Annotated in this window: 50 protein-coding genes, 1 pseudogene and 3 riboswitches (2 of these 54 cut by a window edge); of the genes and pseudogenes, 29 read left to right on the top strand and 22 right to left on the bottom strand. The window is 73.6% G+C overall.

Annotation, left to right across the window (positions count from 1 at the left end):
* Positions 1-727, top strand: partial view of a DUF4255 domain-containing protein gene (locus tag ACFYZF_RS18525; RefSeq protein WP_387022083.1) — the 3' portion only. 86 nt of this gene lie to the left of the window's left edge; only the last 727 of its 813 coding nucleotides appear in the window; the start codon falls outside the window, past its left edge; the stop codon is at positions 725-727.
* Positions 724-2,856: an AAA family ATPase gene (locus tag ACFYZF_RS18520; protein WP_387022080.1), complete on the top strand. Its 2,133-nt coding sequence runs from the start codon at positions 724-726 to the stop codon at positions 2,854-2,856. Before ACFYZF_RS18525 ends, ACFYZF_RS18520 begins: the two co-directional genes overlap by 4 nt.
* A gap of 35 nt (positions 2,857-2,891) precedes the next feature.
* Here the strand turns inward: ACFYZF_RS18520 and ACFYZF_RS18515 are convergent, their stop codons facing one another.
* Positions 2,892-4,256 (bottom strand): DUF4157 domain-containing protein, encoded by a 1,365-nt coding sequence (locus ACFYZF_RS18515; RefSeq protein WP_387022077.1) that lies wholly within the window; start codon positions 4,254-4,256, stop codon positions 2,892-2,894.
* 206 nt (positions 4,257-4,462) lie between these two features.
* On the opposite strand from ACFYZF_RS18515, the gene ACFYZF_RS18510 reads away from it, so the two are divergent.
* The 13 genes from ACFYZF_RS18510 (at position 4,463) to ACFYZF_RS18450 (ending at position 17,883) form a co-directional block, all read left to right on the top strand.
* Entirely contained in the window at positions 4,463-6,010 is a 1,548-nt protein-coding gene (locus ACFYZF_RS18510; RefSeq protein ID WP_387022074.1) for a phage tail sheath family protein, read from the top strand.
* Positions 6,011-6,065: 55 nt separating this feature from the next.
* Positions 6,066-6,506, top strand: a complete 441-nt coding sequence (locus tag ACFYZF_RS18505) for a phage tail protein (protein WP_387022071.1) — start codon at positions 6,066-6,068, stop codon at positions 6,504-6,506.
* A complete protein-coding gene (locus ACFYZF_RS18500; protein WP_387022068.1) occupies positions 6,503-6,979 on the top strand; it encodes a hypothetical protein in 477 nt (158 codons plus the stop codon). Before ACFYZF_RS18505 ends, ACFYZF_RS18500 begins: the two co-directional genes overlap by 4 nt.
* Positions 6,976-7,134, top strand: coding sequence for a DUF6760 family protein (locus tag ACFYZF_RS18495; RefSeq protein WP_387022064.1), 159 nt, complete (start codon positions 6,976-6,978; stop codon positions 7,132-7,134). Before ACFYZF_RS18500 ends, ACFYZF_RS18495 begins: the two co-directional genes overlap by 4 nt.
* A 2,019-nt stretch (positions 7,135-9,153) precedes the next feature.
* Positions 9,154-10,293: a hypothetical protein gene (locus ACFYZF_RS18490; protein ID WP_387022062.1), complete on the top strand. Its 1,140-nt coding sequence runs from the start codon at positions 9,154-9,156 to the stop codon at positions 10,291-10,293.
* A gap of 96 nt (positions 10,294-10,389) precedes the next feature.
* Positions 10,390-10,818: a phage tail protein gene (locus ACFYZF_RS18485; RefSeq protein WP_387022059.1), complete on the top strand. Its 429-nt coding sequence runs from the start codon at positions 10,390-10,392 to the stop codon at positions 10,816-10,818.
* Positions 10,818-11,549, top strand: coding sequence for a peptidase M23 (locus ACFYZF_RS18480; RefSeq protein ID WP_387022056.1), 732 nt, complete (start codon positions 10,818-10,820; stop codon positions 11,547-11,549). The genes ACFYZF_RS18485 and ACFYZF_RS18480 overlap by 1 nt, the downstream gene beginning before the upstream one ends.
* On the top strand, positions 11,536-13,299 hold the full coding sequence (locus ACFYZF_RS18475) for a VgrG-related protein (protein ID WP_387022053.1): 1,764 nt from the start codon (positions 11,536-11,538) through the stop codon (positions 13,297-13,299). The genes ACFYZF_RS18480 and ACFYZF_RS18475 overlap by 14 nt, the downstream gene beginning before the upstream one ends.
* A gap of 16 nt (positions 13,300-13,315) precedes the next feature.
* A complete protein-coding gene (locus tag ACFYZF_RS18470) occupies positions 13,316-13,687 on the top strand; it encodes a PAAR domain-containing protein (RefSeq protein ID WP_350889787.1) in 372 nt (123 codons plus the stop codon).
* 4 nt (positions 13,688-13,691) lie between these two features.
* Positions 13,692-14,102, top strand: a complete 411-nt coding sequence (locus ACFYZF_RS18465; RefSeq protein ID WP_091462638.1) for a GPW/gp25 family protein — start codon at positions 13,692-13,694, stop codon at positions 14,100-14,102.
* On the top strand, positions 14,102-16,063 hold the full coding sequence (locus ACFYZF_RS18460) for a putative baseplate assembly protein (RefSeq protein WP_387022049.1): 1,962 nt from the start codon (positions 14,102-14,104) through the stop codon (positions 16,061-16,063). Before ACFYZF_RS18465 ends, ACFYZF_RS18460 begins: the two co-directional genes overlap by 1 nt.
* Positions 16,064-16,081: 18 nt before the next feature.
* Entirely contained in the window at positions 16,082-16,651 is a 570-nt protein-coding gene (locus ACFYZF_RS18455; RefSeq protein WP_387022046.1) for a phage tail protein, read from the top strand.
* Positions 16,648-17,883 carry an NADase-type glycan-binding domain-containing protein gene (locus tag ACFYZF_RS18450; protein ID WP_387022044.1) on the top strand — a complete coding sequence of 412 codons (1,236 nt, stop codon included), beginning with the start codon at positions 16,648-16,650 and terminating at the stop codon, positions 17,881-17,883. Before ACFYZF_RS18455 ends, ACFYZF_RS18450 begins: the two co-directional genes overlap by 4 nt.
* Here the strand turns inward: ACFYZF_RS18450 and ACFYZF_RS18445 are convergent.
* On the bottom strand, positions 17,870-18,664 hold the full coding sequence (locus ACFYZF_RS18445) for a BTAD domain-containing putative transcriptional regulator (RefSeq protein WP_387022042.1): 795 nt from the start codon (positions 18,662-18,664) through the stop codon (positions 17,870-17,872). The two genes, ACFYZF_RS18450 and ACFYZF_RS18445, sit on opposite strands and share 14 nt — an antisense overlap.
* A gap of 308 nt (positions 18,665-18,972) precedes the next feature.
* On the opposite strand from ACFYZF_RS18445, the gene ACFYZF_RS18440 reads away from it, so the two are divergent.
* Both ACFYZF_RS18440 and ACFYZF_RS18435 read left to right on the top strand, forming a co-directional pair.
* Complete coding sequence (locus ACFYZF_RS18440; protein WP_387022040.1) at positions 18,973-19,452, top strand: response regulator transcription factor; 480 nt, start codon at positions 18,973-18,975, stop codon at positions 19,450-19,452.
* 74 nt (positions 19,453-19,526) lie between these two features.
* Positions 19,527-20,285 carry a response regulator transcription factor gene (locus ACFYZF_RS18435; protein WP_387022037.1) on the top strand — a complete coding sequence of 253 codons (759 nt, stop codon included), beginning with the start codon at positions 19,527-19,529 and terminating at the stop codon, positions 20,283-20,285.
* Here ACFYZF_RS18435 and ACFYZF_RS18430 read toward each other — a convergent pair.
* Complete coding sequence (locus ACFYZF_RS18430) at positions 20,278-21,798, bottom strand: helix-turn-helix domain-containing protein (RefSeq protein ID WP_387022034.1); 1,521 nt, start codon at positions 21,796-21,798, stop codon at positions 20,278-20,280. The genes ACFYZF_RS18435 and ACFYZF_RS18430 overlap by 8 nt on opposite strands.
* Before the next feature lie 604 nt (positions 21,799-22,402).
* Here ACFYZF_RS18430 and ACFYZF_RS18425 point away from each other — a divergent pair.
* Positions 22,403-23,131, top strand: coding sequence for a cobalt-precorrin-6A reductase (locus ACFYZF_RS18425; RefSeq protein WP_387022031.1), 729 nt, complete (start codon positions 22,403-22,405; stop codon positions 23,129-23,131).
* A gap of 183 nt (positions 23,132-23,314) precedes the next feature.
* Here ACFYZF_RS18425 and ACFYZF_RS18420 read toward each other — a convergent pair whose 3' ends face one another.
* The 7 genes and pseudogenes from ACFYZF_RS18420 to ACFYZF_RS18390 form a co-directional block, all read right to left on the bottom strand.
* Complete coding sequence (locus ACFYZF_RS18420; protein WP_387022028.1) at positions 23,315-24,100, bottom strand: CbtA family protein; 786 nt, start codon at positions 24,098-24,100, stop codon at positions 23,315-23,317.
* Positions 24,101-24,301: 201 nt separating this feature from the next.
* Positions 24,302-24,511 carry a CbtB-domain containing protein gene (locus ACFYZF_RS18415; RefSeq protein ID WP_387022025.1) on the bottom strand — a complete coding sequence of 70 codons (210 nt, stop codon included), beginning with the start codon at positions 24,509-24,511 and terminating at the stop codon, positions 24,302-24,304.
* A gap of 39 nt (positions 24,512-24,550) precedes the next feature.
* Positions 24,551-24,638: riboswitch (adenosylcobalamin (AdoCbl) riboswitch) on the bottom strand.
* A 19-nt stretch (positions 24,639-24,657) separates the two neighbouring features.
* A complete protein-coding gene (gene cobA, locus ACFYZF_RS18410) occupies positions 24,658-25,680 on the bottom strand; it encodes a uroporphyrinogen-III C-methyltransferase (protein WP_387022022.1) in 1,023 nt (340 codons plus the stop codon).
* The gene (gene cobC, locus ACFYZF_RS18405) at positions 25,671-26,765 is read right to left on the bottom strand and encodes an Rv2231c family pyridoxal phosphate-dependent protein CobC (RefSeq protein ID WP_387022176.1); all 1,095 of its coding nucleotides are present in this window, start codon (positions 26,763-26,765) and stop codon (positions 25,671-25,673) included. Before cobC ends, cobA begins: the two co-directional genes overlap by 10 nt.
* Positions 26,766-28,094 (bottom strand): annotated as a pseudogene (locus ACFYZF_RS18400) (cobyrinate a,c-diamide synthase); the annotation flags it as partial.
* Complete coding sequence (cobO, locus tag ACFYZF_RS18395; protein WP_350884770.1) at positions 28,088-28,702, bottom strand: cob(I)yrinic acid a,c-diamide adenosyltransferase; 615 nt, start codon at positions 28,700-28,702, stop codon at positions 28,088-28,090. The pseudogene ACFYZF_RS18400 and the gene cobO, both read right to left, overlap by 7 nt.
* Positions 28,702-30,714 carry a VWA domain-containing protein gene (locus tag ACFYZF_RS18390; RefSeq protein ID WP_387022019.1) on the bottom strand — a complete coding sequence of 671 codons (2,013 nt, stop codon included), beginning with the start codon at positions 30,712-30,714 and terminating at the stop codon, positions 28,702-28,704. Before ACFYZF_RS18390 ends, cobO begins: the two co-directional genes overlap by 1 nt.
* A gap of 45 nt (positions 30,715-30,759) precedes the next feature.
* Positions 30,760-30,905, bottom strand: a riboswitch (cobalamin riboswitch).
* A 94-nt stretch (positions 30,906-30,999) separates the two neighbouring features.
* On the opposite strand from ACFYZF_RS18390, the gene cbiE reads away from it, so the two are divergent.
* Together cbiE and cobM are read left to right on the top strand one after the other, a co-directional pair.
* A complete protein-coding gene (gene cbiE / locus ACFYZF_RS18385) occupies positions 31,000-32,208 on the top strand; it encodes a precorrin-6y C5,15-methyltransferase (decarboxylating) subunit CbiE (RefSeq protein WP_387022016.1) in 1,209 nt (402 codons plus the stop codon).
* Positions 32,205-32,960 carry a precorrin-4 C(11)-methyltransferase gene (gene cobM, locus ACFYZF_RS18380; protein ID WP_387022013.1) on the top strand — a complete coding sequence of 252 codons (756 nt, stop codon included), beginning with the start codon at positions 32,205-32,207 and terminating at the stop codon, positions 32,958-32,960. Before cbiE ends, cobM begins: the two co-directional genes overlap by 4 nt.
* On the opposite strand, the gene ACFYZF_RS18375 is transcribed toward cobM, so the two are convergent.
* Genes ACFYZF_RS18375 through ACFYZF_RS18365 form a run of 3 tightly spaced genes read right to left on the bottom strand, consistent with a single transcriptional unit; the run spans position 32,961 to position 35,997 of the window.
* A complete protein-coding gene (locus ACFYZF_RS18375; RefSeq protein ID WP_387022010.1) occupies positions 32,961-34,463 on the bottom strand; it encodes a precorrin-2 C(20)-methyltransferase in 1,503 nt (500 codons plus the stop codon). It lies immediately after the preceding gene.
* Positions 34,460-35,125 carry a precorrin-8X methylmutase gene (locus ACFYZF_RS18370; RefSeq protein WP_387022007.1) on the bottom strand — a complete coding sequence of 222 codons (666 nt, stop codon included), beginning with the start codon at positions 35,123-35,125 and terminating at the stop codon, positions 34,460-34,462. Before ACFYZF_RS18370 ends, ACFYZF_RS18375 begins: the two co-directional genes overlap by 4 nt.
* Positions 35,122-35,997 carry a sulfite reductase subunit beta gene (locus ACFYZF_RS18365; RefSeq protein ID WP_387022004.1) on the bottom strand — a complete coding sequence of 292 codons (876 nt, stop codon included), beginning with the start codon at positions 35,995-35,997 and terminating at the stop codon, positions 35,122-35,124. The genes ACFYZF_RS18370 and ACFYZF_RS18365 overlap by 4 nt, the downstream gene beginning before the upstream one ends.
* A 46-nt stretch (positions 35,998-36,043) precedes the next feature.
* Positions 36,044-36,225, top strand: a riboswitch (cobalamin riboswitch).
* A gap of 135 nt (positions 36,226-36,360) precedes the next feature.
* Between ACFYZF_RS18365 and ACFYZF_RS18360 the strand changes: the two genes are divergently transcribed.
* The 4 genes from ACFYZF_RS18360 to ACFYZF_RS18345 all read left to right on the top strand — a co-directional run bounded on the left by ACFYZF_RS18360 (position 36,361) and on the right by ACFYZF_RS18345 (position 42,172).
* Positions 36,361-37,014 (top strand): ferredoxin, encoded by a 654-nt coding sequence (locus ACFYZF_RS18360; RefSeq protein WP_387022001.1) that lies wholly within the window; start codon positions 36,361-36,363, stop codon positions 37,012-37,014.
* Entirely contained in the window at positions 37,011-40,610 is a 3,600-nt protein-coding gene (gene cobN, locus ACFYZF_RS18355; RefSeq protein ID WP_387021998.1) for a cobaltochelatase subunit CobN, read from the top strand. Before ACFYZF_RS18360 ends, cobN begins: the two co-directional genes overlap by 4 nt.
* Complete coding sequence (gene cobF, locus ACFYZF_RS18350) at positions 40,607-41,365, top strand: precorrin-6A synthase (deacetylating) (RefSeq protein ID WP_387021995.1); 759 nt, start codon at positions 40,607-40,609, stop codon at positions 41,363-41,365. The genes cobN and cobF overlap by 4 nt, the downstream gene beginning before the upstream one ends.
* A gap of 240 nt (positions 41,366-41,605) precedes the next feature.
* The gene (locus ACFYZF_RS18345; RefSeq protein ID WP_387021992.1) at positions 41,606-42,172 is read left to right on the top strand and encodes a sugar O-acetyltransferase; all 567 of its coding nucleotides are present in this window, start codon (positions 41,606-41,608) and stop codon (positions 42,170-42,172) included.
* 159 nt (positions 42,173-42,331) lie between these two features.
* Here ACFYZF_RS18345 and ACFYZF_RS18340 read toward each other — a convergent pair whose 3' ends face one another.
* The 3 genes from ACFYZF_RS18340 to ACFYZF_RS18330 all read right to left on the bottom strand — a co-directional run bounded on the left by ACFYZF_RS18340 (position 42,332) and on the right by ACFYZF_RS18330 (position 46,991).
* Positions 42,332-42,859 carry a hypothetical protein gene (locus ACFYZF_RS18340; RefSeq protein WP_387021990.1) on the bottom strand — a complete coding sequence of 176 codons (528 nt, stop codon included), beginning with the start codon at positions 42,857-42,859 and terminating at the stop codon, positions 42,332-42,334.
* A 278-nt stretch (positions 42,860-43,137) separates the two neighbouring features.
* Positions 43,138-45,606 (bottom strand): non-reducing end alpha-L-arabinofuranosidase family hydrolase, encoded by a 2,469-nt coding sequence (locus ACFYZF_RS18335; RefSeq protein ID WP_387021988.1) that lies wholly within the window; start codon positions 45,604-45,606, stop codon positions 43,138-43,140.
* Between the two features lie 470 nt (positions 45,607-46,076).
* Complete coding sequence (locus tag ACFYZF_RS18330) at positions 46,077-46,991, bottom strand: YeiH family protein (protein ID WP_387022173.1); 915 nt, start codon at positions 46,989-46,991, stop codon at positions 46,077-46,079.
* On the opposite strand from ACFYZF_RS18330, the gene ACFYZF_RS18325 reads away from it, so the two are divergent.
* Positions 46,945-47,130, top strand: coding sequence for a hypothetical protein (locus tag ACFYZF_RS18325; RefSeq protein ID WP_387022184.1), 186 nt, complete (start codon positions 46,945-46,947; stop codon positions 47,128-47,130). The two genes, ACFYZF_RS18330 and ACFYZF_RS18325, sit on opposite strands and share 47 nt — an antisense overlap.
* A gap of 57 nt (positions 47,131-47,187) precedes the next feature.
* The gene (locus ACFYZF_RS18320) at positions 47,188-48,114 is read left to right on the top strand and encodes a LysR family transcriptional regulator (protein ID WP_387021985.1); all 927 of its coding nucleotides are present in this window, start codon (positions 47,188-47,190) and stop codon (positions 48,112-48,114) included.
* Between the two features lie 8 nt (positions 48,115-48,122).
* On the opposite strand, the gene ACFYZF_RS18315 is transcribed toward ACFYZF_RS18320, so the two are convergent.
* Together ACFYZF_RS18315 and ACFYZF_RS18310 are read right to left on the bottom strand one after the other, a co-directional pair.
* Positions 48,123-48,485 carry an ArsR/SmtB family transcription factor gene (locus tag ACFYZF_RS18315; protein WP_387021982.1) on the bottom strand — a complete coding sequence of 121 codons (363 nt, stop codon included), beginning with the start codon at positions 48,483-48,485 and terminating at the stop codon, positions 48,123-48,125.
* 102 nt (positions 48,486-48,587) lie between these two features.
* Entirely contained in the window at positions 48,588-48,869 is a 282-nt protein-coding gene (locus ACFYZF_RS18310; protein ID WP_387022182.1) for a hypothetical protein, read from the bottom strand.
* Between the two features lie 107 nt (positions 48,870-48,976).
* Between ACFYZF_RS18310 and ACFYZF_RS18305 the strand changes: the two genes are divergently transcribed.
* Positions 48,977-50,875: a protein kinase gene (locus tag ACFYZF_RS18305; RefSeq protein WP_387021979.1), complete on the top strand. Its 1,899-nt coding sequence runs from the start codon at positions 48,977-48,979 to the stop codon at positions 50,873-50,875.
* A 21-nt stretch (positions 50,876-50,896) separates the two neighbouring features.
* Here the strand turns inward: ACFYZF_RS18305 and ACFYZF_RS18300 are convergent, their stop codons facing one another.
* The 4 genes from ACFYZF_RS18300 to ACFYZF_RS18285 all read right to left on the bottom strand — a co-directional run bounded on the left by ACFYZF_RS18300 (position 50,897) and on the right by ACFYZF_RS18285 (position 53,118).
* A complete protein-coding gene (locus ACFYZF_RS18300) occupies positions 50,897-51,508 on the bottom strand; it encodes a DUF3618 domain-containing protein (protein WP_387021976.1) in 612 nt (203 codons plus the stop codon).
* A gap of 22 nt (positions 51,509-51,530) precedes the next feature.
* Positions 51,531-51,938, bottom strand: coding sequence for a phage holin family protein (locus ACFYZF_RS18295; protein WP_387021973.1), 408 nt, complete (start codon positions 51,936-51,938; stop codon positions 51,531-51,533).
* Positions 51,935-52,558: a hypothetical protein gene (locus ACFYZF_RS18290; protein ID WP_387021970.1), complete on the bottom strand. Its 624-nt coding sequence runs from the start codon at positions 52,556-52,558 to the stop codon at positions 51,935-51,937. Before ACFYZF_RS18290 ends, ACFYZF_RS18295 begins: the two co-directional genes overlap by 4 nt.
* Positions 52,559-52,887: 329 nt before the next feature.
* The gene (locus ACFYZF_RS18285) at positions 52,888-53,118 is read right to left on the bottom strand and encodes a hypothetical protein (RefSeq protein ID WP_387021967.1); all 231 of its coding nucleotides are present in this window, start codon (positions 53,116-53,118) and stop codon (positions 52,888-52,890) included.
* 559 nt (positions 53,119-53,677) lie between these two features.
* On the opposite strand from ACFYZF_RS18285, the gene ACFYZF_RS18280 reads away from it, so the two are divergent.
* On the top strand, positions 53,678-54,535 hold the full coding sequence (locus tag ACFYZF_RS18280) for a DUF4132 domain-containing protein (protein ID WP_387021964.1): 858 nt from the start codon (positions 53,678-53,680) through the stop codon (positions 54,533-54,535).
* 14 nt (positions 54,536-54,549) lie between these two features.
* Positions 54,550-57,150 carry the 5' portion of a hypothetical protein gene (locus ACFYZF_RS18275; protein WP_387021961.1) on the top strand. 2,427 nt of this gene lie beyond the right edge of the window, so 2,601 of the gene's 5,028 nt are visible here — the first part of the coding sequence; the start codon lies at positions 54,550-54,552; the stop codon falls past the right edge of the window.

The raw sequence follows: 57,150 nt of genomic DNA, 5'->3' as shown, positions 1-57,150 counted from the left end.
GCCGACCCGGGAGTGGGAGGCCCGGCGCAACGCCCCGACGGTGAACCTGTTCCTCTACGACGTGCGGGAGGAAATGGCGCACCGCCGGGAGGGCCGGATCGAGGAGTGCGACGCGGACGGCGTGGTCGTCGCCGAGCACCGGCCGCCCCGGTACTTCGCACTGTCGTACCTGGTGACCGCGTGGACCGCCCAGCCGCAGGACGAGCACCGGCTGCTCTCCGTGCTGCTGGCCGGGCTGGTCACCCACGACGTGCTGCCCCCGGGCCGGCTGGTCGGCGGCCTCGCCGACCTGGGGCTGACCGTGCCGATGAGCATCGCGGTGCCGCCGAGGCGGGACCGGGGGCTGGCCGACATCTGGTCCGCCCTCGGCGGCTCGCTGAAGCCGTCGCTGGACCTGGTGGTGACCACGCCGATCGCGGCGTCCACGGCCTTCGCGGCCCAGCCGGTCACCGACGGGCTCCGGCTGCGCGCCGGCGCCCGGGCCGACTCCGCCCCGGACGACCACCGGGCCGGCCCCGGACGGACCGCCCGCCCCCGCGCCCGCCGCCCGGGCGACACAGCGGCGGAGCAGCCACCCGCCGGGACGGAGACCCGGCGGCTGCGCCACCCGGACCCCGCCCCCGGGGAGACCACCACCCCGATCGGGGTACGCCGGGCGCGGGGCACCGCCGCCGAGCGGCAGCGACGCCAGGGCACCGGCGGGTCGATCGGGGACGGCCGCCGGTGACCGCCGTACGCGAAGACGCCCGGACGGCCCCGGAACCCGAGCGGACCGAACCGCCGGGCACGACGTACCTGCGGGCCCGGCTGTTCCTGGTGGAGCAGCGCGTCCGGCGGGCCGTCGCCACCGCGCGCGCCGCGGACCCAGCCCCGGACGACCCGCTGCGGGGGCTGCACGTCTCCGACGAGGACGCCTGGCGGCTCGTGGACGACCCGGCGCCACCCGCCCCGGACGAGATCGCGGCCGAGGCGGTGGCGACCGCCGACCGGTGGGCCGACCGGGCCCGGTCGGCGGGTGGCCGGGTGCCGCTGCGGGAGTTGGCCGAGGACTTCGCACTGACGCCGTTGGACGTCGAACTGCTGCTGATCGCGCTCCTGCCCGACCTCGACCAGCGGTACGAGCGGCTCTACGGGTACCTCAACGACGACGTGACCCGGCGGCGGGCGACGACCGGGCTGGCCCTGGGGCTGTGCGGGGTCTCCCCGGTCACCGGGGCGGCTCGGACCCGACTGGCCGGCACCGGCCCGCTGACGGCCGGCGGCCTGCTCCTCGTCGAGGAGGACGACCGCCCCTTCCTGACCCGGAGCCTGCGGGTGCCGGACCGGGTCACCAGCCACCTCCTCGGGCAGGACAGCGGCGACGGGCGTGCCGACGGCCTGGTCCGCCGGGTGCCCCGGCCGGCGGACCGGCAGCCGGTCACCGACGGGCTGGCGGCGGCGCTGCGCGCCGGTGACCGGCTGGTCTACCTGCGCGAGGAGCCCGGCGGGGCGGCCGACGAGCTGGCCACCGCCGCCCTGCTCGCGGCCGGCTGGTCGGTCCTGGCCCTCGACCTGGACGCGCTGGGCGTCGACCCGACGCCGGAGGAGGCCCTCGCCGTCGTGGTGCGGGAGGCCCGGCTGCGCCGGGCGGGCCTGGTCGTCGGCCCGGTCGACACCCTGGACCCGGCGGCCGGCCCGGCCCATGCCCGGCTGCTGCACCGGCTCACCGCTCTGCCGGTGCCGGTGCTGCTCACCGGCCGGCTGCGCTGGGACCCGTACTGGGCCGACCGGTCCCCGCTGCTGGTGACCGCCGCCCCGGCCGGGGCGGCGGAGCGGATCCGGCTGTGGCGTGCCGCCCTGGCGGGACGCTCGGTGGGGCTGGCGGCCGACGTCGACCCGGAGCGGGAGCTGTCCGCGTACGTGCTGGCACCCGATCAGGTGCGGCGGGCGGCGGTCGCCGCGGCCCAGCAGGCCGTCCTCGACGGTTCCGACCGGGTCACCACCCGGCACGTCCGGGCGGGGGTGCGCTCGCAGAACGCGGCGGCGCTGGCGAGGCTGGCCCGACGGGTGGAGCCCGCCGTCGGCTGGGACGACCTGGTCCTCCCGGCCCCGGCCCGGGACCAGCTCACCGAGCTGGCGTTGCGGGTACGCCACCGGGACCAGGTGCTGGGCGGGTGGCGGTTGCGCCCCGGCGGGGGGCGGGGGCGCGGGGTGACCGCCCTGTTCGCCGGGGACTCCGGCACCGGCAAGACCATGTCCGCCGAGGTGGTCGCCGCCGACCTGGGCCTCGACCTGTACGTGGTGGACCTCTCCACGGTGGTCGACAAGTACGTCGGCCAGACCGAGAAGAACCTGGAACGGATCTTCACCGAGGCGGCCGGGGTCAACGGGGTGCTGCTGTTCGACGAGGCCGACGCCATCTTCGGCAAGCGCTCCGAGGTCAGCGACGCCCACGACCGGTACGCCAACCTGGAGAGCGCGTACCTGTTGCAGCGGATGGAGTCGTTCGACGGGGTGGCGGTGCTCACCACAAACCTGCGGGCCAACCTGGACGAGGCGTTCCTGCGCCGGCTCGACGTCGTCGTGGACTTCCCGATCCCGGACGTGGCGCAGCGGCGGGCACTGTGGGACCGCTGCCTCGGCGTCGAGCTGCCCCGCGCCGACGACGTCGACCTGGACCACTGCGCCCGCGCGTTCGAGCTGAGCGGGGGCGGCATCCGGGCCTGCGCGGTCAGCGCCGGCTACCTGGCCGCCGCAGCCGGGACGCCGGTGACCATGGCGATGGTCATGACGGCCGCCCAGCGCGAGTACCGCAAGCTGGGCCGCCTGCTCCTGCCGGCAGCCACACCGAACGGCACCCGTGCCCGCCGAGCCTGACGTCCCCGCCCTGGCTGGCGGTAGACGCCGGCCCGCTAGGTGAGCGTGACGTCCCAGGCGGTGTTCCCGGCGGGAGTCGCCGTGACCGGCGCGGACTGCACCGGGTTGTTGGGGGCGAAGGGGGAGGTGAAGTTGTGGGTGACCGCCGGGCTGGTCCAGGTGCCGCCCCTGGCGTCCCGGCGTTTGATCTTCCACCTGAAGCTGACCGAGTACCTGGCGAGCCAGGAGCCGGGAGTCATGGCCACCCGGCCCGACCATCCCGGATGGTCGTCGAACTCGATGGTGTTGCTCCCGACGGTGAGCGCCTCCGGGTCCTCGTCGTACTCCGGTTGGTAGGGGCCGTCCTGCGCCCAGGCGCTGGGACGCTGCTCCTTCTTCTCGAAGTCCCCGTCGTCCTCCACGCGCTCGTAGTAGACGAAGCTGTCCTTGACCTGCTGCCTGAAGTCGTAGATCGCAGCCACGTCGCGGGGCAGGTTCTCCGGCGCGTGCAGGGTGGCGACCTGGTGGAAGCCGATGTCCTGCTTCTCTTCCAGTTCCTGCGTGGCCGGACCCTCGTACTCGGACCTGAAGGTCAGCCGCAGGCTGTTGAGGTTCGCCTCCGGCAGGTCCGGCTGGTCCTTCTTCCTGGTGCTGGAACGGGTGCTGCGCCCTCCGCCGCTCGGGTACGGCTCCCTGCGGCTGCTCGACGTCGTCGTCTCGTCCGTGTCCGCCTTCGGCGTCCGCTGCACCGGGGTCTGCGCCCCCGGCGGCGTCAGCGGGGCGGACTCGATGGTGTCCTGCGTCGTCTGCGGCGCGGGGTCGGTGGCGAGGGCACGAGTGGCGTTCGCCTCGGCCTCCCTCTCGAACCGGTCACCCGGGTCGCTGATCCGCAGCCCGGCCCCGTTGTCGGTGCCGGGCACCGGCCCCAACCGCTGCTGGATCACATGGGTCAACTCGTGTGCCAGGGTGTGCCGGTCCGTGCCCCCGTCACCGAGGACCACGTGACTGCCGGAGGTGTACGCCCGCGCCCCGATCCCGGCCGCCGACGCCCGGGCCGCCGAGTCGTCGTGGATCCGCACGTCGGAGAAGTCCGACCCCAGCCGGGCCTCCATGTCGCCCCGGGTAGCGTCGTCCAACGGCCGCCCGCCGGAGCCGAGCACCGAGGCGACCGACCGCTGCACCTGCTCGGTCGGCGGGTGTCCGCAGTCCGCGCCGTGCTCGTGCCGGTCCTGCTCGACCATTCCCGCCGCCGCGCGGTTGCCCACCGTCCGCTGTAGGGCGATGGCCTCCCGCGGGCTGCGCCCGGGGCCGGCCCGCCCCGGTACGACGGCGTCGGCCCGCCGGCCGGCGGCCGGGCCCGGCCGGGCCGGCGCCTGGCGCTCCTGGGGACTCGATGTCAGGTCGGACCGGTGATGACGCACGTCCGGGCACCTCCTCGACCGCAGGTCGGCATCGACGGCCATCGTAGGCCCGGTGCGGACGGTCGGTCGAGGGTCGTCCGGCCAGGAGCGCGGCCACTGCCCCTGTGGTGCGCGAGTCTGCCCCTGCGCGGTCCGTAGGGACCTTCCCGCCGGCTGCCCGGCCGAGCAGGCTGGCCAGCGTCCGCCGACCTGGCAGAGGAGCTTGCATGCCGACGTACCTGTCCCCAGGCGTGTACGTGGAGGAGGTGCAGAGCGGTTCGCGTCCCATCGAGGGCGTCGGCACCGCGGTCACCGCCTTCCTGGGATTCGCCGAGAAGGGGCCCTTCCACACGCCGACCCTGGTCACCAACTGGAGCCAGTACGTCCAGCTCTTCGGGGGGATGATCGAGGGCGCCTACCTGGCGCACGCGGTGTACGGGTACTTCGCCAACGGCGGCGGCGTCTGCTACGTCGTCCGGATCGGCGACCCGTCGGCCGGCCGCAAGAGCGGCGGCCGGGGCGCGCAGAAGTCGCTGCCGGCCGGTGAGCCGTCGGCGCTCGGCACGTTCCGGGTGGCCGCCCTGCCGGCCGCCGGTGGCGAGGTCACCGTGGAGGTGGCCGACGTCGAGGGCGAGGGGGCCGGCGAGGACCGGTTCCGGCTGATCGTCCACTCCGACGGCAAGCCGGTCGAGGAGTACGACGGTTCCTTCCGGCGCGCCAAGAACTCCCTGGTCAACCAGGTCCGCGAGCGGTCCAAGCTGATCACCATGGAGGAGGCCACCCCGGCCAGCTCCCTGGCCCGGCCAGCCAACCAGACGGTCACCCTGGCCCCGTCCGCAGCACCCGCCGACGCCCTGCCGGCGACCCTGTCGGCCGACGAGTTCGTCGGGGACGTCGACTCCCGCACCGGCCTGGCCGGGCTGGAGGCCATCGACGAGATCACCATGGTCGCCGCGCCGGACCTGATGGGGGCGTACCAGCAGGGGGTCGTCGACCTGGAGGCGGTCAAGGCCGCCCAGCTCGCCCTGATCTCGCACTGCGAGCAGATGGGTGACCGGATGGTCCTGCTCGACCCGCCGCCGGAGCTGACCGCCCAGCAGGTGCGCGGCTGGCGGCAGGACGAGGCCGGGTACGACTCCCGGTACGCGGCCCTCTACTACCCCTGGGTGAAGGTCTTCGACCCGAGCACCGGACGGGCGGTGTTCATGCCTCCCAGCGGCCACCTGGCCGGCCTCTGGTCCCGCAACGACACCGAGCGGGGGGTGCACAAGGCGCCCGCCAACGAGGTGGTCCGGGGCGTCGTCGACCTGCAGAACAACGTCACCAAGGGGGAGCAGGACCTGCTGAACCCGATCGGGGTCAACTGCATCCGGGCCTTTCCCGGGCGCGGCGTCCGGGTCTGGGGCGCGCGGACCCTCTCCTCGGACCCGGCCTGGCGCTACATCAACGTCCGGCGGCTGTTCAACTACGTCGAGGAGTCCATCCTGCTCGGCACGCAGTGGGTGGTGTTCGAGCCGAACGACCAGCGCCTGTGGGGCACCATCCGGCGCAACATCGCCGCCTTCCTCACCGAGGAGTGGCGGCGGGGTGCCCTGTTCGGGGCGACTGCGGCCGAGGCCTTCTACGTCAAGTGCGACCACGAGACCAACCCCCCGGAGGTGATCGACCGGGGTCAGGTGGTGTGCGAGATCGGCATCTGCCCGGTCAAGCCCGCCGAGTTCGTCGTCTTCCGCCTGGCGCAGTTCTCCGACAGCACCAGCCTGGTCAGCGACTGACCGGGCCGGGCCCCGCGTACGACGACCGGACCGACCATGACGAAAGGCGGCCACGATGGCCAGTGGTGACACCCTCATCGTGCACAGCTTCCAGGTGGAGCTGGGCGGCATCCAGGTGGAGCTGGTGCAGGAGGTCAGCGGCCTGACCGTCGAGCTGGACTCGATCGAGGTCAAGTCGGTGACCCCCACCGGCGAGCTGATCATCCGCAAGATCCCCGGGGCCCGGAAGGCCGGCGAGGTGACCATCACCCGGGGGCTCGACCAGAGCAGCGCCTTCACCGACTGGATCAAGGAGACGTTCCTCAAGGGCGCGGTGGAGGCGGCCCGGCAGAACATCAGCATCATCCTCAACAACGCCGACAAGTCCCAGACCCGGCGCTTCGACCTGACCAACGCGTGGGTGAGCAAGTGGGAGGGGCCGGGGCTCAAGGCCGGCGACCCGACGGCGGCGACCGAGAAGGTCACCGTCGTGTACGAGGAGATCAGCGCGCAATGAGACGCCGTGGCGTCTCGGCCGGGGGCCTCGACACCCTCGTCGACCCGGCCGACGGGCCGCAGGAGCCCGCCGCGCCGGCGGTCGCGCCACCCGCGCCCGTCCGGCTCCAGACGGAGTTCACCTTCCAACTACCGCGGGGGTACGTCGACGAGGACGGCACCGTGCACCGGGACGGCAGCATGCGGCTCGCCACCGCCCGGGACGAGTTGGCGCCACTTGTCGACCTGCGGGTCAAGCAGAACCCGGCGTACCTGTCGATCGTCCTGCTCAGCCTGGTGGTCACCCGGCTGGGCACGATCACCCAGGTACGCGCGGAGGTCGTCGAGCGGCTCTTCGCCTCCGACCTGGCCTTCCTCCAGGACCTGTACCGGCGGATCAACGCCGAGGGGCACACGCTCGCCGAGGTCACCTGTCCCTCCTGCGAGTCGGTGTTCGAGGTGGACCTGGCGGGTGGTCGCCCGGGGGAATCGTGACGTACGGGGCCGACCGGCTCCACGAGGAGGTTTCGTACGTCGCCTACCACTTCCACTGGCCGCGCTCCGAGATCCTCGATCTCACCCACGCCGAGCGGGCCCGGTACGTGGGTGAGATCGCCCGCATCAACACCAGGATGAACGGAGGTCAGTGAGGCACGATGGGGCTACGTGACAGGATGCGGCGGCTGGCCGCCGACACCCGCGCCCGGGTGGCCGGCCCCACCGTCGTCCGCCCGTCGCCCGGCACTGAGCCGACGCCGGCCGCCACCGCACCGGCATCGACGGCCCCGGGTCGGACGCCCGACGCCGGGCCGGCGGGGCCCGCCGATCCCGCCGATCCCGCCTGGTGGAGCCTGCCGCCGATCCAACGGGCTTTGACCCCCGCGCCGGTGCTGGTCACCGACCTGTTCCGGTTCGCCGACCGGCTGCGTACCTTCCAGGACCCCACCCTGCGTACGCCGCTCGACCACCTGGTCAGCGATGAGGCGCCCCTCGGGGTGGCCCGTGACCTGGCCCGCCCACGCCCGGTCCGCCCGGAGGCCGACCGGGGGCCGGTCCCACACCTGCCGGCCGTCCAACGCCGCGTCCCCGACCGCCCCGCCACCGGCCCGGCGGCGGAAACCGGGCGTCCGGCCGTAGAGCCGGCGGGATCCGGGCGTCCGGCCGTAGAGCCGGCGGGAACCGGCCGTCCGGCCGTAGAGCCGGCGGGAACCGACCGTCCGGCCGCTGCCGGAACCGTCCCGGTCCAGCCCTCCGCGCCCGGACAACCGACGTCTGCCCTCCCCGGGCCGACCCCGACCCGGCCCGCCGACGGCGGGCCGAACCGGTGGGGGAGAGCGCCGGGGGTCGCCACCCCCGCGGCCCGGGCCAGGCCGCTGGTGACCGCGCCCCGACCCGCCCCGACCCGCCGACTGACCGGCACCCCGCGCGTGGACGCCCCCTCGGCCCCACCGCTGACCATGGTCCAGCGGGCCTTCCGGAGCCCGTCCACCCAGCCCCCCGGCGGAGTCACCGCGCCCTCCCCGACGGGCACCCCGGACCCGGCTGTCGCCCCGCCCTCCACCGGACCCGTCACCCCGACCGGCGGCGGGGCCCGCGCCGTCCCGGCCGCCCCCACCCGCCGATCCGCCGAGGCCACGCCGCGCACCGGCGACGCCCCAGCCCTCGGCCCGCCAGGTGGCACCCCGCCCGGGGAGTCCGGTGGGGCCGGCTCCGCACCGGACTCCCCGGGGGCTCCGCGGGTCGGTCCGCGCGCCGACCCCGCGCCGGCACGGAGCGACCCGCCCCCGGTCCGCCGCACCACCCGGCCGGGTCTCGGTGATCCGCTCCCCGCGCTTCCCGGGACCGCCCGGATCACCGCGTCCGGTCGCCGGGCCGCTCCCGCGCCGACTGGCGGGGGCGGTGCGCGGGCGGGCCGGGACGGGCCGGTCGGTCCACCCCCGACGGTGCAGCGGGCACCGACGGGACGGGAACCGGACGAGGCGACCCCCACCCGGACGGCGGCCACCCGACCGGTCGACACCCCCACCACCCCCGCGACCGGCCCGGACGGCCCGCGCCGGTCTGGGAAGGGCCCCGCTCCGTCCCCGCCACCGCCCGCGACCAGGCCCACCCCCACGGCCGCGACCGGCCCGGCGTCGTCGGCCGGAGCGGGCCACACCGCCCCGCCCGTCGTCCGGAACTCCCCGATCCCGCCCGAGCCGGGCACGCCGGACGGCGACACCTCCCCGGCGCGCCGCCCCGCCGACCCGCAGGCCGATGCGTCCCCGACACCCCACCGACCGGTCCGTGCCGGCCTGGGAGCGCCGCTGCCGGCCGACGCGCCGCCGCCCGTGGTGCGCCCGGGGCCACCGGTCGGCACCGGCGCGACAGGCTCGCGGGCGGACGACCCCCGGGCCGGTGCACTGCCGGCCGTCACATCGCGGCTCCTCCGGGCGGGCCGGTCCCCGGACCCCACTCCGGCCGCCGAGCAAGAGGCCCGGCAGCCGCCAACCGCGCCACCGGTCGTCGCCCGCGCCCCGGCCGGCCCGTCGGGGGAACGGCCGTCGCCGGTCGCCCCGGGTGGGGGCCCGCACGGTGCCGCGTCCGTTCCGCCACGCGTGCCGGTCCGCCCCTCGACGGCCGGGCCGTCGACGGGTGGGCGGAGCACCGCCGGGGAGCCGGCCGGGCCGGTGGTCCAACGGCTCCGGTGGCGGACCCCCGGCACGCCCGGCACCGCGCCCGGTCCCGGGACGACGGTCGCTCCCCGCCGGGCCGACGCGACCCCGACGCCCCACCTTCCGGGTGACACCACCGCCTCCGGTGGCACCGGCCCGGCGCCGCCCGCCCGTTCCTGCGCCGGGCCCGCCCCCGCCGGAGACACGGCCGTCGCCGGGGCGGGCCCGGCCACCCGGGACGGTTCCGGCTCCGCTGCCACCCCCGGGACGTCCGCCGGCCGTGAGCCCGTGCCCGTGCTGGTCCAGCGGCGGGTCCCGCTGCTGGCCGAGCGCCAGCTCACCCTGCTCACCGACGTGCCACCCGCCCCGACCGATCCGGCTCCGGCAGCCGACGCCCGGCCCACGGTGCCGGTGACCTGGCGGACCCGCGGCGACGGAGCCCCGGAGACGCCCCCCGGTGGACGGCCCGCCACCGCGGGGACGTACCCCGGCCGCCCGGCGGCCGTCCAGCGGGCTACCGGGATCGCTGCGCCGGACGGACGCAGGCACGCACCAGCCGGCACGGGGAGGCCCCACCCGCCCGCCACCGACCAGCCCCCGGGCGGCCCGTCCCACCGCAACCGGGACGGACCGGCCGGGGCGCGTCCGGGTAACGGTCCGAGCCCGCTGCTCCCCGGGGTCACCGGTCCAGCCCGGAGTGCCCCGCCGACCGGGTCGCCCCGGCCCGCCGCCGCTCACGGCGCACCGCTGCGGGAGGCCACCGGGGGCGTACCGATGCCGGCGCTGCGGACGGCGGCGCCGGTCACGGCCGGCGGGCCCGGGGCCACCACCGGGCCGGCGCCGGCACAGCCGGTCGCGCCGGTCCAGCGGGCGACGACCCGGCCGGCGGCCCAGACCACCGCCGCCCGGCCGGCGACCACCGGGCCGACCCGGAGCGCCGCCGGGCCGACCGCCGGGACCGTTCAGCGGCGCAGCGCCGGCGAGCCGGCCGGCCCGGACCGGGAGCCGGACGTGGAGGCCGTGCTGCGGGGCCTCGACCGGCGGCACCTGGACGCACTGGCCCACCGGCTGGTCGAGCCGATCAGCCGGCTGGTCCGGGCAGACCTGCGGGCCAGCCGGGAGCGGTCCGGCCGGTGGCGGGACGGCCCACGGTGAGCCCGCCCGGCGGCCGGGCGACCGCACCGGCAGCACAGCCAGCGCACGGGCCGCACGGGTCGGACCGCACGAACCAGCAGGAGAGGGGAGACGGGAATGGCCGGTGGCGACCCCGGGACGAGCGTCCACTTCCGGCTCCAGGTCGACGGCATCGACCTGGGTGACTGGAACAGCTGCGACGGCCTCGGCTGCGAGGTGGAGCTGGAGCAGTACCAGGAGGGCGGCAACAACGAGTTCGTCTGGCAGCTCCCGTCGCGGTTGCGGTACTCGAACGTCACCCTGACCCGCCCGCTGACCCGGGACACCGCCAAGGTCTCCAGCTACCTCGCCCAACTCCCCAGCGGGGTGCGCCGGGGGACCGCGCAGATCGCGGCGCTCCGGCCCGACCTGGCGCTGCTGGTGCAGTGGGGGCTGGCCGACGTGGTCCTGGTGCGGTGGTCGGGGCCGTCCTTCGACCCGAACCGCTCCGAGGTGGCCAGCGAGAGCATCGAGCTGGCGTACCATGGCTTCCTGGAGGTCGGCTGATGCGGTCGCGGGCCGGCAAGGTGGCGGCGCACCTCCAGCGGTACCAGCCGCCCACGTCGGGCGGGAGCCAGCCCGGCGGGACGCTCGGCGGGCCGATCACCTTCATGTTCAACCCGCAGCAGCTCGCCCTGACCAAGTCGGCGAACTGGATCCCGCACGTGGTACGCGGCGCGGCGGACGTCGGCGTCGCCGAGTTCAGCGGCTCCGGGCCCCGGACGCTGAGCCTGGAGATCTTCCTCGACGCCACGGACACCCACTCCCGCACCGTCCAGGACCGGGTCGACGCCCTGCTCACCTGCTGCGTGCCGACGAAGGCGAGCATCGCGGCGAAGGCGCCGTCCCCGCCATGGGTGAAGTTCGCCTGGGGGCAGTTCCAGACCGTGTCCTTCTACTCGTACGTCAGCCAGATCAACGCCACGTACAGCCTGTTCGACCCGGACGGCACCCCGCTGCGGGCCACCTGCTCGCTGACGCTCAACGAGGTCAGCGGCGCCACCCCCGGGCAGAACCCGACGTCGGGCAGCCGCACCGCTCGCCGGGTGCACCGGCTGGTGGCCGGGGACTCCCTGGAGCTGCTGGCCCACCGCGAGTACGGGGATCCGACCGCGTGGCGGGTCATCGCGGAGGCCAACGACATCGACGACCCGGTCCGGTTGCGGACGGGCCGCCAACTGCTGCTGCCCGCCCCCGACGAACTGCGCACCCAGGAGGGGCCCCATGTCCAGCGGTGACCACACCAACAACCTGGTCGTCGGCCTGCCCGGGCCGCTGCCCCGGGCCTGGGCCGACCGGCTGGTCTCAGCGGTCGTGGAGGACAGCACCAACCTGGCCGCGACGGCCACCCTGCGCTTCCGGGACCAGCAGAGCCGGTTCCTGCGCGACAACGGGGTCACCATCGGCACCGACCTGACCGTCCGGGTCCGCACCGGCCGCGACGCCGCCCCGCTGCCGCTGTTCAGCGGCGAGGTGGTGACCCTGGAGTCGGAGTACGACGGCGTCGGCACCTTCACCACCGTCCGGGCCCTGGACCTGTCCCACCGGCTGATGCGGGGTCAGCGGGTCCGCAGCTTCGTCAACCGCAAGGCCTCCGACATCGCCCGGGAGGTCGCCGCCGCCGCCGGGATCCCGGTCGGCCGGATCGACCCCACCCCGACCGTGTACGAGACGGTCACCCAGCCGAACGTCAACGACTGGGAGTTCCTCAAGATGCTGGCGGTCGACAACGACGCCGAGGTGGTGGTCGTCGACGGCAGGTTCGAGTTCCGGCGGTCGGTGCGGGCCGCCGCCGCCCCGGGCGCCGGGGTCACCGCCGAGCAGAGCCCGTTCGTCGTCGAGATGAACGAGAACCTGCTGTCGGTGCGCTCCACCGTGACCTCGGTCGGCCAGGTGGCCGGGGTCACCGTGCGCGGGTGGGACGTCCGGGCCAAGCGGCCGGTCCGCACCGAGGTCACCACCGACGCCAGCGACGAGGTGCAGATCGGCACCACCCCGGGGAAGGTGTCCCGGCCCTTCGGCACGGCCCGGCTCTGCGTGGCGGACGTGCCGTACCGGACGGCGGCCGAGACCCGGGCGGTCGCCGGCGCGGTGGCCGCCGACGTGACGGCGGCGTTCGCGGAGCTGGAGGTCGGCATCCGGGGCAACCCCCGGCTGCGGGCCGGGGTGCCGCTGTCGTTGCAGCGGGTGGGCAGCCCGTTCGAGGGGAAGTACACGACCACCGCCAGCCGGCACGTCTTCGGCCCCGCCCAGTTCTACGAGACGTGGCTGACGGTCAGCGGCCGGCAGGACCGGTCGACGTGGGGCCTGGCCACCGCCGCCGCCGCGCCGGCCCGGGCGATGCGGGTGCCGGGGCTCGCCGTCGGGATCGTCACCAACACCAAGGCCGACGTGGACCGCCGCCATCCCGAGCGGGTGGGCCAGGGCTGGGTGCGGCTGCGGTTCCCCTGGCTGACCGACGCCCCGGACTACGAGACCGACTGGGTGCGGACGGTGCAGCTCGGCGGGGTCGGCGGGGGCGGGGTGTTCTGCCCGGAGGTCAACGACGAGGTGCTGGTCGGCTTCGAGCAGGGCCTGCTGGACCGCCCGTACGTCATCGGCGGGCTCTACAACGGGGTGGACAAGCCGTCCCCGCACGACGGCGCGCTGGTGGACGCCTCGTCCGGGCGGGTGAACCGGCGCTCGTTCGCGTCCCGCAGCGGGGACCGGATCGAGTTCCTGGAGTCCCAGCTCCCCGCCGGGCCCCGGGGGATCCGGCTGTGCACGTCCCGGGACCGGCTCACCGTGCACCTCGACGAGCGGCGTACGGCGGTGACCATCCACAGCGACGGCAGCGTCGAGATCGAGGCCCGGCAGCAGGTCACGGTGAAGGGGCGCGGGATCACCCTCGACGCCGGAACCGGTGAGCTGACCCTCAGGGGCCGGTCGGTGACCGTCGACGGCGGCACCCAGGTCGACATCCAGGCACCACTCGTCAAGCTCAACTGACCGGAGGAAACGCCACATGCCACCGGCCGCGCGCATCGGTGACCAGATCAGCCACCTCGCCACCGGGCTCACCCCCGGGCCGCCCACCGGGACGATCGGCCCACCCGGCGGGCGGGCCCTGCCACCGGGTACGCCCAGCGCCCCGCTGCTCGGGGTCTCCAGCGTGCTCATCGCCGGGAAGCCCGCCGCCGTGGTCGGCACCGTCTGCGTCTGCGACAAGCCGCCGCAGCACGCCGTGCTCCTGCTGACCAACCGGATCGTGCCGGCCGTGCCGCCGCCGCTGCGCCGGGTGCTGATCGGCGGGCACCAGGCCGCGCGCCGGGGCGACGCCACCACCTGCAAGGCCGTGGTGAGCACCGGCGCGCCGACCGTGCTGATCGGCGGGTGAGCAGGTGGCGGAGCAGTTCATCGGGGCGGGCTGGGCGTTCCCGCTGCGTACCGACGCCACGGGCGGGATCGCTCTGGTCGACCGGGAGCGGGAGATCGTCGAGGCGATCCAGCTCATCCTCGGCACCGCCCCGGGCGAGCGGCCGATGCGGCCGGAGTTCGGCTGCGGGGTGCACGACTACGTCTTCGCCCCCGCCGACGAGAACACCGCCGGGCGCATCGCCTTCGAGGTACGCCGGGCGCTGGACCGGTGGGAGCCCCGGATCGACGTCCACGACGTCGTGATCGGCTTCGACGCCGAGGACGCCGGGGTGCTCTACATCGACGTCCGGTACTCGATCCGGGGCACCAACGACCCCCGCAACCTGGTCTTCCCGTTCTACGTCATCCCGTCCCACGAGGAAAGCGCCGCCTGATGCCGCTGCCCGCGCCCGACCTGGACGACCGTCGCTTCCAGCAGCTCGTCGACGAGGCGAAACGCTTCATCCAGCAGCGCTGCCCGGAGTGGAGCGACCACAACGTCTCCGATCCCGGGGTGACCCTGGTCGAAACGTTCGCCCACATGGTCGACCAGCTCCTGTACCGGCTCAACCGGGTTCCGGAGAAGAACTACCTGGCCTTCCTCGACCTGATCGGCGTCCGGCCGTTCCCTCCCACGGCCGCCCGGGGGGACGTCACGTTCTGGCTCTCGGGCCCGCAGACCCAGCCGGTGGTGCTGCGCGCCGGCACCGAGGTCGGCACGGAACGGACCCAGACCGACGAGGCCATCGTGTTCACCACCGCCGCGGACCTGGCGGTGGTGCCCTGCGAGCTGACCCGGCTGCGCGTCCACCCGGCCCAGGGCCCTCCGGTGGACCGGACCGAGGAGCTGCTCGACGGCCGGGACGTGGCCTGCTTCCCGGCCGTCCCCTCGGTCGGGGACGCCATGCTGCTCGGCCTCTCCGCCGCAGTCGGATCCTGCGCGGTCCTGCTGCGGATGGACAGCCGGGTGGAGGGCGTCGGCGTGGACCCGCGCCAGCCGCCGCTGGTGTGGGAGGCGTGGACCGGCGTGGACTGGTCGCCCTGCGACGTCGACCACGACGACACCGGCGGGCTGAACCGGCCGGGCGAGGTGGTGCTGCACATGCCGGCCGCCCACGTCACCTCCGTGGTGGGCGGGCAGCGGGCCGGCTGGCTGCGGTGCCGGCTGGTCGAGGCCCGACCCGGCCAGCCCTTCTACGCCGCGTCCCCGACCGTGCGCTCGGTCGAGGCGGCCACGATCGGCGGCACGGTCACCGCCGTGCACGCCGAGACCGTCCTCGGCGAGCAGGTGGGGGAGGCCGAGGGGGTGCCCGGCCAGCGGTTCACGGTGGCCCGGCCGCCGATCGTCCCCGACGAGCACCCGCTGATGGTGGAGACCGCCGACGGTGCGGGGTGGCTGGAGTGGACCGAGGTGGACACGTTCAGCGGGTCCGGGCCGGACGACCGGCACGTCGTCGTCGACCGGACCGCCGGGGAAGTCCTGTTCGGGCCGGCCGTCCGGCAGCCCGACGGCGCCCTGCGCCGGTACGGCGCCGTACCCGCCGCCGGGTCGCGGGTCCGGGTCCGGCGCTACCGCACCGGGGGCGGACACAGCGGCAACGTCGCCCGGGGCGCCCTGGCCGTCCTGCGCAGCTCCATGCCGTACATCTCGGGGGTGGAGAACCGGGGCCCGGCCACCGGCGGCGTCGACGGGGAGACCGTGGCGGAGGCCCGGCTGCGCGGGCCGGTGCAGCTGCGCGCGCAGGACCGGGCGGTGACCGCCCGCGACTACGAGCTGTTGGCCCGGCAGGCCTGCCCCGCCGCGGCCCGGGTCCGGTGCCTGCCCGCCGGCGACGGCAGCGCGGCGGGCGGGGTCCGGCTGCTGGTCGTACCGGAGGTGGTCGCCGACGAGGAGGGCCGACTCCACTTCGAGGACCTGGTGCCCCCGGACGGGATGCTCGCCACCATCGCCGAGCACCTCGACGCCCGCCGCCCGGTGGGCACCCGGCTCATGGTGGAGCCGCCGTTCTACCAGGGCGTCACGGTCGCGGCCCGGCTTGTTCCCCGTCCCGACACGGCCGCCGCGCAGCTCCGTGCCGAGGCGACGGCCACCCTGTACCGGTACCTCGACCCGGTACGCGGCGGGCCGGAGGGGACCGGGTGGCCGTTCGGGCGGCAGGTGCACTCCGGGGAGATCTTCGGGGTCCTGCAACGGCTGCCGGGGGTCGAGGTGGTCGAGGAGGTACGGATGTTCCCCGCCGACCCGCTGACCGGCCGCCGGGGCGAGCAGGTGACCCGGATCGAGCTGGACCGGCACGCCCTCGCCTTCTCCCACCAGCACCAGGTCCGGGTCGACGAGCGCCCACCGGGCGCCTGAGCAGGAGGGAACACGCGGATGCGCGCCGCCATCGAGGGGCTGGCCACGCCCGACCCGCTGGGTCGGCGGCTGCCCGCCGTCTACGCCGCCGACGATCTGGCCCAGCGCCTGACCGGCGCGTACGACCAGGTCATCGCGCCGGTGCACGCCACGCTGGACAGCCTGTGGGCGTACTTCGACCCGGCGCTGGCCCCGCCGGACTTCGTGGACTGGCTGGGTGGCTGGGTCGCCGCCGGGGGCGGGCGCGACGCGGCCCCCGACGAGCGCCGCCGGGTGGTCGCCGGCGCGGTCGCCCGGCACCGGGTGCGCGGCACCGCCGCCGGGCTCGCCGAGGAGATCCGGCTCGCCACCGGTGTCACCCCCGAGATCGCCGAGAGCGGCGGGACCGCCTGGTCCGCCACCCCGGGCGCCGAGCTGCCCGGCTCCGCCGAGCCGGCCCTGACCGTACGGATCAGGGTGTCCGAGCCCACCGCGGCCCTGGAGTCCCGGCTCCGGGCGGTGGTCGAGGCGAACCGGCCGGCACACGTGCCGTACACCGTGGAGGTGCTGTCGCCCGACGGCGGCCCGGCGGCGGGCGGGCCCCGGTGAGGATCTGCGACAACTGCGGCGCCGAGGTGGCCACCGGCGACGGCTTCTGCGGCACCTGCGGCGCCTTTCTTGCCTGGGACGCCACCGACACGGCACCCGCGCCGGCGACCACGACCGCCAGGGACGCCCCGGCCGGCGGCGGCGCCACGCCGGCCGCGACCGCGACCGGAACGCCGGCCGGGACGGGCGGGACGGCGGCGGCGGAACCGCCGGCCAGGACACCGACCGAACCGACCGAACCGACCGAACCGGCGGCCAAGCCGGCGGCCGGGACCGGGGACGTCGGGCACGAGGAACACCGGGCGCAGGAGCGGGACCTTCGGCGGGCCGCCGCGCTCGTGGTCCCGGTGCGCCCCGCCGACGGGACCGGTCCCATCCCGCCCCCCGATCGGGCCGCCGGCACCCCACCGCCGGCCGCCGGCCGGCCTCCCGTCGCCGGCCAGCCCGGCGCGGTGCTTCCGGGCCGGCCCGTCGCGCCCACGCCGGAGGTCCGCGACTTCGCCGGTGACCGGTCCGGCGGCGCGGACGACGTGCTCTGCCCGGCCTGCGGGACCACCAACCGGGGCGGCAGCTCGTTCTGCCGGGGGTGCGGTCGGCCGCTGACCGCGACGGTCCGACCGACGGCGGTCGTACCGTGGTGGCGGCGGCTGCGGTGGCCCCGGCGGCGGCCCGGCCGGGGCCGGCTGCGGCGGCTGCTCGCGGTGCTCGTGGTCCTGGTCCTGGTCGCCGGGGCGGTCTGGGCCGTCGCCCGGTTCGCCGGCCCGGTCGTCGACGCGGTCCGGGACCGGACGGCGAAGCCCGAGGCGGTCCTGCCGCGCACGGTGACGGCCTCCAGTGAGGCGTCCGGTCACCCCGCCCGGTCCACCGTGGACGGCCTGAACAACCGGTACTGGGCGCCCGCAACCGACCGGCCGGCCACCGGCCAGTACGTGGAGCTGACCTTCGACCCGCCGATCCGGCTGATGGATCTCATCGTGCACACCGGGGCGTCCCCGCAGCAGGACGCGTTCGTCCGGCAGGGGAGGCCGGCCGAGCTGACGATGACCCTGTGGACCAGGGACGGCACGAGCAGCACCACCGTGCTGCGCCTGACCGACCGGCCCGGACCGCAGAGCTTCCACCACGTGACGGGCGGGGTGGCCCGGCTCCGGTTGACCGTCGACGCCAGCTACGGCGCGCAGCAGGGACGGCAGGTGGCGCTGGCCGAGATCGAGGTGTTCAGGCGGCCGTGACGTGCACGGGCCGGGTGTCGCCCGGCCGGGCGACACCGAGCGAGCGGAGCATCCGCTCGTACGTCTGCTGGCTGCGTTGGGACGCCGCCACGTCGCCGGCCCGGCGCTGCGCGGTGACCAGTAGCCGCCATCCGTCGTCGTGGTAACCGTCCAGCTCCAGCGCCCGCCGGGCCGCCGTCGCCGCGGCCCGGGCCCGTCCCTGGTTCAGCTCCAGCCTGGCGAGCAGCACCGCGGCCTCCGTCGCCCGGGTCCGGTGCCGGTCCCGGCCGGCGAGCACCCACTCGGCGGGTCCGTCCTCGGGCAGCAGGTCACCGGTGTAGTGGTCGAGCGCGCCACGGAGCGCCGCGACGGCGGCCGTGTCCTCGCCGGCCGACCGGGCCCGCCGAACGGCGGCCAGCGCCGCTTCGAAGGCCGACACGTCGCAGACACCGCCCGCCCCCACGTCCAACCGGTACGACGACCCGTCGCGGACGATGAACCGGGACGCGCCCCGGGCCACGCCGGGCTCCAGGAAGGTACGCAGCGTCGAGACGCCGACGTGCAGGTTGTTGACCGCGGCCCGGTCCGGCAGCTCCGGCCAGAGCGCCGCCGTGATCCGCTCCCGGTGCACCGGCTGACCGGCCTCCGCCGCGAGGTAACGCATCAGGGTCCGGATCCGGGGGCGCACGCCCGACCAGTCCACCGGAACGCCGTCCGGCTCCAGCCGGAACCCGCCGAAGCAGCGTAACCGCAGGTACCGGCGCCCTTCCGAGGCGGCTGCCGGACGGTCCCTCGAAATCATGTGATCTGTCTCCCTTGTCGCCACGACAACGCGGGCCGCTGCCGGTCCGCGACCAGATGCCAGCACCGGGCCGCGCCGGTGTCGGCGCGGTCACGGCGCAGGCGGGACCGCCTGTGCTGGGGAGGTGGGCGACCCACGTCGCGCCGGAGATTCTGCTCGGCCGTCGGGGGACATGGGCAGACGTCAATTCGGGGACTTCCGGGGCATCTACCATCGGTAGCGCTCGGTACACGCTGGGGGTTCGGGCACCCATCCTTCCCAGGAGCGACCTGATGTCGACCGTCGACCCACCCGAAGTCGGTGGACCCATGCCGGTCGTAATCCGGTGGGACCAGCTGGCCGGCGAACGTTGGCCGGAGCTGGCCGACCTCACCGCCGACGGGCTGGTCCTTCTCGTGCTGCCTCCTGAGACGACGGTCGCCCCGTTGGCGCTGCTCGCGGCCGGGGTCCGGGCCGTCCTACGGGACGGCGACGGCACCGACGAGCTGGACCTGGCCCGGTCGGCGGTGCTCACCGGTGGGTCGTACCTGTCGCGGAGCGTGGCGTCGTCGGTCGGCGGCCGGCCGGACGGCGACGGCCGGGGAGACCCGGCGTCCCTGGGCCCCCGGGAGGTGGAGACGCTCCGGTGCATCGCCCAGGGCCTCACCCACCGGCAGGCCGCCCGCCGCCTGGGAGTCACGGAACAGACCATCAACACGTACGCGAAGCGGCTGCGCCGCAAGCTCGGCGCCGCCAACAAGGCCGAGCTGACCCAGCGCGCGGTCGAACTCGGCTATCTGTCGGTGTGACGCCGTTCTTGCCGGTCGCCTTGCCTCGCCCCGCCATCTGTTCCGTAGTTGACTGATCACCGAGAGGTGGGCGGATGTACGACGTGTGTGTGGTGGTGTCCGAGCCGCTGGCCCGGCGCGGGGTGCACCAGCTGATCGACGGCAACGACCTGGTTCGGTGCCTGCTCACCGTCGACACGGCGAGCGAGGTGACCGCGGCCGGCGGGGGCCCCGACACGGTCGTGGTCCTGGTCGACCCGCTGCCGCAGGTGGTCCGGTGGTCCTGCGCCCGACACCCGACCCTGGTGATGATGCCGGAGTCGACGAAGGCCACGACGCTGGAGGCGATCCGGGCCGGCGCCCGTTCTGTGGTGAGCACCGCGACCGAGCGTACGCAGCTGCGGATCGCCCTCGACGTCACCGCGGCCGGCGGGTTCTACCTGTGCCCGATGCTCTCCGCCCGGTTCCGCGCCGACGCGGACGGCCCCGGCCCGGAGTGGCCGGTCGGCGGTGCCCGGCCCGGCGGCGCGGTCACCGGCGGTCGGGGGCCCGCCGGCGGCGGGGGCCCGGCCTACGCGCCGGGTCCCGGGCCGGGCCGGGTCCGGACACGTTCCCGGGCGCCCCGCCGGCCCGCGCTCGCTCCCCGGGAGGCGGCGACCCTGGAGCTGATCGCCCAGGGCCTGACGCACGCCCAGACGGCCCGCAGGCTGGGCATCTCCGAGGCCACGGTGAACACCTACGTCACCCGGATCAGGTCGAAGCTCGACGTCGGGAACAAGGCCGAGCTGACCCTGGAGGCGATCACCCTCGGGTTGGTGCAGCGTCGCCGCTCCGGCGTCGACCCGGTCACCTGAAGGGCTCGCCGAGCCGGGCCCGCACCCGCTCCGCGTGCCGGGCCGATGGGATGTCGTTCACCGCATCGAGGATGTCGGTGGCCCCGTCGGGCGCGTGCCGGGCCCGCTCCGGTTCCCACGCCCGCAGCAGCACCTCGGCGAGGCTCAGGTGGGTCCGGCCGCTGGCGTTCGGGTCGTCCCCGGCGACGAAGTCCCCCCGGCAGGCCGGGTCGAGCCACCCATCGGCCGCCGCGACCCGGCCCAGCAGGTACGCGGCCAGGCGGTCCCTGGCCGCCTCCCGGCTCTCCGCCGTCTCGTCCCCGGCGACCCGCTCGGCGGCGAAGAGCGCCAGCAGGTCGTGCAGGACGTACCGGCCGGGGGTGGCCCCAGCGGTGAGCAGTCCCGCGTCCACCAGCCCGTCGAGCCGGTCCTCGGTGACCGTCACCGGTTCGCCGGTCAGGGCCGCGACCACCGGTGCGGAGTACTGCGGCAGCGGAACGGCGGCCAGCAGCCGGAACGCCCGCCGGGCCGGCGCGTCGAGCAGCCGGTACGACAGCTCGAACGCGCTGCGCACCTGGACGTCGCCGGCCCGCAGCACGTCGAGCCGGCGCCGCTCGTCGCGGAGCCGCTCGACCAGCGACTGCACGCTCCACTCCGGACGCACCGCGAGCCGGTTCACGGCCACCCGGAGGGCGAGCGGCAGCCCGCCGCAGAGCTGGCCCAGCTCCACCGCCGCCGCGCCCTCGGTGTCGATCCGTCCACCGCCCACCGCCGTGGCGAGCAGGGTGTGCGTCTCGACGTCCGACAGCACCCCCAGCGGCAACCGGTGCACCCCGACCAGCCCGGCCAGCACGTTCCGGCTGGAGACCAGGACCAGCCAGCCCGGCCCGCTCGGCAACAGGGACCGCACCTGCGCCTCGTCCCGGGCGTCGTCCAGGACCAGCAGCCCCCGGCGGTCGGCGCTGAGGGTGCGCCAGAGGGTCAGCCGGGCGTCCGGCGAGGACGGCGGCTGGGCCACGCCGAGGGCGGTGAGCAACTGGTCGAGGGCCTGCGCCAGGGTCGTCGGCTCGTCGTCCATGCCCCGCAGGTCGACGAAGAGCGGCCCGTACGGGAACCGGCGTGCCTGGGCGTACGCGGAGTGCACCACCAGGCTGGTCTTTCCCACGCCGGGCGGGCCGCTGACGACGACGACCCGGACGGCCCCGGACCGGCGGGCGGCCTCCGCCTCGCCGGCCAGCCGGCGCAGCTCCTCGGCCCGGCCGGCGAAGTCGGCCAGGTCCCCGGGCAGCGAGCCCGCCTGGTCGTCCTCCGGGCCGCCACGGGCCACGGAGAGCAACCGGGACCGGTCCGGCTCGGAGAGACGGAGCCGGTCGGCCAGTTCCTCCACGGTGCGGCGCTGCGGTCGGGCCACCCGGCCGAGTTCGAGGTTCCGTACGGTACGCACCGCGACGCCCGCCAGCTCGGCGAGCTTCTCCTGGGTGAGCCCGGCGGACGCACGGTGCCGCCGTAGGAGCGTGCCCAGCCGGCCGCTCATTCCGACGCCCCCCGGCGACCAGGTCCTTCGGTGAGCATCACGCCACGGATAGTTACAGATTCGGGCGCTGATCCCCAACGTCGTCACCATCTCCGAGGGCGCGGGGTCCACCGCGGCGGGCATCGACCGGCCTGTCGAGGTTCTGCGACAGGCCCGTGCCGTGCTCGGCGACGGCGACGTGGCCCGCTGGTAGTCGCCGAGGTGGTGGGCGTAGCCGAGGCTGTCCCAGGCGGGCGGGCGGCACCGGGGGTCAGTGCCTACCGCCGGGCAACGGCATCGACCAGACGGTCATCCGCGCCTACGGCCTCTGACCTGGGCTGACTCACAGAGGGAAAGGGTGGGCCCGGGTCGACGACCCGGGCCGACCCTTGTCCTCCACCCGGGCAGACAGGGAGCGATACTGGAGCGGTGGATGCACAGGCTCGCCGTCCCGCCCGGCTCATGGTGGCGGCACGACTACTGAGGTCTGCGCCGACGGGACGGAGATCGGCCGCGGGCAGTGGGTGCAGGCGCTGGCCGCGGGCGCGGAGCCGGAGGCGGCCATGAGCCCCGTGCCGCTGAAGCCGGGCGTCCCCGTGATCGGACCGCGCACATGAGGGTCCTCGTGCTCGGCGGGACGGGGGAGGCCCGCGCGCTGGCGGCCGCGCTCGTCGAGAACGGTGTCGAAGTCGTGACCTCGCTTGCGGGACGTGTCGTGCGTCCGCAACTGCCGGTCGGACAGGTGCGTGTCGGTGGCTTCGGTGGGATCGAGGGGCTGACGACGTACCTGGAGGGGGCCGGGGTGGATGCCGTCGTCGACGCGACACACCCGTTCGCGGAAAGGATCAGCGCCAACGCGGCTGCGGCGTGCCCGGCGGTCGGCGTTCCGCTGCTCCGCCTGGAGCGGCCCGGCTGGGCCGGACGGCCTGAGGCGTCCGGCTGGCACTGGGTCGGCGACCACGACGAGGCCGCCCGCGTGGCGGCAGGGCTGGGGGAACGGCCGTTCCTCACCGTCGGGCGGCAGTCGCTCGGACGTTTCGTCGAGCCGCTGCGCCGCCACGCGTGCCTCGTGCGCGTGGTGGACGAGCCGGACATCCGCCTTCCAGCCTCCTGGATGCTGCTGCGCAGCCGTGGACCGTACGGGATCGAACACGAGCGGCAGGTGATGGCAGACGCGGACGTCCTGGTGACGAAGGACTCCGGCGGTGACCACACCGTCGCGAAGCTCGAGGTCGCCGCCGAGCGGGCGATGCCGGTGGTCGTCGTCCGCCGAGCCGGCCCGTCGGGCGGTGTGCGGGTCGTCCGCGACGTCGACGCCGCGCTGGGCTGGGTGCAAGCGCTGCCGGCACGCTGACCGCAGCCGTGCGGCCGGTGGTGCGCGGCCAATCCGTCACGGACCGGCCGGCCCGTCCCCCGTCTCGGGCACGGTGCTCGCCCCGGCCGGCGTCGTCGTCGACGCCGGCCGGGGCGACGCCGACCGGGCCCGCGAACGCGGCCCCTCAACCTCCCCCGTGGCCGACCGAGCGCGCGGGGCGGGTCACAGCGTGGCGGCCAGCTCCCGGCGGCGCAGCCGCTCGGCGGCTCGGTCCGCGTCACGTCCGACCAGGCCGGTCAGCACGAAGCCGAGGACGGCCCACGTCGCGGCCAGGGTCATGACCGACGAGCGGCGGAAGTACCAGAGCGTGTCGGCCGGGAAGTCGCCGACCTCGTTGACCGTCGGCAGGACTGCGCCGGCGACCACGACCACCACGAGGTATGCGGCGGCACCGACCAGCACCGCGGCGTACGCGCCCAGCTGGGGCAGGACCCGCCGGGCCAGGAGCACGGCGCCGATCGCCGCGACGAGGCTCAGCGCCCAGAAGCCGAAGTACAGGGCGGTCCGCTCGCCGATCGTGTCGCCCGAGCCCACCGCCGGCGGCGTGGCGGGATACTTGAAGAACGGCACCAGCGCCGTGGCGACGAAACCGACGCCGACCACCACCGCGGTGGAGGCTCGTGCTGAGAGCGTGCCCAGGCGTCCGACGGCGAACGCGGCAGCGAGCGCCGTGGCGCCGCCGAGGACGGCGCCCAGCAGGATGGTGCCGGTTGCCAGGCCCCAGGTCGACTGCGTGTCGCGGGAGACCTCGGCCTCCTCACCGTGGCTGTGGGCTTGCTCCGCGGTCGCGTCGTCGTGCGGGTGCCCGTCTTCGGCCGCGCCCGCCTCCTCCAGAGCGATGGCGGTGTTGACCTGGGGTTCAGCGACGACGTAGGCGACGAGAAAGGCCGCGAAGCCGGCGATCAGGCCGGCCAGTAGGCCGTGCACGAGGAAGGTACGAGGGGCCATCGAGGGTCCGTCCGAGAGCCGGCCACGGGCAGCACGAGCCGCCGGCAGGGCCGGGAGCGAGAGGAAGAAGAATTGGGCCGGCCGCAGACACCGAGCGTCAGTGGCAGGAGTAGGCCAAGAGACGTGCGAGCGTCAGTGGCAGGAGTTGGCCAAGAGACGCGCGAGGTCAGTGGCAGGGGTAAGCCAGGAGACGCGCGAGCATCAGTGGCAGGGGTAGCCCAAGACGTGCCGTGCGTCGTGCACCAACTCGTGCACGGCGGTGCCCTCGAAGACGGAGAATGCTCCCTGCTCGGCGCCCACGAAGTACAGGACGACGGCGGTGAGCAGCGCGAAGAACAGCGCCCAGGGGGCGAGCTCGCGCACGGGAACGGTGGGAACAGCGGCCGGAGCGGCCGTGGTTGCCTGAGACATGACACTCCTTGGGAATTCTGCGTCCCGTCGATGAATGTTCACCTGGCTGGAGGGTCTGGCTTCGCCGCAAGCGGCGTCACAGTAGCGCGACTGCGCCGGGATCGCACCGGCTTCCTTCAGCAAGGTGGGACGACCATATCAGGTATTCAAGCGGGAAAGGGTGCGGCGACTGTCACGACCGTCCGCGCAGGACGTGGCTCCAGCGCGGCCACGTGACCGATGACCGCGACGGCCGGGGCGCCGATGCCGGCCGCGGCGATGTCGTCGACGACGTGGGCGAGGGTGCTGCGGACGACCTGCTGGCTGGCCAGGCTGGCGTCCGCCACGACCGCGCACGGCGTGCCCTCGTCCAGATCGGCGGCGATGAGCGCTTCGACGATGGCAGGAAGGGTACGCACGCCCATGAGCACCACGATCGTGGTGCCGGAGCGGGCGAGGGACGGATAGTCGATCGACGAATCGGGGTGGCCCGGCGGCACGTGGCCGGAGATGACGGTGAAGCCCTGGACGAGTCCGCGGTGGGTGACCGGAATGCCGGCGAGCTCGGGGCCCGCGACGCTGGACGTCACGCCGGGCACCACAGTGGTGGCGACCCCGGCGTCGGCGCACGCGGCAACCTCCTCGAAGCCTCGGCCGAACACGTAGGAGTCGCCGCCCTTGAGCCGCACGACGTGACGCCCAGCGCGTGCGTGCCTCACGAGGATTCGGTTGATCTCCTCCTGGCTGGTGCTTCGCCCGTAGGGGATCTTCGCGACGTCGACGACCTCGGCCTCCGGGCGGGCCCACGCCAGCGCCTCCCACGGCGCGAGCCGGTCGGCGACGATCACATCGGCCTGCTCGATGGCCGCACGTCCGGCGACGGTGACCAGACCGGGGTCCCCGGGGCCGGCGCCGACCAGCGTGACGTGACCGGCCCGGTCCGTCCGGGCGGGTGCGTCAGTCGTCGGAGGCGCGACGGCCCGCAGCACGACATCGAAGCGGCCCTCGTCCACGGGTGCCGTGACCCAGGTCAGGCGGCGACGGAGGACGAGGTCCTCCAGCGCGGCGCAGACGGTCGGCGCTGCGACAGTGACAGCTGCCCCCTCACGCAGCAGCGCGGCGACCGTGGCGATGGCGCCCGGACCCCCGTCGAGGACGAGCACGCTGCGACCGGTGACGTTCAGCTCCATGCGACGGTGAGTCCCAACGTGGTGAGCAGATGGCGGGTGGCGGCCGGCTCGCGGACGGCGATGCGTGCCCACGAGCTGTCGAGGCCGGGGAAGGTGTCGGTTCGGCGGACGGCCACGCCCGCGGCCCTGAGGCGCGCGTGCGCCCCGGAGCCCAGCCGGGCGAGGACGAACGGGGCGTTGGACTCCGCGACCGTGAGGCCGAGCTCGCTCAGCCCGTCCACGAGCGTGCGCCGCTGCTGCACACACAGCGCGGCCCGGCGTCCCGCCTCGGCCTCGGCCTGCGGCCCGGCGGTCGCGACGACGGCATGCAGCGCCGGGGTGCCGACCGACCAGGGCGGTTGCTGGGTTCGGAGGTCGGCGACCACGGCGGCGTCGCCCACGACGTACCCGGCGCGGATGCCGGGAATCGACCACAGCTCGGTCAGGCTTCGCAGCACGACCAGCCCCGGTAGCCGGTGCGAGGTGAGCGTCTGCGGCTCGCCCGGCACGAAGTCCATGAACGTCTCGTCCACGACGACAACGCGCCCGGGGCGGCACAGGCCGCGCAGGGTCGCGGCGGCGTGCAGGCGCCCGGTCGGGTCGGCGGGGTTGCCCACCACGACGAGGTCCGCGTCGTCAGGGACGGCGCCGGGGTCGAGGGCGAAGTCGTCCTCGGTCCGGCACAGGACATGGGTGACGGTGTGGCCCGCGGCGCGTAGCGCGACGTCGGGCTCGGTGAACTGAGGGTGCACGACGACCGGGCGTCGCCAAGGGCGTGCTCGGGCGAGCAGGAAGAACGCCTCGGCGGTGCCGGCCGTGACGAGGACCTCGGACTCGTCACGACCGTGGCGACGCGCCACAGCGACGTGAGCCGCGGTGGCTTCGGGGTAGGTGTCGGAGGTCGCGATTCCGTCGCGCAGCGCCCGCTCGAGCCACTCCGGGCGGGGCAGGCGGCTGACGTCGGCCGCCAGGTCCAGCAGGCCGGCGGACAGCTCCACGTCGCCGTGGTGGCGCAACGGGGCTGCGGGCGGTCCGGAGTCCGGTGGCGCGGCGACGGCGTGCGTCCGTGGCGCACCAGGCGCCGCGATCGCGTCCGACTGGTGCACCGCGTCCGCGAACGACTGGGCCAGGTGCGGGTGCCCGGCCCAGTGCACGTGCAGGTAGGACGCGTTGAGCGTCGGGCCCGCGAACCCGACGTCGCCGCCCTCCAGCGTCCACGCGGGACGCTCGCCGCGCACGGGGGTGACCGTGGTGCGGTGGAATTCGTGCGCCGTGGCACCGGTCCCGCGTGCGCCGAGGAGCTGGTCCGAGCCGAGCTCGGCCCGGCGGTACGCCAGGGTGAGCCGGGGCGTCATGACCGCGTCGGCGTCGAGCGCCCCGACCATGGGATGCCCGTCGACGGAACGGCACAGGTACAGCAGGCCGGCGCACTCGGCCACCGTCGGGACGCCGTCCAGGACGGCCTGACGCAGCTCGTCGCGCAGGGCCGTGTTGGTGCTCAGCGCGGCCGCGTGCACCTCGGGGAAACCTCCGCCGAGATACAGACCGCGCGTCCCGGCGGGAAGCCGCTCGTCCCGGGCCGGGTCGAACGGCACGACGGTGCAGCCCGCCGCCTGCAGCAGCTCGGTCGTCTCGGCGTACCGGAAGGTGAACGCCCGCCCGGCCGCGACCGCGATGATCGGGGATCCGGTGCCGGGGTGCCGGACGTGCGCGGCCGGGTCCCACGGCTCGGAGTCGAGGTCGGGCGCGCTGTGCGCCACCTCCAGCACGGCGTCGAGGTCGACGTGGCGGGCGACCTGCTCGGCCAGCCTGTCCAGCGAGGCGGCGGCCTCGTCGCGCTCGGCTGCGGGGACGAGCCCGAGGTGGCGCGAAGGCGCGCTGACACCACCGTCGCGTTGCAGGATCCCCAGCACGGGGACGCCGACGGACTCCACCGCGCGTGCCGCCTCGGAAGCGTGGCGGGGGGAGCCGGCCTTGTTGAGCACGACACCCGCGATCGTGACGCCGGGCTGGAACGTCGCCATCCCGTGCACGACCGCCCCCACGCTGCGCGAGGTGTGCGAGACGTCCACGACCAGGACGACCGGCGTCCGGGTGAGCGTCGCGACGTGGGCGGTGGAGGCGAACCCGTCGCCGCCGATGCGGCCGTCGAACAGACCCATGACCCCCTCGACGACCGCGACGTCCGCGCCCCGGGCGCCGTGCAGCAGCAGCGGGACCACGAGCGTGGGGTCGGTCAGGTGCGGGTCGAGGTTGCGGCCCGGACGTCCGGTGGCCAGCGCGTGGTATCCGGGGTCGATGTAGTCGGGCCCGACCTTGTGCCCCGAGACGGCATGCCCACGGGCGGCCAACGCGGCCATGAGCCCGGTCGCGACCGTGGTCTTGCCGTGGCCGGAGGCCGGTGCCGCGAGCAGCACGCGCGGCAGACTCACCACTCGATGCCTCGCTGACCCTTCTGGCCGACGTCCATCGGGTGCTTGACGTGCAGCATCTCGGTCACCAGGTCGGCCGCCGCGACGAGGCGGGGGTCGGCGCGGCGGCCGGTGACGACGACGTGCTGGCGGCCAGGACGGTTGGCGAGTGTCTCGACGACGTCGTCGACGTCGACCCAGCCCCACTGCATCGGGTAGGTGAACTCGTCCAGGACGTACAGCTGGTGCCGCTCGGCCTGGATGCGCCGCTTCACCTCCGCCCAGCCCTCGGCGGCGTCAGCGGCATGGTCCGCCTCGGTGCCGCCCTTGCGGCTCCAGGACCACCCCGAGCCCATCTTGTGCCACTCGACGGGCCCGCCCTCGCCGGTCTCCTCGTGCAGGCGGCCGAGCCGTTCGAGCACCGTCTGCTCCCCGATGCGCCACTTGGCCGACTTGACGAACTGGAAGACCCCGATGTCCCAACCCTGGTTCCAGGCGCGGATCGCCAGGCCGAAGGCGGCGGTCGACTTGCCCTTGCCGTTGCCGGTGTGGACCATCAGCAGCGGCCGGTTGCGCCGTGCCCGGGTGCTGATGCCGTCGTCCGGGACGACCAGCGGCTTGCCCTGCGGCATCAGGCCACCCCCTCGCGCGGCGCGGTCGCCGCCTGGACGACGCCGGTGAGCCCGTCGGCGGTCACCTCACCGAGCGGCACGTGCTCGGCCTGCAGGGTCGCGGCCAGCTGCGCGGCAAGGCCGAGCCGGAACCGTCCGGTCTCGCAGTCGACCACGACGCTTTGCACGCCGGTAGCGGCCAGGTGCGCCGCGGCGCGGTGGGCACGACCGAGCGCGTCCGGCCCGAAGGTCGCCCGGCCGTCGGTCACCACGACCAGCAGCGGCCGGCGGGACGGGTCGCGCAGCGCCTCGCGGCGCAGCACCTCCGCGGACCGCTCCAGGCCCTCGGCGAGTGGCGTCCGCCCGCCGGCCGGCAGGTCGGCCAGGCGCCGGGAGGCGACATCGACGGACCCGGTCGGCGGCAGCGCGACGTCGGCGGTGCGCTGGCGGAACGTCACCAGCGCGACCTTGTCCCGGCGTCGGTAGGCGTCCAGCAGCAGCGCGAGCACGGCGGTCTTGACCTGCTCCATGCGCCGTCGCGCGGCCATCGAGCCGGACGCGTCGACGCACAGCAGGACGAGGTTCGACTCTCGCCCGACGGTTTCCGCGCGGCGCAGGTCGCCCGGGGCGAAGACGAGACCGCGGCCCTCGACCAGGCCGCCACGGGAACGCTGGTGCGGTGCCGCCGCGGTGATGGTGCCCGGCAGGTGCAGGCGGCCGGCGGCGGACGATCCGCGCTGCTGCCCGACGACCCGGCCCTGAGGCGTGCGGGCCCGGGACCGACGGCCGGCCTGGCCCTCGCCGGTGCCCTGCACGACGAGCAGGCGGGCGCGTGCCGGCTCGCCGGCGGACGCGACCGATCCGGCAACCGCAGGCTGCGGCGCGTTGTCCGGCGTGGGCGATCCTTCGGCGGGGGAGTCGTGGACGTCCCGGGACCGGCCGTCCTGCGGGGCGTCGTCCGGCGGCCCGCCGCCGGGACCACCGGGGCCGTCGTCGGGCCCGTCCGGTGGTCCAGGGTCGGGGTCGTCGTTGCCCAGTAGGTCGTCGAGCCGGTCCTCGTCCAGGCCGGGCTCGTCGAACGGGTTGCGGCGCCGGCGGTGCGGCAACGCGAGACGGGCGGCGACGCGGACGTCCTCGCGGGTCACGTGCGCGCGTCCCTGCCAGGCGGCGTGCGCCGAGGCGGTGCGGGCGGTGACGAGGTCCGCGCGCAGGCCGTCGACGTCGAACGCGGCGCACACCTCGGCGATGGTCGTCAGCGTCTGGTCGTCGAGCACGACGTCCGGCATGAGCCGCCGCGCCGCCGCCAGCCGCGCACGCAGGGCGTCCTGCGCGTCGGCCCAGCGTGCGGTGAAGCCCTCCGGGTCGGCGTCGAACGCCAGCCGGCGACGCACGACCTCCACCCGCAGGGAGGGGTCGCGCGGTGCGGCGACCTCGACGGTCAGGCCGAACCGGTCGAGCAACTGCGGGCGGAGCTCGCCCTCCTCGGGGTTCATCGTGCCGATCAGCACGAACCGGGCGGCGTGCTCGACCGAGAGGCCGTCGCGCTCCACGCTGACCCGGCCGGTCGCCGCCGCGTCGAGCAGCAGATCGACGAGGTGGTCGTGCAACAGGTTGACCTCGTCGACGTAGAGCAGGCCGCGGTGGGCTCGGGCGAGCAGGCCCGGCTCGAACGCCACTGCGCCGTCGCGTAGCGCCGCGTCGAGCTTGAGGGAACCCGTCACCCGGTCGTCGCTCGCACCGACGGGCAGCTCGACGAGCCGCACCGGCCGCTCGACGACGGGCGTGGACGCGTCGATGGGCCCGTCGGGGCAGACCGCCAGGGAATCGTCCGGGTCGACCGAGAACCGGTCGCCCGCGTACGTCCGTACCAGCGGCAGCACCTCGGCGAGACCGCGCACGGTGGTGGTCTTGGCGGTGCCCTTCTCCCCACGGACCAGGACGCCGCCGATGAGCGGGTCGATCGCGACCAGGGTGAGGGCGAGAGTCATGTCGTCGGAGCCGACGACGGCACAAAAGGGGTATTGCGCTGGCATGTAGGGCTCCCGCTCGATCTGCCATGACCGTCCACGACGCGGGCGCGTCGCGGCTCGGATCGAGGCCGGTCTTCGGACTTCCCAGGTCTGTGCCTGAGTCACCGCAGCGGGCCCTGTGCCGGATTCTCACCGGCTTCCCAGATTCTCCCCGTGGCCATCGGCCGTGGGGCACCTCGAACCTTCGCACCACCCTAGACGCCGTCCTGACGGCCCAGACAGCGGTCCGGCGGTCCGGCGGCCGGTCGGGGCCTGCGGGGCAGGCGGGGCGGGCTAGGGTGCACTGCCATGGAGGCGCACGTGACCGTTGTCGGGCTCGGGGCCGACGGCTGGGCGGGCTTGCCGGAGCCGTCTCGGACGCTGGTGCGCGGGGCCGCGACGCTGCTCGGCGGGGCCCGGCACCTCGATGCGGTGCCGCCGGTCGACGGCCAGGAGCGCGTGGCGTGGCCGTCGCCGCTGCGGGAGAATCTGCCGGGCCTGCTGGGCGCCGCGCGCAGGCCCGTCGTCGTGCTGGCGTCGGGCGACCCGCTCGTGTCGGGCGTCGGCACGACGCTGCTGGACATCCTGGGCCCGGAACGGGTGACGATCGTGCCCGCGGTCTCCTCCGTGGCGCTCGCTCGGGCACGTCTCGGGTGGCCGGCGGAGTCCGTCACAACGGTGAGTCTGGTCGGCCGGGACGTGCGCCTCGTCGTCCCCGCGCTCGCCCCCGGGCGGCGGCTGCTCGTGCTCTCCAGCGACGAAACGACGCCTGCCGCCGTCGCTGCGCTGCTCACCGGACTCGGCTGGGGAGAGTCCAGGCTGGCCGTGCTCGGCGACCTCGGCGCCGCGGGTGAGTCGCGTGCCGAGTCGACCGCGGCTTCGTGGAACGTCGTGGACGTGCCCCGGCTGAACGTCCTGGCCGCCGAAATCCGGGGCACCGGACCGGGCTGGGCCGCGGGCGGGGTGCTCCCCGACGACGCGTTCGAGCACGCCGGGCAGATCACCAAGCGCGACCTGCGTGCCAGCGCCCTGGCCCGGCTCGCGCCCGCTCCCGGTCAACTGCTGTGGGACGTCGGCGCCGGCAGTGGCTCGATCGGCGTGGAGTGGATGCGTGCGTGGCCGACGGCGCGGACGATCGCGATCGAGTCCCGCGCCGACCGCGCCGCGCTCGTGCGTCGCAACGCCGCCACGCTCGGCGTTCCCGGCCTGCGTCTCGTCGAGGGCTCAGCACCCGACGCCCTGGCCGGTCTCGAGCGCCCTGACGCGGTGTTCGTCGGCGGGGGAGCGACCGTCCCCGGCGTGCTCGAAGCGTGCTGGGACGCGCTCGGCACCGGTGGCCGACTCGTCGTCCACGGCGTCACGGCCGAGACCGAGGCGGTGCTGCTCGAGCAGTACCGTCGCCGTGGCGGCGAGCTCGTCCGCCTGCACGTCGAACGCGCCGAGCCGCTCGGCAGCTTCACCGGCTGGACGCCCGCGCGTGCCGTCAGCCAGTGGACCGTCACCAAGGGAGAGTCATGACCGTCCATTTCGTCGGGGCCGGACCCGGTGCCGCCGACCTGCTCACGCTGCGCGCGGTGCGCCTGCTCGAGGTTGCGGACGTGTGCCTGTATGCGGGCACCTACCTCGACGCCGACGTGCTCGGCCACTGCCGCGCCGACGCCCGGCTGGTCGACACCCAGCACCTCGACCTGGACGAGATCACCGCCCACCTGGTGCAGGCGCACGCCGACGGGTTGGAGGTCGTGCGGCTGTGTTCGGGCGACCCGTCGCTGTACTCCGCGGTCCATGAGCAGGCGCGCCGGCTCGACGCGGCGCAGGTCCCGTGGGACGTCACGCCCGGTGTGCCCGCCTACGCGGCTGCCGCGGCGATCGTCGGCGCCGAGCTGACCGTCCCCGAGCTCGCCCAGTCGGTCGTGCTCACCCGCGCTCAGGCCCGTTCCACGGTCATGCCGCCGGGGGAGAAGCTCGCCGCGTTCGCCGCGACGGGCGCGACCCTGGCCCTGCACCTGGCCGTCACCCGCAGCCGGGAGCTGGCCTCCGAGCTGGCCGAACACTACGGCGACGGGTGCCCGGTCGTCGTCGTGTCCAAGGCGACGCAGCCGGATCAGCTCGTCCTGCGCGGCACGCTGGCCGACATCGGCGACCAGGTCGAGGCCGCGGGCCTGCGCCAGGCCGCGATCATCCTGGTCGGCCCGGCGCTGGCTCCCGACGTCCGGGGCGGTGAGTCGTTCCTGTACGCCGCCAGCCGCGAACGCCGCGCCCGCGGCTGACTAGGCGACGAAGCGCGGGCTCCAGACGCGGCCGGCCGCGGTGACGCGCGTCGACGAGGCGCCGACCAGCAGCAGGCACTTCATGTCGATGGTCCCGGGGTCGAGCTCGCCCAGCGTCGTCACGGTGAGGCTCTCCCCGGCACGGCCGACGTCGCGACCCACCACTACGACGGTCTCGGGCGACTTGTGCTCCAGCAGCGTCGCTCGGGCCTGCGCGACCTGCTCGGTGCGCGAGCGCGAGCGCGGGTTGTAGAGGGCGAGCACGAGGTCCGCCTCGGCGACGGCGCGTAGCCGCTTCACCACGACGTCCCAGGGCTTGAGCCGGTCCGACAGGCTCATCACCGCGAAGTCGGCGCCGATGGGGGCGCCGGCACGCGCCGCGACCGCCTGGACGGCAGAGATGCCGGGCACGACGCGCACGGCGACGTCCGCGTAGCGCGGGTCCTCCGCGGCCTCGAACACCGCCGACGCCATGCCGAAGATGCCCGCGTCGCCGCCGGACACGACCGCGACGCGCTCACCGGCGAGCGCCAGCTCGAGCGCCTCGCGGGCCCGGTCCACCTCAACCGTGTTGCCGGACGCGTGCCGCACCAGGCCCGGGCGCTGCGGGACGCGCTGGACATACGGTCCGTAGCCGATGACGTGGCCGACCTCCGCGAGTACCTGCGACGCCTCGGGGGAGAGCCACCGGTCGGGACCGGGACCGAGGCCCACGACGACGACTTCGGCGCCGGCGACGGGCTCGGTGACCTCACTCGCCGAGCGGTCGTAGCGCGCCACACCGGGACGGGTGTCGCCGGGGACCAGGACGATCGAGAAGTACGGCACCGTCTCGGGGTCCACGTCGGCGACCGGGAGTACCCGCTCGGCGTCCATCGACGCCCGCTCGACGTACCAGGACCCCTCGACGCGTCCGGCCTGCTCGAGCGCCGAGCGGACCTTGGCGAACGTGCGGCCGAGCTTCATGATCACGGCACCGTCGGTGTCGGCGAGGCGCCGGGCCAGTTCCGGCTCGGGAAGCGTGCCGGGCAGCACGGTCAGCACGTCGGTCTGCCGGACCAGGGGCAGGGCGGTCGTGGCCGTGGCGGCCGCGAAGGCGGGCACACCTGCGACGACCTGCGTCTCGAACTCGTCCGCGAGCCGGTCGTGCAGGTACATGAACGAGCCGTAGAGCATCGGGTCGCCCTCGGCCAGCACGACGACGTCGCGGCCCGCCCTCAGGTGCGCGCGGAGCCGCTCGCCACACTCGGCGTAGAAGTCCGCCATCGCGCCGGCGTACCCGCCCGGGTGGTCGGTGGTCTCCGTCGTCACCGGGTAGACGAGCGCCTCCTCGATCACGTCGTCCGGGAGCAGACCGGCGGCGATGCGGCGGGCGTTGGACTGCTTGCCGACGCCCTGGTGGTAGGCGACGACGTCCGCCGCGCCGATCAGCCGGGCGGCCTTCAGCGTGACGAGCTCGGGATCCCCGGGGCCGACCCCGACGCCGAACAGCCGCCCGCTCACTCCGCCTCCTGCGCCAGGGCGTTGAGCGCCGAGGCGGCCATCGCCGAGCCGCCGCGACGCCCGGTCACCACGAGGTACGGCACGTCGAGCCCGGGTGCGTCGGCGGCGAGGTCGATGAGCGCCTGCTTGGACTCGGCCGCACCGATGAAACCCACCGGCGTGCCGATGATCGCGGCCGGCCGCGGCGCACCGTCACGCAGCATCTCCAGCAGGTGGAACAGGGCCGTGGGGGCGTTGCCGAACGCGACGACGGCACCCTCGATGTGCTCGGTCCACAGAGACACGGCCACCGCGGACCGGGTCGTGCCCCACTCGCGGGCGAGCGCCGGGACCTCGGGCTCGCGCAGGAAGCAGCGGACCTCGTTGTCGCGGGGCAGCCGGGCGCGGGTGACGCCGGCGGCGACCATGTGCGCGTCGGTCAGGATCGGCGCTCCCGCATCGAGCGCCGCCCGGGCCGCCGTCACGAGACCGGGGTGGATCACCAGGTCCCGCGTCAGGTCGGTCTGCCCGCACGCGTGGATCATCCGCACCGCGACCCTCTCGGCGTCGGCCGGGACGCGCGTCAGGTCGGCCTCGGCGCGGATGGTGGCGAACGAGTCGGCGTAGATCGCCGCGCCGTCGGTGACGTAGTCGTAGCGGCGCGGCGGTGGGGCGAAAGTCATGCATTCTCCAGATCGGGGACGAGTAGGGTGCGCCGTGGCGTGACGACGAGGTCGCCGGCGCCGAGGGTGCGGACCTCGTCCATGAAGCGGGCATCCACCCGACCTTCGGGGACCGCGAGGTGCAGCGCGACACGGCCGTCGTCCTGCGCGATCCTGCCAAGCGGGGGTGGCGGCGTGCTCACCCGGGTCCTCGCGGCACGCTCGAGCACGGTGCCCAGCACTGCCGCGCCGGAGCCGGGCAGCTCGTCGACGTGCCAGGGAGAGTGCGGTTCGCTACCGGCGAGCTCGGCGAACCGCACGGCGAGTGTGGTCAGCGCCGCAGCGGCCTCGTCCAGGGGGACGACCGGTCCCCACGACGTCCCGGCGCGCAACTGCGCGGTGCTCGCGTCGAGCGCCACGAGACCGAGGTCCAGGTCGCGCTCGACCAGGTCGCCGCGGCCGTCGTCGAGCACGAACAGGAACCGGCCGGCCAGCGCGGCGAGCAGGGGCTCCGCGCACAGCCGGGCGTCGAGGTCAGCGATCACCGGACGCAGGTCGGCGCGGCCACCGCTGCGTCCGGTGAGCGGTGAGGCCAAGATGTTACGCACCCGCTCGTGCGACGTCGACGGCACGAGCCCGGTTGCCATGATCACGTCCACGACCGCGTCCGGCAGGCACCCGTCGTCGTGCTCGATGCCGCGCACCTGGAGGTTGGCGCGGCTGGTCAGGTGGACGGCGCCGTCGCCGTGCTCACCCGCCACCCGGACGAGTGCGCCGAGCGCCTCGGTCGTCACGGCGCCACCGGGGACACGCACCCGGACGAGCGCGCCGTCGTCGGCGATCCAGGGGCGCAGCAGACCGGGACACAGGTCGCGGCGGGTCCTCTCGGTCACGGCGCCATCGTGCCAGAGCCCGTCTCGGGCACCGTCGGTCGGCGGGTGCTACGTTCGTCCTGCCAGCCAAACTCAGCCATGAGCCAGGGAACCCGGTGAGAGTCCGGGACTGACGCGCAGCGGTGAGGGTGACGGGCGGAGCACGACGCCACTGGACCAACGGTCTGGGAAGGCGCTCCGTCCGGTTGATCCCGAGTCCGAAGACCTGCTGGCCGCAGACCCCCGTCTGCGACACCTGCCCATCCAGGCCTCGCGCACAGGCCTCCGGACGAAGGAAGACCCTCGTGTCTCGTTATCCTCGCTGGCGCCAGATCGGCTCCTCCCGCCAGGTTCTGCCCACCTGGCTCGTCTGCTCCTGACGTCGTGAGTGTCCTCGTCCACGTCGCGACCGCGCTGCCGGACGCCGCCCGACCAGCGGTGCTGCGCCGGGAGGCCGAGACCGCCGGCGCCCGTCTGGCATTCCTGCAGGGCGGCGAGCCGACGCTCACCCACGTGCTCGACCTGCTGCACGCCGACGGCGTCCGAGAGGTTCGCCTCGAACCGGTGAGCACCGACGACCTGACCTACGCCCGCTCGTGGGTGGGACGCGTCGCCGGCCACTGGCACCGCCAGCAGATCGACCCGCCGGTCATCCGGTTCGGAGAGCGGACCATCACCGGCCGCGAGGCGCCGTTGTCGTCACCGGCCTGGGACACGCCCCCGCCGTACCGGCACCATCTGCTGCTGTGCCGTGGCCCGCGCTGCAGCGCCCGAGGTGCGGACGAGACCTACCGCGCGCTCGTCGGCGCGCTCGTCGAGCACCGGCTCACCGACTCCGACGTCCTCATGGCGCAGACCGGGTGCTTGTTCCCGTGCAATCACGGCCCCGTGGCCGTCGTCCACCCCGACGGCGCCTGGTACGGGCCGGTACGACCCGGCGACGCGGCACGGCTGGTCCGCGAGCACCTTCGCGCCGGCCGCCCGGTCGACGACCTGCGCCTCGGCTCCCGGACCATCTCCAACGAAGGAGAAGCATGACCCGCATCGCTCTCATGTCCACGTCGGACACCGACCTGTTGTCGGCGCGTGCCAGCGGCTCGGACTACACCTGGGCCAACCCTGTCCGGGTGACCGACGAACGCCGCGCCGCCCTGACCGCCGGGGCGGACCTGGTCGTGCTGCGCGTGCTCGGTTCGCCCGAGGACGTGCGGGATGTCGCCGCCCTGGTGCGCGACGCCGGACGTCCCCTGGTCGTCCTCGGCGGGGAGCGGACGCCGAACGCCGCACTCATGGAGCTGTCAACCGTGCCGATCGGCGTGTGCGCCGAGGCGCACCGCTACCTCGCCGAGGGAGGCGCGGAGAACCTGGGTCAGCTGCACGCCTTTCTCTCCGACACGGTGCTGCTGACCGGCGAGGGCTTCGAGCCGCCGGCCGTTCTACCCGAGTGGGGCGTCGGCCGGCCGGCCGTCGGGAGCGGGCTGCCCCGGATCGGCGTCCTGTACTACAGGGCACACGAGGTGAGCGGCAACAACGCGTTCGCGCACGAGCTCGCCGACGCGATCGACGCGACCGGCAAGGCCGTCGGCGTGCCGATCTTCGTCTCCTCGCTGCGGGCGGCGCCCGACGAGCTGTTCACCGAACTCGCCACGCTCGGCGCGATCATCGTCACCGTACTCGCCGCCGGCGGCTCCAAGCCCGCCACCGCCAGCGCCGGCGGCGACGACGAGTCCTGGAACGTCGAGCGGCTGCGGGCCTTGGACGTCCCCGTGCTACAGGCGCTGGCGCTCACGTCCAGCAAGGCCGAGTGGGAGGCATCCGACGACGGCGTCACCCCGCTCGACTCCGCGACCCAGATCGCCATCCCCGAGTTCGACGGCCGGCTCATCACCGTCCCGTTCTCGTTCAAGGAGGTCGACGCCGACGGTCTGCCGCGCTACCAGACCGACGCCGAGCGGTGCGACCGCGTCGCGGGCATCGCAGTGAACCACGCGCGGCTCCGACACGTTCCACCGGCCGAGCGCAAGGTGGCCCTTGTCCTGTCGGCCTACCCGACCAAGCACAGCCGCATCGGCAACGCCGTCGGCCTCGACACGCCCGTATCGGCGATCCGGCTGCTGCGCGCGATGCGCGACGCCGGCTACGACCTCGGCGCGCCCGGCGAGATCCCCGGGCTCGACCCGCTCCCGCCGGTCGAGGGGGAGGACCCCGACACCACGGCCGGCAACGCGCTCATCCATGCGCTGATCGAGGCCGGTGGCCAGGACGAGGAGTGGCTCACGCAGGCCCAGCTCGGCGAGTCGCACGTGCGTATCGGCCGCGACGACTACCTGCGCTGGACCGCCCACCTGCCGGACGAGCTTCGTGACGCCATGGTCGAGACCTGGGGCGAGGCCCCCGGCTCACTGTTCGTCGACGACGCCGGTGACATCGTGCTGGCCACGCTGCGCGCGGGCAACGTCGTCATCCTCATCCAGCCGCCACGCGGCTTCGGCGAGAAGCCGGTCGCGATCTACCACGACCCCGACATGCCACCGTCGCACCACTACCTGGCGGCGTACCGCTGGCTCGAGCACGGCTTCGGCGCCGACGCGGTCGTGCATCTGGGCAAGCACGGCTCGATGGAGTGGCTGCCGGGCAAGAACGCCGCGCTCTCGGCCGGATGCGCCACGGACGCGGCCATCGGCAGCATGCCGCTGATCTACCCGTTCCTCGTCAACGACCCCGGCGAGGGCGCCCAGGCCAAGCGCCGCGCGCACGCCACGATCGTCGACCACCTCGTGCCGCCGATGGCGCGCGCCGAGAGCTACGGCGACATCGCCCAGCTCGAGCAGCTGCTCGACGAGCACGCCAACGTCGCGGCCATGGATCCGGCGAAGCTGCCCGCGATCCGCCAGCAGATCTGGACGCTCATGCAGTCCGCGCAGATGCACCGCGACCTCGGGCTGGAGGAGCGACCCGACGACGAGGAGTTCGACGACTTCCTGCTGCACGTCGACGGTTGGCTGTGCGAGATCAAGGACGTCCAGATCCGCGACGGGCTGCACGTCCTGGGCCAGGCGCCGACCGGGGAGGCGCGGGTCAACCTCGTGCTCGCCGTGCTCCGCGCCACGCAGGTGTGGGGCGGCCAGAACCGCGCTCTGCCCGGCCTGCGCGCCGCCCTGGGGCTCGCGGAGGACGCCCCTCTTCCCGCGGTCGACGCCGTGGAGGGGCAGGCCCGTGCCCTGGTCGAGGCGCTGGAGAAGGCCGGCTGGGCCGTCGACGCGATCGACGCGCTGCACGACGACCCGGTCGTGCGCGACGTCCTGCGGTTCGCCGCCGAGCAGGTCGTCCCGCGCCTGGCCGCCACCACCGACGAACTGACCAACGTCCTGCACGCGCTCGCCGGCGGCTTCGTCGAGGCCGGGCCGTCCGGCTCCCCGCTGCGCGGACTGGTCAACGTCCTGCCGACCGGTCGCAACTTCTACACCGTCGACCCGCGTGCCGTCCCGTCCCGCCTCGCGTGGGAGACGGGACAGGCGATGGCCGAGTCGCTCGTCGCCCGGCACCTCGCCGAGACCGGCGAGCACCCGCGCTCGGTCGGCCTGTCCGTGTGGGGGACGTCCGCCATGCGAACGTCCGGTGACGACATCGCCGAGGTGCTCGCGCTGCTGGGCGTGCGCCCGACCTGGGATCCGGCCTCGCGACGCGTCAACGGCCTGGAGGTGATCGACCTCGACGAGCTGGGTCGTCCGCGCATCGACGTGACCGTGCGCATCTCGGGCTTCTTCCGCGACGCCTTCCCGCACGTCATCGAGATCCTCGACGACGCCGTGCAGATCGTCGCCGGGCTGGACGAGCCCGACGAGCTCAACTTCGTCCGCGCGCACACCCGCGAGGACCTCGCCGAGCACCGCGACCTGCGGCGGGCCACCACCCGGATCTTCGGCTCGAAGCCGGGTTCGTACGGTGCCGGCATCCTCCAGGTCGTCGAGTCCGGCACGTGGCGCGACGACGCCGACCTGGCCGCGGTCTACACCGCGTGGGGCGGCTTCGCGTACGGCCGGGGGCTCGACGGTGTCGCGGCCACCGACGACATGCGCACCAGCTACAAGCGCATCGCCGTCGCGGCGAAGAACATCGACTCGCGTGAGCACGACATCGCCGACTCCGACGACTACTTCCAGTACCACGGCGGCATGATCGCCACGGTCCGCGCGCTGACCGGCTCCGAGCCGAAGGCGTACGTCGGGGACTCGACCGTGCCGGACGCCGTACGCACCCGCACCCTCCAGGAGGAGACCAACCGCGTCTTCCGCTCACGCGTCGTCAACCCGCGCTGGATCGCGGCGATGCAGCGCCACGGGTACAAGGGCGCGTTCGAGCTCGCCGCGACCGTGGACTACCTGTTCGGCTTCGACGCGACGGCCGGCGTCGTCCACGACTGGATGTACGAGTCGCTGGCCCGCGAGTACGTCCTCGACGAGACGAACCAGGAGTTCATGCGCCGCGCGAACCCCTGGGCGCTGCGTGGCATCGTGGAACGGCTGAACGAGGCTGCTGACCGCGGACTGTGGTCCGAGCCGGACACCGAGATCATGGCGGAGATGGCGCGGGTGTACCTGGAGGTCGAGGGCGACCTGGAGGACGACGCGTGACCCGCCGCCTCGCGCTCGTCGGGCTGGGTCCGGGCGACCCCGAGCTGGTGACGGCCCAGGCCGCCCGGGTGCTCAACGAGGTCACCTACTTCCTCGTCGCCGACAAGACCGAGCAGCACCCGGGCACGGCCGACCTCATCGCGATGCGCGAGGCGATCTGCGAGCGGCACGTCACAGGGGAGTGGCGGCTCGTGCACGTCCCCGACCCCGAGCGGGACCGTGCCGACCCTGCCGACTACGCCACCGCGGTGCGCGACTGGCACGAGGCGCGGGCGCAGGTCTACGAGCAGGCACTGCTGGACAACCCGGGAGATGCGGCGGTGCTCGTGTGGGGCGACCCTGCCCTGTACGACTCGGCGATCCGGCTGGCGGACCGCATCGTCGAGCGCGGACGCGTCGACGTCGCGGTGGAGGTGGTGCCTGGTCTCAGCAGTGTCCAGCTGCTCGCGGCCCGCCACCGACTCGTGCTCAACGCGATCGGTGGCCCGATCACGATCACGACCGGCCGGCGCCTGCTCGAGGACGCGGCAGACGGCGACAACCTCGTCGTCATGCTCGACGGGGCGTTGACCTGCCGCCGGCTACCCGACCCCTCGACCTGGCAGATCTGGTGGGGCGCGAACCTCGGCTCGTCCGACGAGCAGCTGGTCGCCGGCCGCCTGGACGAGGTCGCCGACGCGATCTGGTCACGGCGGGCGGAGGCGAAGCAGGGTCGGGGCTGGGTGATGGACACCTACTTGTTGCGTCGACACTGAGAAACAAGCGGCCGTGGTGCCCCAAACGCCTGCTCTCGGCGGCCGTGGCGATGGCATCTCGTGACCACTGGGCCTCATGGTTGCCGGCCTGTCGATGGCGTGGCCGGCCGGCCCGGCCGATGCCGGCCGGAGGTCGCCGCGGCAGATCCGGACGTTCGACGAGTGCCCCACGGTCACGACGTGCGCTCCCCGCCGGTGGGTCGCCACCGGGCCCCTGACTCGCCGTGCCAGCATCGCCCTGTGCGCAACGAACAACGCCTACGAACACGGACGCCCGAGTCACGAGCCTTCGCGGAACGGGTGCAGCTCGTCATGAGCCTGACCTCGCGCCTCAACGGGCTGCCGTTTGGCGACCTCGACGCGCGCAGGACGGTGCTCACCGAGATCTTCGGTCAACCGATCCCCGACTCCCTGTCCATCCTGCCCCCGTTCAATTGCGACTACGGGCTTGGCGCATCGTTCGGCGAGCGCGTGTTCATCAATCAGGGATGCTTCTTCCTCGACTACGGGGGCATCACCATCGGTGACCGCGTCCTGATCGGTCCCCGAGTGACTCTGAGCACGGCTGGACACCCCGTCGAGCTCGACGAACGGTACGACTTCATCACGCACGCGCCCATCGTCATCGAGGACGACGTGTGGATCGGCGCCGCAGCCACGGTCACCCCCGGAGTCACAATCGGTCACGGCTCGGTCGTCGGCGCAGGCGCCGTCGTCGCGAAGGACGTGCCGCCGCTGAGCGTGGTGACGGCAACAAGCGTTGTCGAGCGAAAGCGTCTGAAACCGGCATCTACCGCAACCGCCTGAGGCTGCGCGCTCCACCCGCGCACGACGGCAGAGCCGTGCGCCCGAACTCCGCCCACCTCCCGCTGGTGCCTCGTCATGCAGCCTTGAAGGTGCCGTCTGCGGCCGACTGAGATGCCGAGGGCGGCGGGGCGGCCCGGTCCGGACCGGCCCCGCCGGGAATCACTCGGGAATGACGAACTGGGCGGTGCTGGTGGTGTCGTAGTTGACGCCGTTCTTCTCGGCGTGGTGGGTGCAGTTGACCGTGACGGTCCGGGACTGGACGGGGACGCCAGTGACCGGGACAGTCGGAGACCAGAAGCTCACGTCGACGAGCGCACCGTTGTTCTCGGAGTCGTAGTCGTCACTGGAGTAGCTGAGCACGGTGGCGGAGCACCGGACGTTGATGTAGTTGGCGTCCACCCGGTTGTTGCTCCAGGTGGCGAGCCGGGAGTATCCGCGGACCTTGACTCCGCCGCGGCGCAACGGCCAGGATCCTTCGTGGCCGGTGTCTTCCAGTTGGATGACGCCCTGCAGGTTGTAGGCCGGCGGCGGAGGCGTAACGGGGCCGCCACCGCCGCCGCCGCCACCGCCACCGTCGCAGTCGATGGGGCACTCGGGTTCCCAGGCGTGTGCTGGCATGGCCACCGCGCCGGTGCCCGCGAGGCAGGCCAGCAGGGCGATTCCGACGGTTGCAGTGCGTCTGAGCACGTCATCTCCGGTCAGTAGGCATTCAGGATGATCACCTAGGGCGCTTGATCGAGCGCGTAGAGTATCTACCCGGCTTTCGCTGGCGCAATATCGACCATGCGGCGCGCCGTCGCCGCCGTCCGGTGCTTCCGTCCACCCGGGGACCTTTGTCAGCGCACCCGGACAGCGGAGGACTTCGAGGTTGGAGCCCCGCTTTACGACGGCGCTCCAGGGCGGCTTCGACACATGTCGTTGCCCGTGATCGTCAGGAACCTTCGGGCCGGACCTGCGTCACGCCATCAGCGCTGTAGCGTCAGCAGACCTGGCCGGTAGGGGAGGAGGCCGTAGTCACCGCCAGAGCTGGGGGAACGTCCCTGGTAGAGGAACTGCAGCTTGCAGGCGTCAACGGTCATGGTGTGGTCCGCGTTGCTGCGGATCAGTTCGCCGTGGCTGATGTCGTTGGTCCAGGTGGCGCCACTGTTGGCCTTGCCGGCGAAGGGGTTGCTCTCGGTGGCGGCCTGCGGGGTCCACGAACCGTCCAGGTTGGTGGCCGTGAACGAGCGGAAGTAGCGACCCTGCGAGCCGATCGCCTCGACGATCATGAGGTACTGATTCTGGCCCTGGACCTTGTAGACCTGAACCGCTTCGAACAGGTTGTTCGTCGTGTCGCTCATGACCACTGTCGACGTCGTGCCGAAGCTGCCGGGGAAATTGCCGATGGGCATGCTGGCCCGGTAGATCTTGCCGTTGTCCCCGGCGAAGAACATGTACATGTTGGCGCCGTCACCGATGACAGCTTGGTCGATCGGCCCCGTACCGGAGCCGGAGATGCTTCCGGAGAAGAGCGTCTGCGGCGGGGACCACCCGTTCGGGTTGGTGGGGTCGCTCGACGTCCGGTAGGAGAAGGCGGGCCCACCCCACTGGTACGCGAGCACCCAGATGTTCCTCGGGGCGAAGTAGAAGAGCGTAGGCGCGACAGTGGCGGACGACATCGCGTTCTGGCTGGCCGTGGCCATGTCGGACCAGTTGGTGAAGAGGCCGAAGTTCATCGAGCCCCACGACGTTCCCGTGTCGTGTGTCGTGGCGTAGACGAGTTGCCTGCCGTTGTGGGGCGCGACGGTGAAGTCCTTCAGCGAGACCCAGCCCGACCGCGGGTTCGCCAGCGAGCCCGTCGACGTCCAACGGTACGTCGACGGAAGAGTGCACGTGCCAGTGGGAGTCGGCGTCGGCGAGGTGGCGGGTCCGCCGACCCGGACCAACTGCCACTGCTGGTTCGTGCCGTTCCAATCGGTGTACTGCACGACGGGGGCGCTGTCAGCGGTGGACAGGTTCTGGACCTCCACCGCCTTGCCGCTGTTCTGGTTGATCAGCCGGACGTAGCCGCCCGTGCCGACCAGCCGGAACCGCTGGTTCGTTCCGCCGTGGTCACCGTACTGCACGATCGCGGCACCGTCCGCGGTCGAGTAGTTGGACACGTCCAGCACCTTGCCCGAGTGCCGCGCCCGGATCCGGTAATAGCCACCACCGGAGTCGACGAACTGCCACTGCTGATTCTGCCCGCCCGAGCGGGCGTACTGCTGAACGCAGGCATTGTCCGCCGTGGACGAGCCACACACGTCCAGTGCCTTGCCGCTGTTCCGGTTCAACAGTTCGTACCACGCGCTCGGGTCGATGGGGCCCGGCTGCGTGGCGGTCGGTTGAGGTGTGGCCGTGGCCGACGAGGTGGGAGAAGGAGTCGCGCTGTTCAACGCGTCAAGGGTGGAGGTGTAGGCGGCCTTCTTGTTGCCGTTGCAATCGAAGAGCAGCGGGGTGCCGCTGGAGCGCCACGAGTCGCAGTCCCGTACACCCCACGCCGTGACACCGTTGCAGCGGGCCACGGCCAGGCAGTCGTTGATCACGTTGCGGAAGGCGGTGGCTTGCCCGCTGCCGGAACCCTCGATGTCCAACTCGGTGATCTGCACGTCCACACCGAGGGCCGCGAAGCTGGACAGGGTGGTGCGGTAGTTGCTCGGGTACGGCGAGTTGGCGTTGAAGTGCGACTGGAACCCGACGCAGTCGATCGGCACGCCACGCTGCTTGAAATCGCGCACCATGTTGTAGACGGCCTGCGTCTTCGCTTGGGTCCAATCGTCGGTGTTGTAGTCGTTGTAGCAGAGCTTCGCGCCCGGGTCGGCGGCGTCCGCGGCCCGGAACGCGGCCTCGATCCAGTCATTGCCGGTACGCTGCAGGTTGGAGTCGCGCCGCGCGCCACTGGTGCCGTCGGCATACGCCTCGTTCACCACATCCCAGGCCACGACCTTGCCCCGGTAGTAGGTGGCCACCCGGGTGACATGGTTCAGCATCGCCTGGCGCAGGGCACTGCCGCTCATGTTCTGCATCCAGCCCGGTTGCTGCGAATGCCAGGCCAGGGTGTGGCCGCGTACCTGCCAGCCCCGGCTGAGGGCATGGTTGACGATCCGGTCGGCGTTGGTGAAGGTGAAGTTGTTCTGCTGCGGCTCGGTCGCGTCGATCTTCATTTCGTTCTCGGGAGTGACGCTGTTGAACTCCCGGTTCAAGATCGTTGTGTACGCGCCGTCGCTGAGCTTGCTGGCGGCGACGGCGGCGCCGAAGTACCGACCCGACTGGGCCGCAGCCGCACCCAGGGTTGTCTCGGCGGCCTGGGCGAGATTGGGAAGCAGGGACACGACGAGAGCCGCGACGACCGCGGCGATGCCGGAGACCGAGAGCGTGCGAAGCCGACGCCTGGTGGGACGGGTCCGGGAGACCATGCTGATCCTCCAACGGGTGGGTAGCTGGGCTGTGCGGCCAGCGAGTACAGCTCGCGGTGAGGGTCCAGCCGCCCGGCCGGCAGGGGTGGTGGCGACGGGCGTTGGGCTCCCCGCGCAGTCGACGCGAGTGCTTTCGAGTTCTGCGGGTTGACTGCCGCGGACATGGACCGCCTCGCCCGGCCTGCTGGTCGGAGTCGAGGCGGTACCGCGACTGACCTGGTTGTTTCGTGGTGGGTCCTGGGTTGATCGGCTTGTGTTAGCGCTCACACTCATCGACGGTTATAGGTTTCCAGAAAGTTGCGAGATTCTCAAGCGATAGTTTCGAGATGATCGCCAGATCGTCAACGTGATCCGGGAAGTCCCAGCTCACCGTCGGCCTTACGCCGGCCCGGGGCGTTCGCCGGACGACGAGGATTGCACCAGGATCCGCCGCCCCTCGCGCTGCGCGTCCGACGGGCCGCTGACCACAGTCAGCCCACCAGGGCCAGGCCGGCCAGCGATGTGGCCGCCAGGACGGCAGTACCGATGGCGCCGGCACTCACCGCAGAGCGGCCACTGCCCGCGACGGCCCGTAGGTTGACCGCGGCACCGAGCGCGAACATGGCTGTGGCCAGCAGAAGTGTGCTCGTCGTGGATGCGGCAGTGAGCACTCCGCCGGGCAGCCAACCGGTGGTACGCAGCGCCACCATCGCAAGGAATCCGGCCACGAACCACGGAAGGACCGGCGGAAGCTCAGCGCCGTCGTCCTTCCGCGCCGCCGAGCGGCGACCGATCGCGACCGCTGCGACGAGCGGCGCGAGGAGTGCCACCCGGAACAGCTTCACCACCACCGCGGTGGACAACGCGGCCGCGCCAACCGCTCCTCCGATGGCCACCACCTGACCGACCTCGTGCACGCTCGCCCCGATCCACATGCCGAACATGGCCTCGTCGAGCCCGAGCAGTAGACCCGACACGGGGAGGACCGCCAGCGACAGTGTGCCGAGCACGGTGACCACGGCGACCGCTGTGACGGCGTCGTCATCCTCTCCGTCGGCAACCTGGTTCATCGCGGCCACCGCCGACGCCCCGCAGATGGCCACCCCCGTCGCGACGAGCAGCGCGCGGGCCGGAGTCAGGCCGAGCCGCCGCCCGACCCAGCGGGTGACGACGAACGCGGTGGCGACGCTCACGAGCACCGCGACGATCGGCCCGATCCCGAGCCGGTAGATGTCGGAGACGACAAGTTGCAGGCCGAGCAGCACAATTCCGGTACGCAGGAGCGTCGACGAGGCGAGCCGCAGGCCGTCCCGGAGTCGCGGACGGTATCCGCCCAGCGCACTCAGCAGCATGCCGAGCGTGATCGCCACCACCAGAGGGCTGGCCGCTCCGATCTGGCGGTTCACGGCGTACCCGATGGCGGCGGCCGTGCTGGCGACGAGCAGGCCCGGCAGCGCGGCCGCGAGCCGGTCGGAGCTTCGCCGCGCCCGGGTACGGTCGTCGCCCGCTCTGGTCGGACTCTTGATCGCCATGAAGACAGCCTGAAGCCAGCGCATCGTGACCAGTAGTCCTCGGGCGCGGTGCACGTCATAGCCTGTGGCTATGAGTCAACTTCCTGATCTGCTGTCGCTCCGCCTCCTGGCCCGGGTGGCAGAGTTGGGCAGCGTCGGCCAGGCCGCCCGCGCGATCGGGATGGCCCAACCGTCGGCCACCAAGCGGCTCGCCGCCCTGGAGCGCCAGGCCCGGCTTCCGTTGCTCACCCGGACGCCGCGTGGGTCGGTGCTGACCGACGACGGCAAGGTCGTGGTGACCTGGTCACTACGGCTGCTGGCGGCCGCCGACGAGTTCCAGAGCAGCCTCACCGCGATGCGGCAGGCGCGGGCGGCCCAGCTTCGCATCGCCGCCAGCATGACTGTCGCCGAGGCGTTGCTTCCCCGTTGGCTGCACCGTCTCGGTCAGCGGGAGCCCGACGTGCGGGTCGGTCTGACCGTCGTCAACTCCGCCGAGGTCGCCCGGATGCTGGTGTCCGATGAGAGCGTCGACATCGGGTTCGTCGAAGGCCCGACGGTGCCGGACGGGCTGGACCACCGCATCGTCGGGCATGACCACCTTGTCGTCGTGGTGGCGCCGCAGCATCTGTGGGCTCGGCTCAACCGCCCACTGCGGCCAACCGAGCTCGCGCACACCCGGCTGGTGGTCCGGGAGGCAGGTTCCGGCACCCGCGAAACACTGGAGTTGGCCCTGCGCGACCTGGACCCGCTGCCGCCCCACCTCGCTCTCGGTTCCAACGCCGCCGTCAAAGGAGCCGCCATGACCGGCACCGCGCCCGCAGTGCTCAGCAGGTATGCCGTCGAGGCGGAGTTGACCTCCGGCCAACTGGTGACCGTGCCGGTGGATGACCTGCCGCTGAGTCGGACGTTGCGGGCGGTCTGGCCGTCTGGCAGGCGCCTCACCGGATCCGCGACGGCCCTGTTGCAGGCGATCGACGCGTCGCCTGTCACCGGTCCGATCCCGTCAACGCATGTGTGATCCTCCGCTCAGCGGGCCTTCTTCGTCGCCCGCTTGCGGGGCGGCGTCAGCAGGTCGGCGATCGCCGCGATCGCGGACGGCACCAGGCGGTAGTACGCCCAGACGCCGCGCTTCTCGCGCTCGATCAGGCCGGCCTCGGTGAGGATCCGAAGGTGGTGACTCACGGTCGGCTGGGAGAGGCCAAGCGGCGCGGTGAGGTCACTCACGGACGCCTCGCCCTCCGGAGCGGACTGAATCAGACTGAGCAGTCGCAGCCGGGCGGGGTCGGCGAGTGCCTTCAGCACTCCCGCGAGCCGCTGGGCATCGGCGCGCTTGATCGGCTCGCCAGCAAGCGGCGAGATGACAGGTGTAGCAGTTTTCGCAGTTCCCACGTCTTCTATCGTTCCACCAACACCATCGATAGTCCGGCGGAACCGGAACCCGGGTCACCACAAGTTTGGTCCGTCGCCCGGCCGACGCCGACGGCCGGCGGTTCACCATGCCCGCCGGACCGCATCCCGGAGCGCTGCCGGGTACGCCTGGCGACGGCGGGAGCGTGCCCTGCCCGATGACCTCGCCTCCGTGGCGCAGAGCTGGCTGCCGGTGTTCGTGCTCGCCACCCTGTCCGGGAACGCGGGAATGGGGGAGCGGGGCCAGGCCCGAACATCGATGCCGGGCCCGGCGTGGTCGGCCCACCCCGCCGGCAGCCCGGGCCGGTCTCCGGCCTCGTGGGCGACGTTGTCGGCGGTCCAGATGTCGAATGCCTCGGTGGCCATGGGCCGGACACCACCCCGACGGGGATTCGGCCCGGAACCACCATGATTCGGACGGACGTCGGCCTTTCGACCTCTGTAGCATCGCTGCGACGACGAAGGGGCGCCGAGTGAACGACATCATCCCGACCCTGCCCGATCTGGGGCTGGAGTTTCTCCCCCTCGACCCGGGCGATCCCGGTACGGTGGGCGACATTCGGCTGCTCGGCCGGATAGGCGAAGGCGGCATGGGCCGTGTCTATCTTGGAGTGACCCAGGCCGGCCGGGCTATGGCGGTGAAGGTCGTCAAGGACCCCTACTCGGCCGATCCCGCCTTCCGCGCCCGCTTCGCGCGCGAGGCCGCGATCGCCAAACGGGTCGGCGGGGTCTTCACCGCCCCCGTGCTCAGCCACGACTCCGAGGCCGTCCGCCCGTGGCTGGCGACCGCCTTCGTGCCGGGCCCCAATCTCGCCGTCGCCGTCGCGCGCCACGGAACACTGCCGTTGCACGGCGTGTGGCGACTCGCCGCCGGGGTGGCCGAAGCCCTCAAAGCCATCCACGCTGCCGGCATCACCCACCGCGACCTCAAGCCCGGCAACGTGCTGCTCGCCGCCGACGGACCCCGCGTCATCGACTTCGGCATCTCCCGGGCCGACGGCGAGCTCGACCTCACCCAGACCGGCGTCCGGATGGGCACCCCGTCCTACATGTCACCGGAGCAGCTGCGCGGGGAGCGTTCCACCCCCGCCACGGATGTCTTCGCCCTCGGCTCTGTCGTCGCCTTCGCCGCCACCGGGAAGGCTCCTTTCCGCGCCGGCAGCGCCGGGGAGCTCGTCTACCGCGTCACGCAGGGCGAACCCAGTCTCGACGGCATCACAGATCCGGGACTGCGGGAGCTGATCAGCCGGTGCCTGGCCAAGGAGCCGCATCTGCGCCCCACGCCGCAGGACGTCATCGCCGCCTACGTCGACCGCAGCGCGGCAGCCGCCGGGCAGGACTGGCTGCCGGAAGGCCTTGAGGAAACCCTCACCCAGGCAGGGATCGCCCCGACCATCCCCATCGGACCGCCCGGCGTCACACTGGCTTCGACCGCCGTGCTGAACGACACCGCGTCGGTCGGTCCAGACCGGCCTACCGTCACTGATGCACGAGATACCGCTCCCGAGGTCGCTGATGCACGGGATTCCGTTCCCGAGGTCGCTGATGCACGGGATTCCGTTCCCGAGCACGTCGGCACGAAGCCGACCAAGCTACCGGATCTGACGACCTATGCCATGTCGTCGACCGACACCCGGCGCCGGAGATGGCGTCGACCGGTCATCGCCGGGGTGATCGGCGTGCTCGTGGTGATCCTGGCCGGGGCCTATCTCGCCGATGGCAGCGCGGAACGCCGTGAGCCCTCGGCCGGCAGCTCCCCGACCGGCGCTGCCGCCGTGGCCGCCGTCCCGCCTGCCACCGGGGCCTCCCGCCCTTCCACCGTTCCCGGTGCTACCGGTACGACTGGCGCATCCGACGGCGGCCCAGACGCGGCTACCAGCCCTCCGGTCGGTTCGACGCCGGCCAAGGCCGATCCGGGCATCCCGGTGCCGACCAAGGCCCATCCGAGCGCCGGGGCGCCGACCAGGGCCGATCCGGGCACCCCGGTGCTGCCCTCGGGCCCGTTCAACGCCGACAAGATGGTGATCGTGAGCTCCGACGGCACCGTGCTCAGCACCACCGGCACGAACGACGGCTCGAAGGTGGTGACCGCCGCCTGGCGGAACGTTCCCGGCCAGAGGTGGAAACTCGCCGGCAAGATCATGGTCGTGAGATCCTCTCCGTCCAAGCAGCACACCATCGGCTACGACGGGCTCGGCGTGCTGTCGCCGGCCAGCAGCGGAAATGTCTTCGGGTGGGTCTACGACTCGGCGAAAGGTCAGCTCCACAACGGGAACTCGAGCGGGTGCCTGACCTCCCACGGCCCCGGCCGGCAGGTCACCTACGGCATGTGCGACGGCAGCCAGAACCAGCGTTGGCGAATAGTCTCGTGATCGCTGCACCCCGCGCTGCGCTCACAGGCGGTTCTTGCTGTTGCGGGCTTCCTCGCCCACGTGTCGGGCGGCCTGGGTGCCCTGGTCGCGGACTTCGGCCGCGCCCCGCGTCGCGGTGCTCCTGATGGCTTCGGTGGCCTGGTGCGCGGGTTCGCGCAGGTTGTCCTGTGCCTGGTGGGCGATGTCCGCAGCCTGTTGCTTGACCGGGCCGGAGTGTGCCTGAGCCTGCTGCTTGAGGCGCCCGGCGACCTTCTGTTCGGGGTTGCTGGGCGGGATCAGGGACGAGGCGAGCAGCCCTACTCCGAAGGCGATCAGGCCGGCGGCGAGAGGGTTGCCCTGGGCCTGCTGTCTGGACGCTTCCGGTAGGGCTCGGGCGTGTTGCCCGGCGGAGGACAGGGCATCGGCGGTCTGGTGGGCCGCTGTTGCGGCGTGCTGGCCTCCCGCTTCGCGGGCGTGCTGCGTGCTGCCCATGACCTTGTCGACGGCGCGGGCGAGTCGCCCGCGGGCCTGGTTGATCGGTGCCGTCATCGCCCGTTTCGGGTTGGCCTTGTGGGTGAGGGCGTCGACGTTGGCGCTCAGGTCGGTTCTGGTGGCCTCGATCTCGGCACGAATCTGGTCGGGATCGCTGGTCATGCCGGTTCACCTCATTCCGGTCCTAGCGGCCCCGCAGGGCATCGGGTATCTCCTGTGCGGTCTGCTTCGTACGCGGTAGGGCGCGGATCGCGCTGAGTTGCTTGCGCGCCCGGACGGCCAGTACGCCGCCGACGACAGCCCACAGCACGGCGACGATCAGTGCCGCCCAGCCTTGGTCCATGACGTTGGACAGCCCCCACCACAGCGCGTTGGACAGGAACAGGAGGGTCAGCAGCGCCGCGATCACGGCGGCGACGACCATCGCCGCGACGGTGCCAGCGGTACGGGCTTCCTGCCGAAGCTCGGCCTTGGCCAGCTGGACCTCCTGCCGTAGCAGGGTGGACAGGTCACGGCTGGCGTCGGCGAGAAGCTGGCCGATGGACTGCTGCGCCTTGTCGTTGCCGTCGCCCCGGGGCGGTGGCGTGGTCACGGCCCCACCTCACTGCCCGTCGGCCCGTGCCGCACCGGAGCCCGCGCGCTGGCGGAGGGTGGGACGTGCAGCGCGCCGCCGGGATGCTCCTCGGGCTGTCCGGACGGTTGGTCGGTCGAGCCGCCCTGACCGCTGGAGAGGGCGCGGCCCAGGCGGCCGGCGAGTAGTCCGGCGATACCGGCAGCGGCGAGGAAGGTGCCCGGGTGGCGGCGGCCGTAGTCGCGGATCTCGTCGAGCAGATCGCCGGGTTCGCGGTTGTCCAGCCAGCCCGCCGCCTGCTGGGCGGCGTCGGCGCCCCGGCGGACCAGATCGGCGGCGACGCCCTCCTGGTGACCGTCGTCGGCCATCGACCGCAGCTGGGTGCCGAGGGTACGCAGACCGTCGGCGGCCCGCCGCTGTTGCTGTTCTGCCTGTTGCCGGGCCTGGGCGGAGGCCTCCTCAACGAGGTTGCGCGCCTGTCGGCGGGTCTCGGCGGCCACCTCCCTGCCCTGTTCCACGGCCTGGTGCGACACCTGGCCGGCGGCCTGCGTCGCATCGCGGCCGACGCCGACGGCGGCATCCCGGGCCTGCCCGGTCTTGCCGCCCGGCCCGTCCGGCCGATCTTGCAATCCCCTCGTCATCCGGTTTCCCCTCGTCGGTCAGGCCCGTCAAGTCGGTACGCGCGGTTACCCACGCCAACCGGCTTCATGCCTCGCTTGTCTCGTCCCGGCATCGTTCTGGTGCGGTCAGCCGAATCTCGTCCGACCGGATCGACGGTCGGACCAGACCGAAGGTGCGGGCGCCGGAGCGAGCCGGCAAGGTCATCTCCGTCTGGGCCATCGGCAACCCGTCGCCCACGGACGGGTGATCTGTTGCGTGGCGCGCCGCAGGCGAGGGCACCAAGATGACGGCCAACGTGCGACGCCCCTGAACCGATGGGTCAGCCGTGCTTGGCCCCCGACATGCTGAACTAGCCGTGTGCAGGGGCGTCGAGGCGGGCGCTCACGGGCGGGACAGCGGTCTCGCCCAGCGGCCCTGCGACGTCGTCCCCGCTGAGGGAACCGTGGACAACCTCCCCATGCATGCCGGTGTCGTGCCTGCGGCGGCGCAGGGTCAGCATGCTCGCCGCCCCGGTCACCGCACCAGCCGCGAAGGCAAGGACGAGTGCTTGCTGAGCGGCGGACTTTGTCTTGCGTGCCATGACTACCCCCTCAATCCAACCTGAGCGCACAGTCCTGATTGTCGGACTCGGCGGCCCGAACCATGCACCTGATCGGCGGACCTGTATGGATGCGACAGAGGTTGCAAGTCCCGTCGGGTGATGAGTTCGGGGTGTCAGGGAGCCGGGCCTGGTTCGACCGCTGGCTCCTGCCCTGAGTCGTGGGGTGAGTCGCATGCTCGGACTGCTGGGGGAGTGGTTTCGGCGACTGCTGGACCGCCCCGGTCGGGTCGGGTCGGGCCGGCGCGGTTCGGTCAACTGCCGCCGCCCGGCCACCGACCTCCCCTGCGTGACCTGGGTCACCATTTCACCTCGCCACGGATTGTCGTCCGGCCGTCCGGGCTGCACCCGGACCAGCCGGACCTGCGACTCCCGCAGGTCCGGTCCTTGTCGTCCCGCCGGCCCGACCCCGGTACGCCCGTCGCCGCCCGGCCGAGGGCCCCTGTCGTGTCGGTCACTACTGTTAGCGTGCCCTGCGTCGTCGATCGCGGCCGATTCCTTATGAAATCTGACTGATTTGTCGCTGCGGAGGGTGTTCCTGATGAGCTGGCTACCGGCGGGAGACTCGTACGAGATCTCTCTCGTGGACGGAAAGGTGGCGGCCCGGTCCACCGGCCCGCGGGCAGCCGGCCGTCCACTGAAGACTCTGCCGAAGGCGCTGCGGGACAACCCCGAGGTGGACCGGCTGCGCCAGCTCGCCCAGTGGCTGGACCGGCACACCGCCGAATGCCTGGCCCGGGTCGACGCCTGGGTGACGTCCTCGCTGCCGGTGCCGACCGGGCTGCTGGCCCGGGTCTGGCCCGACCCGTCCTGGCGGGACGCGCTGCGCGACCTCGTGGTGCTCGGGGACGACCCGGCCGAGCCGGGCTTCCTGCGGGACGTCACCGACACCGGCGACCTGCGCGTGGTCAACCTCGACGGGGAGACCGTCCGGTTCTCGCCGGCCAGCGCCACGCTGCCCCACCCGGTGCGCCTGCCCGACCTGGCCGACCTGGCCGAGTTCGCCGACGAGCTGGACGTTACCCAGCGGGTCGAGCAACTGCGCCGGGGCACCTGGGGCAAGCCGGCCAACCTGAAGGACCGGGACACCACGATCACCGACTTCCGCGGCGCCACGGTCCCCAACCGGCTGGCCGCCCGAGCCGCCACTCTCGGCTTCCGGGTCTCCGGCTCGCAGGTCAGGTGCCGGGTCTGGGAGGCAGGGCGCACGGTCGAGGCCGCCATGTGGTTCGACGAGGACTACTGGGACTCCGAGGCGACCCTGGGCACCCTCTCCTGGTCGGTCGTGGACGGACCGACGCTGCGGTTGACCGAGGTCGGGCCGGTGGCCTGGTCGGAAGGAATGCGGATGGCGACGGCCCTGTCCGGCGCCGTGACCGGAACGGGGAACAAGGGGTGACCGGGGTGACGACCATGTCGGGCGAGGATTCGGCCGAGAGCCTGCTGACCGCCGGCGCGGTGCTGCCGACCGGCACCGCCGGGGCCGGCGACCGGGCGGTGCCCCTGACCGCCCGCACCTACCGGCACCCGGCCCTCGACGACCGTGTGGTGGTCCGCCTCGTCGACGCGGCCCTGGGCGAGGGTGAGGACATCGCCCTCGGGTTCCTCGGCCTGGCGCCGGGTGCCGAGCCGGCTGTCGTCGGGCTGGGCCCGCGCCGCCCGTTGGCCTTCCCCGAGTGGGTGCTGGTACACCACCCGGCGGACGGCCGGCACGCGTTGGCCGTGGTGCCGGAGTTGCAGAAGCTGGCTAAGCAGCTACGGTCGCGGCCGAAGGCCGCCCTGGACGGGTACCAGGGCATCGCCGACCGGTTCGTCCGCACCATGCCGCACCTCCTGCCGACCTTCTTCGAGCAGGCGGCGCGGGTGTTCCTTGCCGCCGGACAGGACACCTACGCGACGCAGCTGTTCAACAAGGCGCGCAAGGCCGAGGCGCAGCACGGCCTGCCGGTCGACCTGAACCGGCTGGACGAGGTCTACGTGGAGTTCGCGTCGGCCAGGGTGGTGTCCGCGACCGCGTTGGCCGGCTACGCGAAGGAGCTGTCCGCCCAGTTGCCGGCCGACGAGGCGCTGGAACGGTTCTGCCGGCTGGCGCTGCGGTCCGCAGCCGCCGGTGTGGTGCCGTCCACGCAGTCGGCCAACGCGGTGATCCGGCTGGTCCGGACCGCCACCAAGGCCGCTGGCAAGGCCGGCGCCGCCGCTGTCGCCGACCGTGAGGCGGCCTACCTGACCGAGCTGCTCCGGCTGCCGGTGGCCGCCGAGGTGCCGGCCGGCTGGTGGAAGGCGCACCTGCCGGCGGTGACGGCGCTGGCCGGCCGCGACCCGGCGATCTGCGGCAGCCTGCTCGACCTGATGCCCACCGACCGGGACAACCTGGTCACGTGGCTGGCCCTGTTGACCGACACCGGCGCGCTCGACGGACTGCTCGACCCGGACGTGCCGGACGCGGCCCGCCCGCAGGACGGCTCCGTGGGCTGGCTGCGCCGCTTCGTGAGCCGGGCCAACTCCGGCCACCACCGCGGCCGGGTGCCGGAGCTGTACCCGCTCGTCGAGCGGATGGCCGACCGGCTGCGCGCCGAACTGGCCGACAGCGGCGAGACCCTCACCGCCGACGGCGACCTGGACCTGCTCGACCTGCTGCTCGCCCTCAACCTGCCGGTGGCCCCGCCGGAGAAGGGCGACTCCCTGGCCCTGGCGCAGTGGGCCACGGTCGAGGGAACGCGGGATCTGCTCGCCGTGGCCGGTGACGAACGGTTCGCCGGGGCACTGCGCCGGGGCCTCGACCAGCTCGACGACCAGCAGCACGCCCTGCGCCGGATGGCTGGGACGCCGGGCATCCGGCCGTTGCTGACCGACTGGCTGCGGGCCCGGATCCGCGACCGGTTCGCCACCGGACTGCCGTATCTGCCGGAGTCGGTGGACTGGCTGGGCCGGCTCCCGGTTGAGGCGCTGCGCCTGGTGTCCGACGACCTCGGCCGGGCCGGTGACCCCGGTCAGGGCGGCGACCTCGGCCAAGCCCTCGGTGTCGACCTCGCTGAGCGCGTCGCCCGCAGCCTGCGCGGCGGGCTCATCGACGAGCTGGGCTGGCCGGACTGGGAGCTGGCCTGGCAGGAGGTGACCGGCGGCGACCACCGGGTCGAGCTGACCCGGCAGGAAGCCTGGCCGTACGTGATCCTGGGCGGGCCGACCACGGTGCGCGTGCTCGGCGCCGAGGGCATCGTGCTCCGCCACGACCTGCGCATCCCGACCGGCGACATGTGGGACCGGCCCGGCTACCACTACGTCGACGGCCACCTGCTGGTCTTCTGGCGTTCCCGGGAGCTCGGCTACGACCTGCGCGGCTACTGGCACTCGTCGCCCGGCGAGCCGCAGCCCATCGGCGGTCGCCAGCAGCGCGGGAACCAGATCACCCTGCCGCTGGCCGGCGGCGGGCGGACCACCGGCGACGGCGTGCTGCACGTCGGCGACACCGCTGTCCCGGCGCAGCTGCCGGTCATCACCGACGGCACCTCCCACTGGGTCTACCGCTCCACCGAGGACGACGGCAACTACGGTTGGCACGAGTACGACCCGGCCAGCAACACCCACGGCCGGCGCAGCCTGCCCCGGTTCCTGGCCGACCTCCCGATCGGCGGAGGCCACCTCAAGGAGTCGGCCAGCTGGCTGCGGCCGGCCCTGTCCGACCGGGCCACCCCGGCAGCCGTGCCGGTGGACGGCCTGCTCGGCTGGCGGGTGGTCACCCTGCCGGGCGGCTCGGTACGCGGCGAGGACCTGGCCGGTCGCACCGTCACCGTGGCCCCGGGACAGGAACCGATCGCGGCGTTGGTGCTGCCCGGCGACGACCGGCCGCGGGCCGTCCTCAAGGGTCTCGTCCTGGTCGACCCCGACGGGGCGGTGTCGGCCGCCGTCGGGCCGCCGTCCAGCCGGGACTACACCCCCGACGCGGTCCCGCTGCCGGGGCGGAGTTTCCTCGGCAACATGCTGCCCCGGGACCCGGCCGGCTCCACCGCGCTGCGC

It is taken from the genome of Micromonospora sp. NPDC001898 (genome assembly GCF_042891255.1).
GTDB lineage: Bacteria > Actinomycetota > Actinomycetes > Mycobacteriales > Micromonosporaceae > Micromonospora.
Note: the sequence above shows the minus strand (reverse complement) of the source record. Positions and strands in the feature narration are given on the sequence as shown.

Coding starts and splice junctions, on each gene's coding strand:
- cobM (WP_387022013.1), top strand. CDS start 32,205: ATGACCGTCCATTTCGTCGGGGCCGGACCCGGTGCCGCCGACCTGCTC.
- ACFYZF_RS18505 (WP_387022071.1), top strand. CDS start 6,066: ATGGCCAGTGGTGACACCCTCATCGTGCACAGCTTCCAGGTGGAGCTG.
- ACFYZF_RS18335 (WP_387021988.1), bottom strand. CDS start 45,606: ATGGTCTCCCGGACCCGTCCCACCAGGCGTCGGCTTCGCACGCTCTCG.
- ACFYZF_RS18485 (WP_387022059.1), top strand. CDS start 10,390: ATGGCCGGTGGCGACCCCGGGACGAGCGTCCACTTCCGGCTCCAGGTC.
- ACFYZF_RS18430 (WP_387022034.1), bottom strand. CDS start 21,798: ATGAGCGGCCGGCTGGGCACGCTCCTACGGCGGCACCGTGCGTCCGCC.
- ACFYZF_RS18435 (WP_387022037.1), top strand. CDS start 19,527: ATGTACGACGTGTGTGTGGTGGTGTCCGAGCCGCTGGCCCGGCGCGGG.
- ACFYZF_RS18440 (WP_387022040.1), top strand. CDS start 18,973: ATGCCGGTCGTAATCCGGTGGGACCAGCTGGCCGGCGAACGTTGGCCG.
- ACFYZF_RS18460 (WP_387022049.1), top strand. CDS start 14,102: ATGCCGCTGCCCGCGCCCGACCTGGACGACCGTCGCTTCCAGCAGCTC.
- cobO (WP_350884770.1), bottom strand. CDS start 28,702: ATGCCGCAGGGCAAGCCGCTGGTCGTCCCGGACGACGGCATCAGCACC.
- ACFYZF_RS18500 (WP_387022068.1), top strand. CDS start 6,503: ATGAGACGCCGTGGCGTCTCGGCCGGGGGCCTCGACACCCTCGTCGAC.
- ACFYZF_RS18370 (WP_387022007.1), bottom strand. CDS start 35,125: ATGACTTTCGCCCCACCGCCGCGCCGCTACGACTACGTCACCGACGGC.
- cobA (WP_387022022.1), bottom strand. CDS start 25,680: ATGGAGCTGAACGTCACCGGTCGCAGCGTGCTCGTCCTCGACGGGGGT.
- cbiE (WP_387022016.1), top strand. CDS start 31,000: ATGGAGGCGCACGTGACCGTTGTCGGGCTCGGGGCCGACGGCTGGGCG.
- ACFYZF_RS18445 (WP_387022042.1), bottom strand. CDS start 18,664: ATGATTTCGAGGGACCGTCCGGCAGCCGCCTCGGAAGGGCGCCGGTAC.
- ACFYZF_RS18280 (WP_387021964.1), top strand. CDS start 53,678: ATGAGCTGGCTACCGGCGGGAGACTCGTACGAGATCTCTCTCGTGGAC.
- ACFYZF_RS18290 (WP_387021970.1), bottom strand. CDS start 52,558: ATGACGAGGGGATTGCAAGATCGGCCGGACGGGCCGGGCGGCAAGACC.
- ACFYZF_RS18470 (WP_350889787.1), top strand. CDS start 13,316: ATGCCACCGGCCGCGCGCATCGGTGACCAGATCAGCCACCTCGCCACC.
- ACFYZF_RS18480 (WP_387022056.1), top strand. CDS start 10,818: ATGCGGTCGCGGGCCGGCAAGGTGGCGGCGCACCTCCAGCGGTACCAG.
- ACFYZF_RS18455 (WP_387022046.1), top strand. CDS start 16,082: ATGCGCGCCGCCATCGAGGGGCTGGCCACGCCCGACCCGCTGGGTCGG.
- ACFYZF_RS18510 (WP_387022074.1), top strand. CDS start 4,463: ATGCCGACGTACCTGTCCCCAGGCGTGTACGTGGAGGAGGTGCAGAGC.
- ACFYZF_RS18320 (WP_387021985.1), top strand. CDS start 47,188: ATGAGTCAACTTCCTGATCTGCTGTCGCTCCGCCTCCTGGCCCGGGTG.
- cobN (WP_387021998.1), top strand. CDS start 37,011: ATGACCCGCATCGCTCTCATGTCCACGTCGGACACCGACCTGTTGTCG.
- ACFYZF_RS18390 (WP_387022019.1), bottom strand. CDS start 30,714: ATGCCAGCGCAATACCCCTTTTGTGCCGTCGTCGGCTCCGACGACATG.
- ACFYZF_RS18300 (WP_387021976.1), bottom strand. CDS start 51,508: ATGACCAGCGATCCCGACCAGATTCGTGCCGAGATCGAGGCCACCAGA.
- ACFYZF_RS18420 (WP_387022028.1), bottom strand. CDS start 24,100: ATGGCCCCTCGTACCTTCCTCGTGCACGGCCTACTGGCCGGCCTGATC.
- ACFYZF_RS18310 (WP_387022182.1), bottom strand. CDS start 48,869: ATGGCCACCGAGGCATTCGACATCTGGACCGCCGACAACGTCGCCCAC.
- ACFYZF_RS18475 (WP_387022053.1), top strand. CDS start 11,536: ATGTCCAGCGGTGACCACACCAACAACCTGGTCGTCGGCCTGCCCGGG.
- ACFYZF_RS18285 (WP_387021967.1), bottom strand. CDS start 53,118: ATGGCACGCAAGACAAAGTCCGCCGCTCAGCAAGCACTCGTCCTTGCC.
- ACFYZF_RS18415 (WP_387022025.1), bottom strand. CDS start 24,511: ATGTCTCAGGCAACCACGGCCGCTCCGGCCGCTGTTCCCACCGTTCCC.